Raw genomic sequence first — 57,671 nt, 5'->3', positions numbered from 1 at the left:
AGTCGCACCCTACGCGGGTGCGTGAATTGAAACACGGGAAACAGCAAAAAAATACATGGCTGCATGGGTCGCACCCTACGCGGGTGCGTGAATTGAAACACCGACACCGCCCCCTTCTGCACCGTCCTCACCAGTCGCACCCTACGCGGGTGCGTGAATTGAAACCGCGGAGAGTTGTCCGTCGGCGGTGATTTGGTAGTGTCGCACCCTACGCGGGTGCGTGAATTGAAGAACGCTGTAAAGTAGAAGAATGCGGTTGGCTGGAAGTAGATAGCGTAGCGCTGTACGGAGGAGATATGTCAGGCACTTTCTTATGGATCTTGACGATAACGGATGTGTACAGTGGATGGACGGAGATAGTTCCCAGGTGGAACCGTTCCGCCAAAAGGGTACTGAGTCATTATGGCCCCCTCATGGAACGCACGCCCTTCCTATGAAAAGGAATAGATAGCGACAACGGAGGAGAGTTCATCAGTTGGGAGAGCATCAAATGGCAACATATCAGGGAACATTTAGGCCATCCGATTGAGCTGACCAGATCCCATCCGTACCATAAAAACGACCAGTCCCGGGTTGAGCAAAAGAACTACACGCACGTGAGGCAATTCCTAGGCTATGAGCGGATGGAATACTCACAACTCGTCAAGCCCTTGAGAGAAGTCTGTCGTATCTGGTCACAGTGGAACAAACTCTACCGAGTCCAGCTCAAACAAATAGAAATCCAACGAGAAGGTAGTCGTCGTATCATGTAAACATGATCACGTGACAGCGTTAACGCCGGTGGATTGCAGGGATTTTACACTGATCACATTTGGCAATCACTAATCAAGCCTATTAGTGATCTGAACGTTTTACAGATGGTATATGTCTCTACATGAAGAACGATACAATTTCGATTATGTGGATGAAAACGATGATTCCGATGTTGGCCGCCGGTATACTGGCGGGTTGTGGTACCCATCCGGTTGCTCCTTTGGAAGGTGACTGGGTACAACCGGTACCCGGGCAACCGAAAGCCCAGCAGGGTGTGCGTTTGGAGAAGGGGGGAAAAGCCTCTTCCCTGAATATGGCGACGCTTGTTTACGAAAGTTGGGAACTGGACGGCAATAATCTGAAACTGAAGGGAAAGAGTATTGGCAATAAGCAAACTATCCCCTTTGAGGAAACGGTTATTGTCAAGGAAGTGACTCCCGAGAATATGACTTGGACGGTTGACGGACAGGATTTCACGTTTACCCGTAAACCGTAAGGCTCGGGTCTTCTTGTTTTTGCCGTTGTTCGGCAATATGAAAAAGAGAGATTCTTTTTCGTTCCTTTTACAGGAACCATTCGGGCTCTCGCCGGACGCCTTGAAGCATGGCGGTGAGATCGGCTATTTTCTTTTGGAATGGCGGTGCTATGATACTTCTGCCTTCGGTGGGGCAGGCTTTGACACAAGCGTAACAATCAAGGCACCGGATGGGATCGGTTGCAATGTAATGGGCTTCCCGGGAGATGGCGTCGACGGGGCATGCTTCGGCACAGGCTCCGCATTCAATGCAGTTTTCGTTAGGTTGTGGGGCCACAGGCATGGGGTTCCATTCCCGGTATGGCCTGTTACCGGGTAGTAAGGGTACGGTGGAGGAACCGTTTTTTTGTTTTTCGCGGATGGCGGCAGAGAAGGATAGCAGGGCTCTGATGTCTTGTATATCCGGGCGGTTGGTCGCAATTTGTGGAGAGAAAGTGTGTTGCCCGATAAAGGCTCCTCCTGCGATGACGGTGAATCCAGACGCGGTGCAGAGATCGGACAGTTCAAGCAAGGCGTCTTCGTAAGCCCGGTTGCCGTAGGTGACAAGGCAACAGGCGTTGGCTCCGTTGCCTTGGAGGTAGGTTGTGAGGGATTCCGGCAGAGATGGCAAGCGACCTCCGTACACGGGAAAGCCGATCACGACGAGGTCTCCGGGCAGAAAGGAGTAGGTCTTTCTGCGGGCGACGGATGGATTGAGGCTGATTTCCGAGAAACGTTCGTCCAGATCCAGACAGATGGTACGGAGACAAAAGCGCGTTGTCCCGGTTGGGCTGAAGTGGATTGCGTAAGTAGCCATGTGATGGATGCTATTCCCTGGGAGGGAGGTTGTTTCGCAGGAGCGTGAGGGCGGGGTTTTGTTGTTCCTCATCAATGATGCCGTATTTGCGGAGCATGGCATCCGGATTCGGATCTCGGCCCATGAAATTTTTGAAGAGGACAGAGGGAGGAGATGAGTAACCTTTTTCCAGAATGTTTGTTCGGAATGATTGGGCCGTAGCTTGATTGAAAATACCGTCGTGCTTGAATTTGGAGAAAGCGTCGGCTTCCAGAATTTCCGCCCATTTGTAGGAGAAGTAGAAGGAGGCGTAGCCGACTGGATTTGAGAAGAGGTGGTGACTTCCGCGGACGACGCTCGGGAGGGCTACATCCTTGTGATAAAGAATATCGTTGAGAACGGCTTTGTCGAGCTTATCCAGAGGGGTTTTCCGGAGAAGGTCGGGATTGAGGTGGAGTGCCAGGTCCATTTTCCCTAACATGAGCTGGCGCATGAAGTTGAGGGCGGCATGGTACTTTCGGACGTTTTGCATGGACAGGAGGAGCTTGTCCGGGATGGGCTGGCCGGTTTTATAGTGTTTGGCCATGTCTTTGAGGAGATCGGGTTCCCAGAACCAATTTTCCATGAGCTGAGACGGGAGTTCGACGAAGTCCCGGGGGACGGCTGTTCCTGCCAACGCACTGGTTTCTACTTTGGAGAAGAGGAGGTGAAGCATGTGCCCGAATTCGTGGAAAAGAGTCTTTGCGTTGGCCGGGGTCAGCAAAGCCGGATTGCCTCCCACCGGGCCTCGGACATTGGCGCCGATCAATCCCAAGTGAGGATGTCCGGGCGAATCGGACGTTGTGGGGCGAGCAAGGGAAATTGTACCCATCCAGGCGCCGTTACGCTTGCTGAGACGTGGATAGATGTCCAGATAGAAAGAGCCGATGTGTTCGTTGGATTTTTCATCGGCTACATCGAAGAAGCGGACTTGAGGGTGCCAGACTTCGATGGAGCCCGGCGTTGGAGCCGCTCCGGAACCTGGTTCGATATATTCTGTGGGGCGTTCGGTGATTGTGATGCCATAGAGCCTGTTGGCGATGGAGAAAAGGCCGTTGAGGACGGCATCTGCCGGCAGATAGGGAGTGACGGATTCTTCGGAATAGTGGAAGAGTTCTTCTTTTTGCCTGGCGCTCCAATAGGCGGTGTCCCATGGATGCAGGATGGCATTGTTGTTGCCTGTTTTGGCTGCCTTGTAGGCGCGGAGGTTTTCCAAATCCGTGAAGTAATGGGGTTTTGCTTTGTCGATGAGATCGTTGACGAAGTCGAGTCCGGCTTTACTGCTGCCGGTCATGCTGTCCTTGAGGATAAAATCGGAGAAGGAGTCATAACCCATGAGCTTCGCTTTTTCTTCGCGGAGTTTCAGAATTTTTTTGATCAGGGGTTCCGTATTGAACTTGCCTGTGTAGGCCGTGGCTATTTTTTCCCAAAGATTGCGGCGGAATTCTTCGTTTTCCGCCTTGACCATGAGGTTGGCCGAGGTGATGTTGTCCCAAGTGAACTGCCAGCCTTTCCGGGGGGCATTGGGATGGTGTTGGGCATAGCGTTTTTCAGCACGGACAAGTGTGTCGTGGTCAATCCCCTTCAGTTCATTTTCCCGTGTGGTCGTGAAGTTCCAGGCGGCATGGCTGTCCAGCAGAATGTTGCCGAATTGCCGAGTGGTTTCGGACAGTTCGCGATCAATGTCCTCAAGGCGTTTTTGGATTTCCTCCGGCATGTCGGCTCCGCCATCACGAAAGTTTTTGAGGGTGACGTTGATGAAGCGTATTTGTTCGGGAGTGAGATTGGCTTTTTGAAGGTGTTCGGAGGCTGTTTTCAAGGCATTCCAGAGACGTTTGTCCTTGTTGATGGCGGAGGAGAAGACGGCTAGCTCCGGCATGATTTTAGCGGTAGCCTCGCGGATGGCGTCGCTGTCGCAGACATTGGTGAGATGGCTAACTTTTGTTTCTGCCTCGTCGATGAAGGCAATGGCGGCATCATAGGCGCCGAAGGTGTTGGCGTAGGTCATGTTTTCGACAGGTACCCGGCCGATAGCATCAAGTCTGCTACGAGTGATACGGATGGCTTCTTCCATATCGGGGACGATTTTGTCCGGGGTCAGCTTGCTCCACGCAACAGGGAAGGAGGATTCGAGAAAGGGGTGTACTTCTCGCGTGGCAGGTGCCGGAGCATCCGGAGAAGAAGAGGCAGGATCTAAAGCATGAAGAGGGCAAAGCGTAAGAAGAAGAGCGGCGGTAACGGTAAATGGGAAACGAAATTTCATGACGGATTGGCAGGATGCTGAGAACGGAAAAAGGCGTTCTTGACGGGAACGCCTGACGAGTCCTTATATTATAACTTACGGATGATTCCGTGCCGTTCTTTCAATTATTTATTGTTCATTTTCAAATCGTTTGCATGGAGGCGATCTTGTAGATGTTTTGAACGTCTTTTACGTCCAGTTTCATTAACCCTCCGATGGGACCGCGCACATTGATGGCATTGTTTGCCATGACCGGGAAGTCCTCGGGAGAAATGCCTAGCTCCTGCATGGTGGTCGGCTGTCCCAGATTACGGAAGAAGGCCTGCAGGCGGTTAATTCCTTCCCGGATGATGGAATCCTGGTCGCGATAGGATCCTTCGACATTCATGACATTGACGGCAAATTGAACGAACATGCCTGGATTGGCCCGGTAGACGTAATGCATCCATGCCGGAGTGACGACGGCAAGTCCGGCGCCGTGCGGGATGTCGTAGAGGGCACTCAATTCATGTTCCATGGCGTGGCAGGCCCAATCCTGTTCACGTCCTATGCCCAGAAGGTTATTGTGGGCGATAGTGCCGGAGAAGGCTATTTCAGCCCATGCGTCGTAGTCATGGAGGTTGGTGTTGAGGATGCGTGCATTCTTTATGATTGTCCTCAGGGTAGCTTCGCAGAGACTGTCCGAGAGGTCGGTGTGGGTTGTGTTGGTAAAGTAGCGTTCGAAGATGTGGCTCATCATGTCGCAGACTCCATTGGCCATCTGGTTGTGAGGCAGGGTAAAGAAGAGTTCCGGATCAACGATGCTGAAGACGGGGCGAAGGGCAGGGTGGCTGTGGCCTAGTTTTCTTTTGGTTTCGTCATTGGAGATGACGGTATTTGGGCTGCTTTCGCTTCCGGCGGCAGGGATAGTCAGGACGGTGGCGATAGGGAGAGGCGTGTATGATGAGGAATCTTTGCCCATGAAGAGATCCCATACGTCTTCGGTTGCGGGAACTCCCAAGGCAATGGCTTTGGCTGAATCAATGACGCTGCCCCCTCCGACGGCGAGGATGAAGCCGATATCATGGGTTCGGCATAGGTCGATACCCTGACGAACGAGGGCGATGGAGGGATTGGGCTTGACTCCCCCAAGTTCGACATAATCGATGCCGGCTTGCCGGAGCGATTGCGTGATGGTGTCGTAAAGTCCTGAGCGTTTGATGCTACCTCCTCCGTAGTGCAGTAGGATTTTTGTGGAATGAGGCTCGACTTCGGAGGCGATGTCGAACCGTGTTCCTCTCCCGAAAATAAGCCGGGTTTTGTTGTCGTAGACGAAATTGAGCATGTCCTACTCTAAGGCGATTTCTCTGTCTTCGCAAGAGAGAGACGATAAATGTTTGTATATTATTAACAAATAGGTATTTATGTATTTTTTTTCGAATAGGTGGAAGAGGCAGACTGCCAGGAAACATGGGGATGGAAGAGTGACCCTCTGTAAAACGCTTTACGAAACCGCTGTCAAGAGACTCCAAAAAATCACCAATTAATTGATAAACAATTTACTCTCTATTTACCCGTTCAAAAGAACGAGAGTAAATATATACACATAATTAATTTATTATAAGTGAAGTGAGCGTTTTTCAGGCGGTTTCGTAATCCGCTATAATTCTCACCTATGCATGAACGGAACGATAGGAACTACGGTATTGATGCCCTTAGGATTCTTTCTATGATGATGGTGGTAGTGCTTCATGTATTAGGGAAGGGAGGTGTCTTGGAATCATCCTCTGGGATGTCTCTGCATATAGCGTGGTTAGTTGAGATTGGTGTTTATTGCGCTGTCGATTGCTATGCTTTGATTACCGGTTATGTTTGCTATGGGAGACGGCAGCACTATGCCCGTTTTTTTGATCTGTGGTTTCAGGTCGTATTCTATTGTGTTCTGATTACTACTGTGTTTGCGTATTTTCTTCCGGGTAGTGTCGGTATGAAGGAGGTGATCAAAGCTGTTATGCCTGTGACCAGGGGACAATATTGGTATTTTACTGCATATGCCGTTTTGTTTGTTTTCATTCCGTATTTGAATCGTTTTCTGGAAATGATTCCCCGGAAAACACTGGTGGCACTGATTATGCTAATTATTTTAACCGAGTCGCTTGTTCCTACTTTAACCCATTCAGTATCATATTTTAATCAGGGGGGATACGGCGTTCTATGGCTTGCTTGTCTGTATGTCATCGGTGCTTCCATTAAAATATTGTCCATTGAGCATCGGGTGAACCGTAAATATATGCTGTCCGGTTATACGTTCTGCATTCTGCTGGCCTGGACCAGCTATTTGTCCATTGGGTGGATTACAGAAACAGTGCTTGGAAAAATCAAGGGAGCTCAAGCGTTTGTCTCCTATCCGTCACCTTTGATTCTTTTTCCCGCAATTTTTCTGTTTCTCTTCTTCCTTCGTTTGAAACTTGGCGATTTCTCTCGGAAGTGTGTATGTTTTTTTGCCCCTCTGTCGTTCTCAGTCTATTTAATTCATACCCACCCCCTCGTGTTTAACCATATTATCGGTGGGAATTTCTCGTTTCTTGGGAGGGAGCCATGGTATGTGCTCGTTGGAGGCGTATTGGCCTCAACTTTTGGAATTTACCTGATATGCACATTGGTGGATTTTTTGAGGAAGAATCTATTTCAATTGTGCAAGATCGATTGTTTATCCCGGCAGATGGATCAAATCATTGTCGGCAGGTGGATAAACCGTGTTTTTGAGAAGGTTTGCTGTTGGATTGTTCCTGAAAGGTCTGCCGGCATGAACGATGATTTGTTGCGCTTGTCCAAAGTTCCGGATAAAAATAATGAAAAGCCATCCTCTTGACGTTAATCGTCAGGGACGGCTTTTCATTTCTTGTTGGGGCGGACTGTTATTCCGAATAAAAACGAGGAATGCGCGGTCCGATAGCAGTAAGTATTTCCCATGGGATGGTTTCGGCCATGCGGGCAATTTCCGGGATAGTGACGTGCTCTCCCATGATTTCAACTGCGTCTCCCGGTTGTGCGTCGGATACCTGACTGACGTCGATCATGATCTGGTCCATCGTAATCCGGCCTAGAACGGGACAGAAAACGCCGTTGTAATAGACCCGGATCCCTTTCTTGTGGAGGATACGCATATAGCCGTCGGCATACCCGATGCCAACGGTAGCGACGCGTGTGGGGGATTTCGTCGTAAATTCCTGACCGTAGGAGATGCCGTGGTTTTCCGGTAATGTGCGCACAAGTGTCAGGCGCGATTTGAGGACGAGGGCCGGTTTGAGTTCGCGACCAAGGGGTGTATCGACGGGCGAATATCCATACAGGATGATTCCTGGGCGTACCAGATTGGCCGATGGAACCTTGTAGTCGAGTATGCCGGCACTGCTGCACAGGTGTCGGTAAGGGAGGGGACAGTGGGCCGATATAGCCTGGACGGCTTTTTCGAACAGGTATATGTTGCGTTCAGTGGTTGCCCTGTTTTCGTCCGCGCAGGGAAGGTGGGCGCCAATACCTTCGATATAGAGGTTATGCCAGGTGGGGATACGGTCTATGAGGGTAGGTATTTGATCGGCCAGCAGACCACCGCGACCCATGCCGACATCTACGGAAATGTGGATAGGCAGGGTTTTGCCGTAGAGACGGGCAAGGGCGTTGTAATGGTCTCCTTCCTCCAGTGTGGACATGAAACAGCGCCAGTTGTTCAGGACGATTTCCTCCCGTTCTTCCGGAAAAGCAGGACCGAGGATGTAAGGTTTTGTCCGGCAACCACTTTGGCTGATGCGTCGTGCTTCCCCTACATTGGCGACACCAAAGAACACGATACCCTCGCGGTCCAGACACCGGGCGACAGGCTCGAGGCCGTGTCCGTAGGCACCGGCCTTGACGACGGGCATGATGTGTGCTCCCCCGGCAGAACGCCGGATGACGTGGAGATTGTGTTTGAGTGCGCCAAGGTCAACTTCGGCCCAGGCTCGGGGAGGACTGGTGTGGGGCATGCGGATCAAATTACGCCCGTTAGACGTTGGAGAAAAGCGTAATCTCCACCCCGTTTTAAATGACTGTTACTGTTCTTAAAAACTCTCTACGGGCGAGGATTGGTTCTTCTCTGAGGTCTTACCGGTGCAGCTGGTTCAGTCTCCGTATTCCGATGAAAAAACGTTTTTTTGGTCCAACTCGAGTTTTTGAGGTGACGAACGGGGGGAAAATGAGTAGAGTTCCCAAGACTGCCATGATTCGTCTCTTTCCACGTCACAAATATGTGTTCGGTATGGCTGCTGCTGTTCTCTCGATAGCGGCGGCTGAGGTTCCTCCTGCCCAGGCGACTTCGTCGGGGACCGTTTCTTTGGAGGAAATCGTCTCCCGTGGAGATGCCGCCTATATGGATAACAAGATGGAAGCTGCCGTAAATGCTTATGCGGAAGCTTTCGGACAGCTGGACCGGGCTGATGCCAAATATGCCGACCTGATTAAGGAACGGTACGCCCGCAGTTTGGCGCAAAGAGCCCAGGAACTTCAAGCTGCCGGTAATGAAAAGGCTGCCAGCGAGATTTTACACCGGGCTATTTCCATTGCTCCGGACGATAGCCATGTGAAAGCTGTTGCCTCCAGATTTCAGCCGTCGCAACAACCTATCGTCTTGTCCGCATCGGCCGGAGATGTAGGGAGGGTTGCTCCTTCCTCGGCTGTGGTTGCCGCCGATATCAGTACCCGTACGATTGCTCGTCTCGACGAGAAAATGAATACGGCTATGGGACACCTGAACAAAGGCCGTTCCCTTTACGCGGACAAGCAGTACGAAGCGGCTTTGAAGGAATATCAAACCGCTCTGGATATCATGCCGGATTCTCCGGTTACGGCGGAACGACGCCAGTTTATCCTTCTTAGCATTGGCGATGCCAGCGTAGCCGTTGCGCAGGAGTTGGCCAAGGTTGGCAGATATGACGAGGCTCGCGGATTGTTGGAGAAAGCCTTGACGCAATCTCCGTCCAACAAACTGGCCAGAAGAACTCTGGAATATTTGAACGATCCCGAAAGGACGAACCCTGCCAAGACTCCCCAGTACGTCAAGGATGTCACGGAAGTGCAGCGGTTGCTGAATCTTGCTTACGGCCATTTCGATCTGGGCGAGTTTGACGATGCGAAGAAGAATTTCCAGGATGTCCTCCGGTTGGATCCTTATAATACAGCCGCTCGTCGTGGGATGGAAGCCGTCTCCGGGAAGATATCGGAATATGCCCGTTCCGCCTACGATCAGACGCGTGCAAGTGCTTTGGCCGATGTCAGTGCTGCCTGGGAAAAGAGCGTTCCTGAGGAAGTACCCACAGGTGTGGGAGAATCTACGGAACCTCTCGATTCTCCGTTCCGCAGTATCGACAGTAAATTGTCTTCAATCATTATTCCGAGGCTGAATTTGGAGGATGTCGATATCATGGAAGCGCTGGATGTTCTCCGCAACCAGGCGATTCAACAGGATAAGGCGGCTGATGTCCAATCTGCCCGCGGCGTGAATATTACCGTCGATTTTGGCGACCCCGATAGTCCGGAAGCCCAGAAGATTCTCTCCAAGAAGTTCAATCTCAAGATGAATAACGTCCCCCTCAAGGACGCTCTTGCCTACTTGGGGACGGTGACGGGAACAACTTACCGGACAAATGCTTATACCGTGGAGATTATTTCCGCTTCGAGTGATTCCGGTACCATGTTGTCACGCGTTATTCCGGTACCTCCCGGCTTTTTTTCCGCTTCTAGTGAAGGAGGCTCCGATGCTTCTTCCGATCCGTTTGCAACGGATTCCTCCTCTTCTGGGAGTATTGTCCTGAAGCGTGTGGATCCCAAGGAATCTCTCAAGCAGATGGGAGTGTCCTTTCCGGAAGGTGCGACCGTTCGTTATAATTCGGACAATTCAACGCTTTTTGTTCGCAATACGCAGAAGAATATCCATTTGATCGAGGATATTATTTCCACGAAGGCCGCCCAGCAACCTATTCAGGTGATTGTGAAGGCAACGATTATCGAAGTGAACCAGAAGGATTTGTCCGAGTTAGGGTTCGACTGGATCATTAATGCCGATCTTGACGCCGACAAAATTTTTGGGGGAGGCGGACAGAGTTCCACCAATACAAGCTATAACAACCAGTCGATTTTCAAAAGTCTGGCGACTGTTACCGATGCTGCCGTACCTAATGCGAGCGTGACGGCGGGGCTTCGTTCCATCAATCAGGTTATTTCGACGGATTCGATTGATTCTCTGATCGCAAACGGTTCTCAGACGTCGCGCGGTTCCATGTATACTCCTGGACGAGCTCCCAGTATCCTGACGGTTCGCGGGGTTTGGAATAGTGCCCAGCTGGCGTTTGTCATGCGTGGTCTGGATCAGAAAAAAGGCGTTGATGTTCTGCAGCAGCCCCAAGTGATTGTTCGTCCCGGTGAAAGCGCCGAATTTTATTCCGGCAAGGAAATGCTGTATCCCTCTGCCTATGAACCCCCGCAGATTCCCAATAGTTCCGGCGGCAACAACAGTAACGGAGGAACTTCCAATATGATGGTGACTCCGGCTACGCCGACAGAATTTGCTTCTCGCCGTACGGGAACAAGCTTCAACGTGCAAATCACGGGGATCAGTGAAGACAAGAGTGTCGTCGATATGACCGTGACGCCTAACATGGTCGATTTCGAAGGGTTCATCAATTATGGTTCTCCCATTATGATGCCTATGGTTGGTTACAACAAAACGGCCGCTTCCGCCCTAACCGATACAGCAGTGGGAGAAGAGGGGTTTGTGACGACGGTAGAGTTGTCCAAAAACTCTATTTTACAGCCAATTTTCAATACGCGTGGCTTAACTGTTCCCGTGAGTGTAACGTCAGGCAGTACAGTGGTTCTTGGTGGTTTGCAAAAGGCATCGACTGTCGAATTTGAAGATAAGGTGCCCATGCTGGGCGATATTCCCCTTGTTGGGCGTCTGTTCCGTTCTTCCGGTAAGCAGGTGGAACGCAAAGTGTTGATGATCATGGTTAAGGCTGAAGTCGTCGATCCGGGAGGCAAGGAGACGATCGTTTCCCATAACAGGTCTTCCTCCAGTCACGAAGAATCCCAACCTAATATGTCACCCCAGACCGAAGACTCTGCGGAAGGCGAAATGCCGCAACCGTAGGATGCTCTGCCGGGTCTCGCATAGAACATGAGTATTGAGAAAAGGGATAAGTGGTGGGCTCCTGTGGCGGGGTTTGGTGTTTGGCTCTTAATGCAGCTGATAGGCCGGACTCTGCAAGTGCGTACGGTTCGGGAGGAAGGCGACAAGGAATATGATTGTCCTTCCATTTATTCCATCTGGCACAATCGTAATTTCGTTTGTTTCTATGTTTGGTCGTTGACTGGTTTCAGAAGAAAGATTTTTGCCTTTACCAGTGCCAGCAAAGACGGTGCCGTTATCGGCTGGATTGCCCGGTTCTTCGGGATGGGGAATGTAAGGGGGTCCAGCCACAGGCGCGGCGCCATGGCTCTTTTGGAGACTCTTTCGATTCTGAAGGATGAGGGGCACTGTATTGCCATTACCCCGGATGGTCCCAAAGGGCCTCTTTATAAAGTGCATCCGGGAGTCGTTATGATGGCTTCGAAAACAGGCGTTCCGATCATTCCATTGTGCGTAGAGTACGAAAATTGCTGGCGCATTGGTGGGGCGTGGGACAAATATTGTGTTCCGAAGCCTTTTTCGCGTGTAACTATTTTATGGAGGAGCAAGTTTTTCGTACCTCCTTCTTTGAATCATCAGGAACTCAATGAATACGTAATCCGCCTGGAAGCCCTTATGGCTTGCGGGCTGCCAGATCTGCAACCTATATCACCACCATGCAAATAATCGATGGAAAACAAGTAGCCGCGGACGTCCTCGCGGAAGTTCAACAGGACATCGAAGAACTGAAAGCAGCCGGAGTCGTTCCCGGTCTGGCTGTCGTTCTTGTCGGGGAAGATCCAGCTTCCAAAGTTTATGTGGGATCCAAAGTTCGCAAGTGTGCGGAACTGGGGATGCTTTCCCGCAAAATAGCTCTGCCGGCCGAAACGACCCAGGAGGAATTACTGGGGGTGATTGCCGAGCTGAATGCCGATCCTGCGATTCACGGCATTCTTGTCCAGAGTCCGCCGCCGCGCCACATTGATGAAAGTGCCGTTGTGCTTGCGATCGATTCCCGCAAGGATGTAGACGGGTTTCATCCTGAAAACGTTGCCAAACTGGTGATGGAGGATCCGACCGGGTTTGTTCCCTGTACTCCCTTGGGATGTATGCGCCTGCTTAAGGCGTACGGCGTGGAAACGTCCGGAGCCCATGCCGTGGTTGTTGGGCGCAGCATGATTGTCGGCAAGCCTATGGCTCATTTGCTCATGTCTAAAGAAGCCAATGCCACCGTGACTGTTGCCCATTCCCGTACCAGAGATCTGGCGGGACTTTGCAGGACGGCTGACATTATTGTGGCTGCCGTGGGGCGTCCGAACATGATTGGCGAAGAGTTTGTCAAAGAAGGCGCTGTTGTCATCGATGTGGGAATCAACCGTGTTGATGATCCTTCCAAGGAACGGGGATACCGCATTGTTGGCGATGTCGATTTCGACAAAGTTGCTCCCAAATGCCGAGCTATTACACCCGTTCCCGGAGGTGTAGGGCCGATGACTATTGCCATGCTGATGGCCAATACGGTCAAGGCCTGCCGTCAATTGACCGGTAAGTAAAAAAGAACTTCCCTTCTGGAGAACAGGGAAGATTCTAAACATCCGTTTCCTCGCTTAAAATGGCAGGAAACGGATGTCATTTTTTGAAAGTAGGGAAATAAAGAAGAAAATTATGAGCGGGATTCTCCGGATGACGGTTTGGTTTGTCCCAGTTTGGCGGATTTATCCGCAGCGGTTTTGACGGCCTGGATCAGGGCATGCCGCAGGCCGTATTGATCCAGTGCGTTCAATGCCGCAATCGTTGTACCGCCAGGTGAAGTCACGTCATCGCGTAATGCCATGGGATGGCGGCCGCTTTGGATAACGAGTTCTGCGGAACCTTTCATTGTTTCCGCTGCGAGCTGCAGGGCAAGCGGGCGAGCCAGACCGAGAGCAACGCCGGCTTCAGACAGGGCGTCCATGATAACGTACATGTAGGCCGGTCCGCATCCGGAGATGGCGGAAACGGCATCAATCTGTTTCTCCGGCACGCGGACAATGGTACCGGAATGGGAAAGCAAGTTGCAAACGGTGTCAAGATCCTGGGCCGGGGTATGTTCTTTGGCGGATACGGCGGATATTCCGCATCCGATCAGAGATGGCGTATTGGGCATGACCCGGATGATTCTTGTGAGTCCCGAGCAGGCTTCTTCCATCTGTGAGATGGTTATTCCCGCCGCAACGGAAACGATTAACGGGTTAACGGGGTGTGTCTTGTCCCTTCTGTGCCAGGCGTTCGAGAGGAAATCACAGAGTCCCTGAGGCTTGATTGCCAGCAGGATGATATCTGCTTCATTGATGATGTCAGAGGGAGACGGGCAGACTTTCATCGCCGGGAAGTCTGCGAGGAGAGGTTGGAGATGTTCGGGCGTCCTGTTATAGAGAAGTACATCTTCTGGGGAAAGGCCGGGAGAGAGCAGAGCCCCCCGAAGCAGTGCTGACCCCATTTTGCCGGTGCCGATCAGGCCAAGTTTCATGATATTGGAAGGAATTGAGTGAAAAATTAAAATTCTTTATTGCGGAAAATCCATGCGGAAAGCGTGGAATGAAAGAGGAAGTAGGCCAGAGTGATCAATGCAAGTTCACCCAGCAGGGGAAGGGGGATGGCTTGTCCGTTGACGGCTGCATCTGTGATGGAATACATGCTGAAATTGGGAAACACTGCCGAGATCCCTTTGGAGATGGCCATGCTCCAGTCGGAAATGCCGATAGAATGGGAGGATTCCATCCACATGATTTTGGCTTGTGTTTGGAAGATGCCGACGACATACACGCCGAATGCCAGAAGCGTGCTGATGATTGTTCCTCCGGTCAAGCACGAAAGTAACAGCGTGATGGACGTCAGTACGGTGAACTCCATCATCATGACGAGCATGCCTGCCTGGACGTTCCATGTCGGCCCTTGGGCCGAGATGCGATCCAGAATTGGTGCGATGGAGTCTTCCTTGATTCCCGTACCGTGCAGTATCTGAGACTGCTCTGCGATGACAGTTCCCGTTCTCATCCACAGGATACCCGTCGAAAAGAGATCCATCACCAGCATGGCGAGCGTTGCCAATGCCAGAACGCCGACAGCTTTACCTACTAGATAATCGATACGGGGCACCGGCTTGCAAAGGATGGTGTAGAGGATTCGATCCTCCGTATCCTTGGGTATCAGAAGTGCCGTAGCCGTAACGCAGAAGACGAGCCCAAAGAGGCGCATGGCTCCGAAAGCCGAATTCTTAATGAGGGTCAGTTCGTTTTCCCCATACGTTTCCGGTCCGAGGAAATCGCTGGTACGAATGCAGTTGACAGCCAGAATTACTAGTGCGAACACCAGTAGAAAGATAAAGATCTTCATCCGCATTAATTGCGTGAAGGTAGCTCCGGCGATAACGGCGATCCGACGGGGAGATGGTACATATCCTGATGAGAGGAACGACATACAATTACTTTGATGAGAATCTCGAAAAAGTGAAGGAGATTTTTATCCTGCCGTTTTGAATGTCGCAGTTGGAGGTTCAATTTGATGGCTGGAATTACATTTTAGTAGGAATCTTCCGCATGGGGATGTCCGGGGGAAAATGTTTGCCATGACATGGAGGCTTTTACCGGAGGAGACATCAGTTCATGGATGCCGCCAGTCGAATTGCCCGGGATGCGGGGATGAAAGATTGACGGGAGGGAGGCATAACAGCACAATACCGATGTCATGTATCGTATCTGCAAGAGGATTGAAGTGGAAAGCGGACATATGTTGTCCAAGCATCCGGGCAATTGCAAATTCCCCCATGGTCATACGCGTGCCGTGGAGATGGTTTTTATCGCTGATACTTTGGATGCCAGCGACATGGTAATGGATTTCAAGGTGATCAAATCGATGATGGGAGAATTTATCAATCAGTTTGATCATTCTTTGTGCGTCAATACGGATGATCCTCTGTACGGAATCTTCAAGCAGACGTATGGCGATCGTGTCATTGGCTTCGATTCCGTCGATCCGACGAGCGAAGTGATGGCCCGGACAATTTTCTTCCATGCAAAAGAAGCCTTGGAGCATGGTAAGGCTGGAGCATACGAGTGGCCGGTACGGCAAGTGGTGCGGCTGGAGCGCGTGCGCGTCTGGGAAACGAGTTCGTCCTGGTCGGAGTACGAGGAATAATTTCCGGTAATGGCGCGTTCTCTTGCGTCTTGGGGGAATGGGGAGAGGTACCCTTTACTTGAGATGCAAGGCGGAACGGTGTGCTTCTTCGGGAACGAGATCTTTCCAGGCGGGGTCGTCTTCTGCGATCATGCGCTGGATGTCGCGCGGAGTTTTCCGCAGGAGTGTTTCATTGAAGAAGGGGACGTCTATAACAAGATTGTTGGCGAGGAAGTGCTGGTAGAGGTACTGGTACTGTTCCGGGGCGCGGAAAGTACGGGCCGTGACAAATTCTCCGGATTTTCTGTTAAGCCAAGGGGAAACGTAGAGGCGTGTCTTGTGTTGGAAAGTACGTCCGAAGGATTCGAGAATACCGCCGGGAATATCTCGCGTCCATTTTTCCTTAAACAATTCATTGAGAAGGCCGATGGAAAGAGAAATGGCGATGGGCTCCCGCGTGAAATGGCCTAGGAGTTCCGATAGGCGGTCAAAACGGGTCATTCTGGTGATGAGAACGGTTTTGCCGAGTTCCTTGAGGCTATCGGCGCGGTAGAGGAAGTCCAGATGGTCTACGTCGTCTCCCCGCAGGAGGTTGTTCATGGAGATTTCGCAGATGTCCATGCAGTTGGCCCGCGTCTTTTCGTCTACCTGGGCCAGGAAGGTTTTGCGGACGGCATCCATGACTTCGAGGTGCAACTTGCAAACGGGATCGAAACTACCGCGCATGACGACCAAAGGACGTTTGTAGAGCACGTCGGCTGCCTGGGCTACTTCACCGTTCGGGAGAAAGAGAGTAGATTCCGTTAAGCCGGATTTGACGAGCTGCATGGCGAAGAGCCTGTTGTCTACCTTGGAAAATCCATGGCCTTCAAAGCGAAGGACATCGATTTCCATACTGGACGGGTCAATGTTGTCCATCAGGGATTCGACAAATTCTACAAGGCGGTCCCTTTTGTGATAGACCGCATAGAGAACATTGACGCCCAAAATTCCTAAGTCCCTCATTTGCAATGAATGAGAGGGGACATTCATGTTGACGTGGACAATAAGGTCGGAAGGGGGAGCTCCCGGACGAAGCTGAAAACGGACGCCGATCCAGCCATGCCATGGGCCTTTGTCCCTGTATCCTTTGACTTTGACTGTGTTACAGAAAGCGAAGAATCGGGTGTCCTGGCCTTTTGTGTTACCCAGGCGATGGACGAGCTGGCGGTATTCATAATCCAGCATTCCCTTGAGGCGTTCTATGGAAACATAGCGTTTGACGGGGCCGTACAACGTATCGCTGACGGTCATGTCATAGGCGGAAATTGTTTTAGCGACCGTACCGGCGGCACCGGAGGCTCGGAAGAACCAGTTAGCGGTTTCCTGCCCGGCTCCGATCTCGGCAAATGTACCGTAAATATTACGTTCCAGGTTGATTTCGAGGGCTTTTTCCTGAGTCAGGGCGAGGGCTTTTGTACTCATGGCGGTGGAGAAAATGAACTGGAAAGAGGATGCGATGGCTCTGTTTACTCGATGTCGGGCATGTCTAGGTGTATCGACTTAGGGGCCGGCAGAGAGATGGTCGATTCGGAGGAATCGTAGATGGAAGATTCGTCTTCGATTGCCTGTGCGGCAGGTGCTTCGTTCGCATTGGAGGGAAGGAAATCGTAGTTGCGGCGCGACGGTGCGGTAATTTGCTCCGTGTGATAGGGGTCTTTGCCAAGCAGGGCGGCTTGACGCGGCAGAATTGGAATGACGGGCAGGATACGGGCTTTACTGCCGGGTCCGGCAGAACTGGCGAACATTTCCAAGGAGATAGACTCTTCCCCGTGCAAGTTGCAGAAGGGAAGGCTAAGATCGCCCTTGCGGAGGTATTCCGTGATCGTGGTCAGACGGTATTTGGGATTGGTTCCGTTGTCGTCAGCTTCCTGTTCATAGCAGTTTCGGGTAGCCCGCATTCCGGATTTGGTACAAATTTCCACGCTTTCTACAGTATCGGGCGGCGTGAGTTCCTTGGCTGGGAAGATGCGGACGGTCGCATCGAGTATTTTCGCCATGGCTTTACCGCAGGTATCGGAGGAAAAAGCGCCGTCGTAAATGGGCTTTTTGCCTTCGAGAAAACCGATCCAGATCCCGCAGGTGATTCTGGAATCATATCCGAACATCCAGTTGTCGGCGAAGTTGTAGGTGGTTCCCGTTTTGATGGCGCCGTTGAATTTTTCTGGCAGCAGAGGGGCTACTTTGCTGGCAGACCCGCGCTTAAGGGAGTCTTGGAGGATGGAGTGAAGTTGGAAGGCTGTAGCCGATGTGGTGGCCCGGACTTTTTTCCGGTCGCCCAATGCCTGGGGGGATTCCCAGATGACGTAGCCGGTTTCGTCTTCTACGCGGTCGAGGAAGTAAAGGTTCTCCGGGCGTTCTCCTCCGTTGGGGATGGCGGTGAAGGCCATCGTCATTTCCTTGAGGGAAGCCGGTTCCGTACCGACATAGATACGTGGGCGATAGACGGGATTGACCTCGGTCCCGGCTTCGCGGATTGGTTTTCGAATGCCGAATTCCTGCATTTTTTTGATGAAGGGCTTGGGACCGAGTTCCATGCCGAGACGCAAAGATGCGGCTATTTTCGATTGGGAAAGGGCTTCTCGCGAAGTAATATTACCTTCGTAACGGCTTTTGGGCGTTTCCGTGCCCCATTCTCCGAGGATGCCTTCCACTCCGCCGATTCCGGTGAGTCGGTTGTCGATGGCGTCGTCGAGTACTTTGGAGGCCGGGGAATAGCCGGAATCGAATGCCGTAGCGTACAGGATGGGAAGAATAGACGTACCGGGGGGGCGGGCTCCCAGTTCAATGGCATCGTATTGGCGTTTGTTGTAGTCCCTGCCTCCATGGTAGGCGAGGATGGCTCCCGTGGCATTGTCGACGATGAGGACGGAGCCTTCCAAATAGGCAGGCGGGGTATCCTGCCCGTTCTGGAAGGAAGAAGCTTTGATGTGCTTGTATCCGGGGCGGGCTTCGATGGTTTCCAAGGCCTGGCGCAGTGCTGTTTCGGAAGTTTCCTGGAGATTTTTATCGAGTGTCGTGTAAATTTTAAGTCCGGCGGCATTGACCCTGTCTTCTCCCAGGTACTGGGTGATCTGGTTGGCGATGCGTTCGTAGATGTGGGAAACTTTGCGCTGAAGGGGTTTGGGATTGAGGCCCAAGGGCATGTTTTTCAAACGTTCCGTTTCTTCTAATGTAATGTAGCCGGCTTTGGCCATACGCTCCAAAACGTGGTTGCGCCATTTCAGGTTTTTTTCCGGAGAGCGCAATGGGGAGAGACCGTTGGGGTTTTTGATCAAAGCGGCAATGGATGCGGCTTCCCGGGTAGTTAGTTCGGAGGGTTCTTTGCCGAAATAGCCGAGGGAGGCGGAACGGATGCCGTAGTAACCGCTGCCGAGGTAGACGCGGTTCAGGTAGAATTCGAGCACCTGATCCTTGCTGTATCGTTCCGTAATACGTTTGGCGAGGAAGATTTCAACGATTTTTCGCCCGAACCCGTTTTCTCCCCGTGCAAGGGCGCGAGACTTGAGATCGTAGGCGTTTCGAGCGAGTTGCTGGGTGATGGTGGATGCCCCCTGGTTGACGTCTCCGTTGGCGCGCAGAAGTTCCAGTGCGGCGCGGGACATGCCGATCAAGTCATAGCCGGGATGTTCCCGGAAGCGGGAATCTTCCTGGGCGATGAGGGCATTGATCATGTTAGGCGATACTTTGTCCAAGGTCACGTAACTGCGGTTTTCGACGTAGATACGGCCTATTTCTTCGCCGTTGCGGTCATAGATAATGCTGGGTTTTTCGAGATCGTTGATTCGTTCGAGATCGAATTCCATAGCCCACTTTTCGTAACGTTCCGTGACGAATGAGTAGAGGCCCCATCCCGCCAGGGCCCCCAGGACGCCAAGGATCAATGTACCTAACACCAGCAGTTTCAAAAACTTTTTGAAACGGCTTTTCTTGGAGTAGGCTGTATGGCGGCGCTTGTTGGCGATGTTGTGCCTGTGCGGGCTCTGTGAGCTGAGTTCTGACATATCCTGTATAGGCAGAAGGGCGGAAGGCGCTTGCATATGCTTGCGCTCACAGCGAACCTAGCTTATTCGGGCATGAAGATCAACTACAAGCAAGAGATATTGTGACAAACAAATGAGGGGAACCCCGTCCTGAACGGAATTCCCCTTTGGGATCAGACAGTGGTTTTCTCTCAGTATCTGTGTCTGAGTTCGTTGATGGCCATAGCCATGTCACTGGCTTTGAAGGTGGAGGAACCGGCGACGAGAACATTGGCTCCGGCCTGGGTGCAGAAGGATGCATTGCCGGATCCGATGCCTCCGTCCATTTGGATATGGAAGGAAGCTCCGTGTTCTTCCTTCCATTTTGCCGCTTTCTGGGTTTTATAAAGGACTTCCGGCATGAAGGACTGTCCACCAAAACCGGGAACGACCGACATGACAAGCAGGAGGTCGATTTCCCCCAGGTAGGGAACAACTTTTTCAAATGGCGTGGCCGGGTTGATGGCAATGCCGTTCAAGACGCCCGCTTCGCGGATGCGACGCAAGGTGTCGTGGAGGTAGTATTCGTCACCGAGTTCGACGTGGATGCTGATCAGGTTGACTCCGGCTTTGACGAAACGGTCGAAGTAATGATCAGGTCGTTCAATCATCAGGTGGGCGTCGAGAAAAGCTTCCGGGCCGACGGCTTCGCGGACGGCAGAACACACGGCAGGGCCGAATGAGATGTTGTCTACGAAGTGACCGTCCATAATGTCGAGATGGAGCCAGTCCGCTCCGGCGGCGAATGCGCGGCGTGACTCTTCCCCGATTCTAGTGAAATCGGCGGCGAGCAGTGATGGCGCAATGAGCGTACTCATGGGATTTTGGTGTCTGGCGGGGATGAATCAGGCGTTGGGAGTCACGACGATATTGATGAGTCGTCCTGGTACGACAATGACTTTGCGGATCGTATTGCCGTCCGTATAGGTTTTGATCTTCGGTGATTCCAGTGCCATTTTTTCAGCATCTTCGCGGCTGATTCCGGCGGGGACTTCCAGTTTGTCCCTGAGTTTGCCGTTGACTTGAACGACGAGAGTGACGGTGTCTTCCCGGAGCATGGCCTCGTCGCATGCCGGCCATGCGTGTTCGCAAAGCTGAGTGCGCGGCAAGGACGGGAACGAGTCGCAGAGACGGGAGTAGATTTCTTCCGTGATATGCGGTGCAAAAGGATTCAGGAGGATGAGCAGGTTGACGTAGTCTTCCAGAACGATGGCATCGGCGGATGTCATGGCGTTGACGCATTCCATCATTTTGGAGATGGCCGTATTGAAGGACATGGCTTCGATGTCTTCCGTCACTTTGCGGATGGTCTTGTGCACTTCCTTGGACACGGCGAGGCGTTTGTCGTTCGGAAGGGATGCAACGATCTTGCCGGAGGGCGTCCAAATGCCTTCCTGGTTTTCCATGAAGGCCACGCGCCATACGCGGGCCAGGAAGCGGGAGATGCCTTCGACTCCTTTGGTTGCCCAAGGTTTGACGTCCTTGAGCGGTCCCATGAACATTTCGTACAGACGCAGGGCGTCCGCTCCGTATTCCTGGACAATATCGTCAGGATTGACGACGTTACCCCGGGATTTGGACATTTTTTGTCCGTCTTCACCCAGGATGAGCCCCTGGTTGACGAGTTTCTGGAAGGGCTCGTTGGTCGTCAGATAGCCGAGGTCGAAGAGTACTTTGTGCCAGAAACGAGCGTAGAGAAGGTGAAGGACGGCGTGTTCCGTACCGCCGACATAGAGGTCGATGCCTCCCGGGTTATGGTTGGCTCCCATCCAGTATTGCTCGACTTCCGGGGAGATGAATTGTTCCGAATTGTTTGGGTCGAGGTAACGGAGATAGTACCAGCAGGAACCGGCCCACTGGGGCATCGTGTTGGTTTCTCGCTGGGCTGTCGGCGAATACTGCATCCATTCGGTTGCCTTGATTAAGGGGCCGCGGGGGTCGCCCGTGGGCTTGAAATCTTCCATTTCCGGTTGTAGCAGGGGCAATTCGGATTCGGAGATGGCGTGGTGGTGTCCGTCTTCCCACACGATGGGGAAGGGTTCCCCCCAGTAGCGCTGGCGGGAGAAGAGCCAGTCACGGAGCTTGTAATTGACTTTGCGCCGGCCGACTCCCTGTTCTTCCAGCCAGTCGATCATTCTGGCCTTGGCCTCTCTTGTGGGCAGGCCGGTGAGGAATCCGGAGTTGACGCTGGTACCGTCATAGCCGCAATAGCCTCTCCAATCTTCGTCGGCGGATGGCGGCTGGACGACTTGAAGAATCGGCAGGCCGAATTTGGTGGCAAAGGCAAAATCGCGTTCGTCGTGTGCGGGTACGGCCATGATGGCGCCCGTTCCGTAGCCGGTCAACACGTAGTCGGCGATCCAGACGGGGATTTTGTCACCATTGACGGGATTGGCAGCGTAGGCTCCGGTGAAAACGCCTGTTTTATCCTTGGCGGTTTCCGTACGTTCCAGATCGCTTTTGCCGGAGCATGCAGCCCGGTAGTCGTCGACGGCTTGTTTCCGGTCCGGAGTCGTGATTTGGGCGACAAGTTCGTGTTCCGGAGCAAGCACCATGTAGGTGGCTCCGAACAGGGTATCCGGGCGGGTTGTATAAACGGTTACTTTATTGCCGTCTATGTCGAAATCGACTTCGGCTCCTTCGGATTTGCCGATCCAGTTGCGCTGGAGCATTTTGATGGATTCCGGCCAGTCGAGAGGTTCGAGTTCGTCAATCAGACGTTCCGCATAGTCGGTAATGCGAAGCATCCACTGGCGCAGAGGACGGCGTTCGACCGTGTTGCCTTTGGAACGCCATTCTTCTACCTCTTCGTTGGAAAGGACTGTGCCGAGTTCCGGAGACCAGTTGACGGATACTTCGGCGACATAGGCCAGGCGCCGGTCATCGATTTCATCGCGGGTCAGTCCCTTGGCTTCCAGTTCGGCAATGGGACGAGCCTTGCGGGATTCCTTGTCGTAATAGGAATTATAGAGTTTCAGGAAGATCCACTGGGTCCAGCGGACGTATTGGGCATCCGTGGTCGCAATTTCGCGGTCCCAGTCGTAGGAGAATCCCAGCATTTTGAGCTGGCGGCGGAAGTTGTCGATATTCTGCCTGGTTGTGATTTCCGGGTGTTGTCCTGTTTTGATGGCATACTGTTCGGCAGGCAGCCCGAAGGAATCCCACCCCATCGGATGCAGGACGTTGAATCCGTTCATTCGCTTGAAACGCGAAATGATGTCGGTAGCGGTGTAGCCTTCCGGGTGGCCGACGTGCAGCCCGGCTCCGCTGGGATAGGGGAACATGTCCAAGGCATAGAATTTTGGCTTGGATGCATCGAAACCGGGATCGCCGGGATTGGCTACTTTGAAGGTTTTGCGTTCCTCCCAGATTTGTTGCCACTTGGGTTCAAAAAGGTCAAAAGGATAAGGTTTCTTTCGCTCGGACATGACGGCGGACAACATAGTGAACATGACTCGTTCAATCAAGACAAACAAGCGCCTAAGTCCACATAGCCTCATTTCCTGCTTTTGATGCTTCGGAACGGCGGACCGGTCGGAAAGATTGCCAGTTGACCGGAATGGGCTTGCTTCTGCATGGGGAAATGTCCATGAGTTGTTCCATGAGAAAACTTCTTGTCAATGTTCCGTTTCTGGTAAGCCTTCTGGCCATTGTAGGCGTGTCGTACTATGTACTGCCTGCTTTCAGCGGTATTCGCGAGGCCGATTCAGGGAGCTGGTGGATTCTGTTTTTCCTGAACCTGTCTCTTTTTGCCGCATTTGCCTTGGCTGCTCTTTTTGTTCCCCGTACGTACCATCGTCCCCTGACGATGTCCCTGCTTATTACCTTGATCTGCATGTACGAACTTGCCTGGACGGGCTCTTTCCCGATGAATGAGGCGACTTTTGCTAGGATTCTTCCCGGGCGTATGGATCAAGCCATTGAAATGTGGATCGACGCATCTCTGGCCGCGTTGCAGTGGTCGCTGATCGGCTCCGCCGTGTACTGGATTTCCTTCGGAGTCATCCGATACGGAGTGAACCGTTCCCGCATTGTGTCCGGGAATGGGGAGTGAACTTGTTTTCCCCGACAATAAAACGGGATGCAACCGGTTCTGGCTGCATCCCGTTGATCTCGGGGGATTCCGGAGCGGACTCCGGAAGATGATGTACGACTTAGAAGGCGTAGCTTACCCCGGCATTGACTCTGTGGTAGGTTGACTTGTTCCTACCTTCGAATTCATAGCCGGCGTACGTCGTCCAGCGGGGATTGATTACAAGGGTACTGTTGTAATTGACTCGCACGGCATTGCGATCCGGACGAACCCCTCTGGAAGTCCAGGTGAAGTCATTCAACAAGCGAGTAGCCTGGGTTTTCGGATCGTTGCGCATGACGTCGGGGACGTAACTGACAGCCAAGCTGTTGACCCACTGAACGCCGTTGCTGAACTGGATGGACTTGCTGATTCCGACACCTACGGGAAGGCTCAGGTTCTTCAGGTCTCCACGGTCGAAATGCCGGGCGTCATATCCGGTTTCCGTGAATGAATTCTGGTTCACCTGAGTATATTCGATACCCAGGAACGGGGAGAGCGTCCAGCTCTTGTTCAGGTTGTGATCCCAGGTTGCCTGGAGAGTGGCGAATCCCATCCGGTTTTGCCATTTGCCATGGGAGGCTCCTCCTTCATAGTAGGAGTCCAGCTTGTTGGTGACCCAGCCGAATCCCGCGGAACCGTTGATGGTGATCGCATTGTTGGGAGACAACTGCTTTCTCCATGCTCCGTACAGCAGGGCTGTGTAGGAAGTTTGGTCCACTTCGCTGATCCAGGTGCGGCTCTTGTTCGTGCCATACAGATTGCCGAAGGCGGCGCCCAGAATGGTATTGGGAGTGAATCTGCGGTCTGCGCCTACGGCGTATCCGCCGCCATTGTAGTCATAGCCGTCGATGCCGTTGTGTGTGGCGTGGTAGGTGAAGTCACCCAGTCCCTTGATCCAGAAGTTGTTTTCCGGTCCCAGCAGGAAGCGGGTAATACCAACCTGTCCCAACGCAGCGTTGGAGACGGATTTGATATTGGACGCGGAGCTCCACATGGAGTTGCCGATATCCGAACCGGCCAGTTCCGGAAGGATTTCTTTGATCTTGGCGGTGGGATTCCATACGGCATACAAGTGCTCGTTGATTCCGTCTCCGTCTTCGTCTGTCCATTCCTTGGTCCAGTACCCCGCATATGTGTAGGGGGAGTCGACTACATTCGTTCCGGTAGCGGAGGAGTAAATGTCGTCAAAGTCCCCGGTGGTACCGGGAAGGGCTTCGTCGCCGATAGAGATGGCAAGGAAGTGCTGTTCCGTGGCCCAGCGGTTATGGGCATAATCGCTCAGGGAGTCGGCGACGCCCATCAGTCCGCCCATGGTGTGGCTGCTGGCCTGTTCGATGTGCAGGCCGGAGCTGTAATCGTCCATGAAGGGACGGAAGTCAAAGATGACTCCCTTGCTGATGTCAACGGTGTCGGCTCGGAACGTAGCTCCTCGTCCGGTTCTCAGAGTGACTCCGCTTTCCAGAGCAATTGCGTTGCTGTTTACGGAACTGTTGCCCGTAATTTCCAGGGTGCCCTTCTTGACGGTGAAGGAGGAGTCCTTGGAGAGATCGCTGTTTCCGTAGGTGACTCCGTCTTCCAGAATCAGCGTTCCGTCGTACAACGTAGTTTTGCCGCTTACGTTGAAGTATTTGGATTCATCCAGGCGCTTTTGCCAGTCTGCTTCCGATTCTCCTTCTGCCTGAGTGATCAGTTTGTCTGCTTCCGCACCGGAGAATCGGATGGTTCCCGCGAATTCCGGAGCAGTTCCGTCATACGGAGTGGCATCCACATCTTCGGACTTGTTCAGGTCAAAAGCGATGTTGTCATATTCGGCGCCGTCACCTCCATTGCGGAATGGATCGTAAAAGGTTACCGAATTTCCTTCCTGGGCGCGGAGCGCAACGCTGTCCATGGAAAAGATCCCGTCGGTGCCGAAGACGATGGAATTGAGGATGGGATTGTCCCCTCCGCGTTTTTCCGTGTTGCCTTTGACGATGATATCTCCCTGATCTGCGGAAAAGACAGCATCATGGAAAGCAAGGTACATGGCGCCAGCTACGCCGTCGACGGCATTGTTCTCAATGAGTACGCCGCCGCGGTTGTTGATGAATTCCAAGCCGTTGTTTGCTTGGAGGGCGCCTACGTCCCATTTTGCCGTATTTTCGGAGATCGTGACCTTCCCGGTATTGACGAGGGAGATTTTCCCTTCTACGACCAAGGCTCCGTAGCCGTAGTCCGTTGATTTATTTCCGGAAATGGAGATGTCCCCCGTGTTGGCAAAAGTCAGATCTCCACGGAAGATACCGACACCGTAGTGCCATCCTGCCGTGTTGTTGTCCAGGGCGATCTTCCCTGTATTGGTGAAAGATGTATCGCCCGTGACTTCCATGGCTCCGCTATAGTTGTCTGCGCTGTTTCCGGAAATGGAGATGTCTCCCGTATTGGCAAAGGTCACCCCTTCTTCGAATAGGGCCGCGCCCCCATTCCATCTGGCTGTGTTGTCGTCTATGGTGATCTTTCCTGTATTGGTGAAGGAAGTTTCGCCTTTGACTGCCAATGCTCCGTAGCCGTAATCTATTGATTTGTTTCCGGAAATGGAGATGTCTCTCGTATTGGCAAAGGTCAGGTCGCCCTGGAATTGACCGACACCGTAGCCCCATCCGGCCTTGTTGCCGTCCATGGTGATTTTCCCGGTATTGGTGAAGGAAGTATTGCCGCTGATTTCCAATGCCCCGTTATAGTTGCCTGCGTTGTTTTCGGAGATGGAAATATCCCCTGCGTTCGTCACGCTGAAATCACCATAAAAACGAAGCGCTCCGTTGGAACCTCCTGTAGAATTGCCTTTAATGGTGATATCGCCGGTATAGGCAAAAGAGGTTTTCCCGAAAACGGCGATACCTCCCATCTGTTTTCCGGAACTATTGTCGGAGATGGTGATGTCCCCCGTATTGGTCACAGTCCAGTCATTGGTAATCCAGCCTACGGCATAAGTATTGCCGGCAGAGTTATTAATGAATGTAATGGAACCGATGTTGTTGAGGATGACGTTGCCGCTGACCCCAAAGGCTCCGACATTGTTGGCCGCTCTGTTGCCGTCAAAGCGCAGGTCTCCCTGTACATTGGAAATGGTCAAATCCTGGCCGCTGTAAATAGCGCCGTAGTTGCCGTTGTATGCGGAAACCAGTGCGCCGGAATCAGCTACATTGTTTTTGAAGATGACGTCGCCGGCGACCGTATCTATCTTCATGCCGCCTCCGGTTCCCTCCTTGCCGTCAACGGTTCCCGCATAAGCGTAAATGGCGCCGGCCATCCATGCGGAGTTTCCCTCAAAGGTAATGCTCCCATTGATGTTCTGGAACGTGACGGCGACATCTCCGGCCGGGATGTAATCCTTCAGGTTTTCGGAACCCGAGTTGGAGGCCCCTGCGTAAATAGCTCCGCCGATGTTGGAATAGTCTTCATGGGGGGACTGCCCTGTAGAATTATTGCTGAACAGGATGGACCCGGTGTTCTTGAAGTTGATCGTTCCCCAGGCGAACAAGGCTCCTCCGAGAGCCTGGCCTTGCTGTCCGTCATTTCCAAGCGTGTTGTTGGTGAAGGAAATATTGCCCACCTGGGAGAATGTGACGTCTCCCCGGGCATTGATGGCGCCTCCGGCATTGGTATCTGTATTGACGATGGATCGGCAATTGTTGAAGGAAATGTCCCCCATGTCGGTGAAGATGAGCATTTCTGCGCGGATGGCTCCGCCTCCTTCGTTGGGGTTGATCCATTTAGTGTTGTTTATCGAGGAACAATTGTCGAAACTCATGGACATGCCCGCGCCGGTAAATGTCATGGTTGACTGGTTGGGCGGAGTGTGAGCAACCTCAATTTGATTGAAGAAAACGCTCCCTCCGAAAATGGTGTCTTCTGTCTGAAAGTCAGAGAAAGTCAAATCGTCTTTCAACGTATATGTGATGTCTCCCTGTGTCTCCTGACGGTCGGTAACGGAGCCCTGATGGAGATCCTGAGCCTGTTGGGCGGTCCCCATCTGGGTGATGGCGGCCGACATAAGAAGCAGGATCGCGGATACTGTGAATTTGGGTTTCATAATATGCGGTAAGGTTCTTTGCTTGATTGCAGACTTGATTCGAAATCCCGTCTGGAAAACAGATTGGAGATTGTTGCTTGCTTCAATGTCTGTAAGCGTTAGATTATATTAATTATTGTTTTTTACACGTGCAGACTTACCACAGGAAAAATAGGCTCAGGAATCATTTTTTATTGATCGTTGATTGTAAAAAGTCTCCATAGTTTGTTCATAGAAATATTGTTTGCGTCATACATATTGTATGAAATGGTATTTTCGCGGAAATGATATAAAATCTGTAATTGTATGATTTTCAATTATAATTGAATAATATCTCGAATCGTATTATTGTTGTGTTTTTGCAAATTTATAGAAGTATTATGATTGTAGGATTATGAACATTTTCGGAAAAATATACCATTATAGCTATAGGATGATTGGAAATGAATTTGATGCTAATATTGTGTATTCATGAGAAATAGATCAATAAAATATATAGGGAATGATGGTAAAATTTCAAAGATAATTCAATGTCGAATATAGGAAGAAACGAGTGAGGCTTCTATTTAATATTTCAAATAAATTTGAAGAAAATCAATGAATATATTGAAATATACCCTGTTTTATGCAAATAAAGAAAGACGCGTGGTGGGTGGTATTCGGACCTCCGGCTCCGGATTGATCGCTCCGGTCGGGAAGAATTGGTCTGCCCATGTTGAACATATCTCGTCACCGGGGGATGTTCTTGACACAAGAGTGTGAGCAATTAGACTCAAAAAACTGTATTCCGGATTGCAAAAAGCAGAACCGCCATGGGAGATATCATCAAAATCAAGGTTGTTAGCGACGAGCTTAGAGGGTTTCCCAATGGTGTTGGCGAATCCGTACTTCGGGACGATTGCCTGTTCATGAATGATGCCTGGACGAAGGACTACGACTGGATGGTGGTCTATGACGATTTTCCCCGGGGCGACGTCGGCACGATTGTGAGAGAGAAGGAATTGCTGGCCTGTCCTCGCGAGAGAACCATTCTGGTAACGGCAGAGCCGCCTTCCATCAAAATTTACAGTTCTCCCTTTACCCGTCAGTTCGGCTATGTTCTGACAACTCATCCGGCATGGTGCCTGCCGCATCGCGGATACAGACTTGGGCGAGGATGTCTGAGATGGATGGCAGGGTACGATCTGGAGGAATCCCTTTCCATGCCGGACTATCCGAAAGACAGGACTATTTCTGCCGTGTGTTCCGCCAAGCAGCAGAAACACACGCAGCATTTTCGACGCTATACCCTCATCAAGTATTTGCAGGATCACCTCGACGATATGGTTTGGTATGGCTGGGGTGTGAAGAATCTCGACCACAAATACGATGCCCTGAACCGGTACAAATACCACATAGCCGTTGAAAATTACATCAACGACTACCATTGGTCCGACAAAATTTCCGATCCTTTTCTGGGGTTGTGTCTGCCTTTTTATGCGGGAGATCCCAGAATCGGAGAGATCTTCCCGGAGGACAGCTACATTCCTATCCCTATTGACGATCCTCCTGAAGCTTTGCGCATTATTCGGGCAGCCATTGCCAACAACGAATACGAAAAACGCCTGCCGGCTATCCGCGAAGCCCGCCGTATCCTTGTGGAGAAGTATAACTTCTGGCAGCAGGTGGTAGATTTAATTCACGACCACATGGCTTCTCCTAAGGCTCAACAGGATAAGGTGAAGCCGAATTTTGTGTTCAAGGGGCGCCATGCGTTGCGTTGGAATCCATTGAACCTTTGCATAGAAGGATTCGAAATAGCCCGCTACAAATTGTTTGCGCTGGCAAGCAGTAAAAAGTATTGAGCGTCTTTCCGTATTACTGGAATTTGATAGAGGCTTTCATGCGTTTTTGCATACGCGTCTTGCCCATGGATGTCCCCATGATGCAGAAGCGGTGGAAAATGTACTGCAGGAGGGTACGCTTTTTTCTGTCGTTTTGGGATCGGTTGTTGTCCTGATTGATTTCGCTGATCGGAGCAAAATGTTCATCGGGCCAGGCAAGATCGGGCTGGACGCCGGTAGCCACGAAGTCCCCGTGGAAACACGCGTAAGCCAGGAATCCATCGAAAGGAAGCCAGTATCGGCGGAAGGCATCCAGCATTTTTTGAGCTCCGGCTTTTGTGTATAGAATACTCGTTGATTCCCAAGGGAATTTCTTAGGAAAAGTCAATTCGCATTTGCGACCTGCCTGGGAAGGAAGAACATGGTAATGCGGAGGAGCTGTCCAGAGTTTGATGCAATCCCATCCTGATGTGTGCTCAAGGATTTCATCCAGCAATTCAACAAAGTCGGGATGGAATGAAACATCGTCTTCGTTGACAACGCAGTAATCGTACTCCGATTCAACAAATAGGCGCAGCGCCTTGAGATGGCTTTGAATGCAGCCGAGTTCGTTAAGGGTCATCCCTGCGGGGAATTCCTTCAGCCTTCTTTTCACATCATACTCCGGCAAATTGTCCGGGGACAGGTCTTTCCCATGGACGGCGGGAACGATTTGAAGAGGGATTCCCACTTTTCGGGCTTGCTCTTCCACGTGCTGGCGTCTGGCAACGGATTGCTCCAGGTTGATTGCCAGGTGCAAAACCTTGGTAAGGGCAGATGATTGCATGATGATGATTTTGTTGGGAAATGTCTGTTTTAGAAACGAAAGACCCGATCTGGTGGGAATAGAGTTTATTCTGTGGGTGTTTCGAAGAGAACTAAAGACATTTGAAGTAAAACGGATTGATAAATCGCTTGCAAGAAAAATTTGACGTGAGACGGATTGCCAAACCGCTTGCAAGGAAAAAAATTCTGCCTCTGGAATAATTATATTCCAAAAAATAACAGACAAGGGGGATTGATGTTGTTTTTTTCGATGTTTTATTAGGTTTTCATTATTAGTGTCTTATATTATTAATAAGCGGTTTGGCAATCCGCTATGTATCCAACAACACTAAATGCCTAAAAAATCAATCATTATGGGGAAAATTAAAATTTTAAACTATTTTTCTTTGGTGTGGAAACAGTTGGAACGATGGATTGCAATAAACAAATTACCGCTTTCAATTGCTTTGCTTGTTTCTTTATTGTACGTCGTTTTATTTGATGTCGGCGTACGTGAATTCTCAGGAATGGCTCTTGTTTGGAAAATACTTTATACGACGGTTCAGATTTTCCTTTTTACCTTACTTTTATCGCGCTTGAAGTATGTTGGCGGAATTATTTTTGCGTTAGCCAATATTATAGTAATTGTTTTACAATATGCCAAGATTGTTTTTTCCCTTGATTTGTCTCCGGCAATTGTCAATGCGACATTCCAAACGACTTGGAATGAGGTGCTTCCGTTAATTAATATCTATATTGTTCTGGCAATATTGGCTTGTTTGTCGTTAAGCTTTTTATACATTAACTGGTTGAACCGCAAGCTCATCGTCGCCCATAACTGGTGGTGTTTGGGAGGGTGGCTGGGTTTGTATGTATTTTACCTGCTTCTTCCCGGCATGTTTGCCTACAAGCAACCATGGGTTCTATGCAATACGATGACGCGCGAAATTTTGGAGAATCCGTTTTTAAGGGAACATGCAGAACGTGAATATTCCTGGTTATGGAAGAAGAATGTTAGAGAGCACTTCCTGAGTCCCGCTTTTAAATACAACAGAATTTTGTCGTATACTCGCGATTATTTCAAGAATATCGATACGCAAGATCCGGCTGTTTTAGCATCTCATGCCGAACGGGAAGACGAACCTATGGTTTTTGTGCTTGTCATCGGGGAATCTTTACGCGCAGATCATTTTTCTCTTTTTGGATACGACAGGGAGACCAACCCTTTACTTTCCAAAATTCCCAATCTTTATGGATTCCCTCGTTTCTATTCTTTTCAGACGGGAACCTCGTCGTCAATTTATGGTATTTTGACAAATGCCGATATAGAACATCCACATGCAACAATGAAATCATTCGCATCGGTGTTAAAGAAGCACAAGTTCAAATGCTCTTTGATTACGTCAAATTATGGGGTCATGACCTTTTTTACAGCGGCCCATATCCAGCCTTCGTTTACGACTTTTGCTGATTCTGTTACGGATTGCGAATACGGCAACACGCCTGCACTGAAAGCATTGTCGCAGGCGGTCAACAGTAGCCCCCGGCAGCTTGTCGTACTACAAAACGGGATGGGACATTTCCCGTATTATTGTGATGAACGGTACAAGAAATACCGGCCATGTGATTTTAACGGCGATCCGCCGTTTCAAAAGAAAGAAACGATGGAACGAATGTTGAATGCCTACGATAATTGTGTGATCGGGATTGACGATTTTCTGGCTCGATCCATCGCGATTCTCAAGGATAAAAGAGCTGTTTTGTTATTCGTATCTGACCATGGGGAGTCGTTCGGGGAAAATGGAAGATGGTCTCATTGCGGGCCTCTGACGTGCAGAGAACAGAGACATATTGCAGCTTGTATTTGGTTTTCAGATAAATACAGGGCAACCAACGCCAGGCAGGTAGAGAACATTTTGTCTCACAGGAATCAACCTTTGTCACACGATCACATTTACCACACAGTTATTTCCATATGTGATATTCAGTCACAGGTTCAAAATCCCAAGCTGGATTTAACGAATCCTGAGATTGAAACAGCCAAGGAACCGTAAGCTGTCAGGATTGTGCGACAGGAGACTAGTTTCTTGTTTGAATGAGGACTTTGAATTCGGCTCCTGCTCCTGCTTCGGCGGTAAGGAAGCGGTCCTGAAGGGAGCCGGAGGCATAGGGCAGAAGGTAATCCCGCTGGGTGAGGTAGTCGACTTGATCTCCGATGCATTGGGCGCAGAGGTCTTTTAGCGCGGAGAAGTTGACGTCGCAGGTGACGTCCATTTTTCCCGGGTGAGCGTAGACATCCATGCCGGTGAACATCCGGTGGTTGTAATAGGCGCGTAATGTGCCGTGAGGCCTGCGGGCGTAAAGCTGCCGGAAGTCGTCTCCGTAGTCGATCGTGGTCATGACTCCTGATTTCCACTGGGGAAGCCAGCTGGTGAACCAATGGGCGTAGGAATCGTGTATTTCGATCCTCTGGCCGAGTCGTGTGCAGGAGTATTCCAGAATGGAAACCCGGGGGGGCTTGGTAATGGGGCGCAGTTCTTCCGCTATAGCTCCGTTTTTGACGGTAAGTCCGACTTCCATCCATCCCTCTTCTGTTTGTTCGAAAACCCGTGCGGGGAAGGCATCCACCAATTCGTTAGAGAAGATGAAGGCGCGTCCTTTACAGGCTTTGAGGGCTTTCTCCATATTATTGTGGATGGTGGCGCGGTTGCCGAGGGCGAGGTATTGGAAGTCCCTCAGGTTTGGGGAAGACTCCACGATATGATAATGGACGGAGAGGCGTTTCCAGAAGCCGAGTTCGTTCATGACGGCCATGGCGAGGGCGGCATTGCCGGCTCCTATTTCGAGAAAGGGAAGTTTTTTCCCTGTCGTTTCACAGGCCTGCCGCCATTTGTCGACGAGAGCCTTGGCCAGGATGGGAGAGAGTGTGGCTGTCGTGGAAAAGTCTCCGCGGATACCGATATTCTGGATGGAAGCGCTGTAATATCCTTCCCCCGGATGGTAAAGGGCAAGCTCCATGAATGCGTCGATAGGCATCCATCCTCCGGCGGAGGCAATGTGGTCGGATAACCTGATCATGGTGGGGAAGGGGAGCGGGTTACCGGGAGAGTTCCAGCATGCGGAGCAAGGGGGCCTCGGCGCGTTGACGGAGGTCTTCCGGCAGGTCGATGACGGGGGTGAGGTTGGCGAGAGCGTCCCGGAGCTTTTCCAGCGTGTTGAGTTTCATGTAGGAGCATTCGCTGCAGGAGCACCGGGGTGTGGCCGTACTGATGAATTCCTTGTCCGGTACCATCTTGCGGAGGCGGTGCAGGATGCCGGCCTCGGTGACGATGATAAACTGTTTGTGCGTGCTTTCCCGGCAGTAGGGAATCATTTTTTCCGTCGAGCAGATATGGTCGGCAAGAAGGCGTACGGCTTCCGTGCATTCCGGATGGCAGACGAGGGCGGCATCCGGGTAGGCCGCTTTCAGTTCCTGAATCTGGCGTGCGGTGAATTCCATGTGGACGTGGCAGGCTCCGTTCCACAGGTCCATCGGGCGATTGAGTTGTTCCATAACCCAGGAACCGAGGTTTTGGTCGGGGACAAAGAGAATGGGACGATCTTTCGGAGCTTGGGAAACGACGTGAGCCGCATTGCCCGACGTGACGATGACGTCCGCCAGAGCTTTGACCCCGATGGAGCAATTGACGTATGCGACGACGTAGTAATTTTTGTCGGCATGTTCCTTGAGGAAGGACTCGAGGTCTTCCGCCGGGCAAGAGGCTTCCAGGGAACAACCGGCATCCAGGTCGGGCAGGATGACCGTTTTCCCGGGATTCAGGATTTTGGCGGTTTCAGCCATGAAGTGGACGCCGCAGAAGGCAATGACGTCGCAATCGGCTTCCTGTGCCTTGTAAGCAAGAGCCAGGGAATCTCCCACGAAATCGGCAATGTCTTGAATTTCCGGACGCTGGTAGCTGTGGGCGAGAATGACGGCGTTGCGTTCCTGTTTCAGTCGCAGAATCTCGGCTTTCAAATCGAAATCGACCATGCGGGCAAGATGAAGCCGAAGGACTCCCGAGTCAAGGAGGAACCCGGACCATGACGTCTAAGCAATGTCTCGTACGTTGCTGATGCGCTGCACAAGAAGGGTTCAGGGAAGGCGGTCGACTGCATCGGCGGGGAGATGAAAAAAGAGGGGAATATGATTGAGGTTTCATCCGGTTTTTCATTCGGTTTGATATAAGTGTTATGATTTGCCGGATATGCAAAAATAGTCTTGCAAATTTGGCCGGACGTGGTATTTGAAGCCATCCGTTATTTCGCCCGGCGGGGCAGGTGCCCCATATTCTCGCCGGTGATCGGGGCCATGAGAAAGCACGGAAAGATCAACTCATCAACCAAACTTAAATGAGCAACACTGAATTGTTGGACTTGATTGACAGCAAGTTCCACGAACTCCGCGAAGGTTCCATCGTGAACGGAACCATCATTGATATTCGCCCCCAAGTCGTCCTCGTGGACATCGGCTACAAGTCCGAAGGCGCTATTTCCATCTCCGAATTCGAAGACGAAGAAATCGAAGTGGGTGACGAAATCGAAGTCCTCCTTGAGCGCCTCGAAAACGACGAAGGTATCGTCGTCCTTTCCAAGGAAAAAGCAGCCCACAAGCAGAATTGGGAAAAAATCGTTGCCGTGTACCGCGAGGGCGGTCTGGTCAAGGGCAAGGTCAAGAGCGTCGTCAAGGGCGGCCTCATGGTCAATGTCGGCGTAGAAGCCTTCCTTCCCGGTTCTCAGGTGGATATCATCCCCCCGAAGGATCTCAACGAATACGTTGGCAAAGTTTACGAATTCAAGATCGTCAAGGTGAACGACGAACGCAAGAATATCGTTCTTTCCCGCCGCGAAGTCATTGAAGCCGAACGCGCCGAACAGCGCCAGCGCTTCCTTGAAACCGTCAACATCGGCGACAAGGTCGAAGGTATCGTCAAGAACATCACGGACTTCGGCGCATTCGTCGATCTCCGCGGCATGGACGGCCTGCTCCACATTACCGATATGAGCTGGGGCCGCGTCAATCACCCGAGCGAAATGCTCCATATTGGCCAGTCTCTCGAAGTCATCATCCTCGAAGTCGACCGCGACAAGGAACGCGTTTCCCTCGGTCTCAAGCAGATGTCCGAAAACCCCTGGGCCGATATCGAACGCAAGTTCCCGATCGGTTCCCAAGTGAGCGGCCGTGTGACCAAACTTCTTCCTTACGGCGCATTTGTCGAACTGGAAAAGGGAGTGGAAGGCCTTGTGCACGTTTCCGAACTTTCCTGGGTGAAGCGTATTACGCGTCCGAGCGACGTGTTGAAGCTCGATCAGGAAATCGAAGCCGTCGTGCTCTCGATCTCCCAGAAGGAACAGAAGATCTCCCTCGGCGTGCGTCAGCTCGAAGCCAATCCGTGGGACGATATCGAAAAGCGTTTCCCGATCGGTACGGTTATCAAGGGCCAGGTGCGCAACCTGACTCCTTATGGTGCTTTCGTCGGCCTGGAAGAAGGCATCGACGGCATGATCCACGTTTCCGACATGAGCTGGACCCGCAAGATCAACCACCCCTCCGAAGTCCTCAAGAAGGGCGACGAAGTGGAAGCCGTTGTTCTCGAAATCAAGAAGGACGAACAGCGTGTCTCTCTCGGTATCAAGCAGCTTGAAAGTGATCCGTGGGAATCCATCAATGACCGCTTCAAGGTTGGCGACATGGTGACCGGTCAGGTTGCCAAGATTGCCAGCTTCGGTGCGTTCGTGAACCTCGACGGCGACATCGACGGTCTGATCCACATCTCCCAGCTCAGCGAAGAACATGTGGAACGCGTCAAGGACGTCATCAAGGTTGGCGACGAAATCAAGGCCCGTGTGATCAAGGTGGACAGCATCGAACGCCGTATCGGCCTTTCCATCAAGGCTGTGGATTACGACGCCGAACAGCTCCGCCGCGAAACCGCTTCCTTCGAAGCTCTCCGCCCGAGCAGCGACATGGTCGGCCTCGAACAGGCCTTCAATCTTGCCGCCCTCCAGCAGAACGGCGAAGAATGGAGCCCCTCCGAAGAGAAGTAATTCTTTTCGCTGGCACAGGGTTTGCCTCAAGGCAGACACATCAATAGCATTTCAGCACCGCAGGTTTTCCTGCGGTGCTTTTCTATACTCCATACAGAGGGAAGTTCCCTTGGGATGAAATGTTCCTCAAGGTTTGAGGGACAGGTGTTTTTCAGGCCGGATTTGGCGGGAAAGGAAGTACGGAAGGACGAACGGATTTACATTGACTATGGGAAGATGCCCTAAAGTTTTCTTCCGTTTCCGTATCAAGGAGAGGAGCTTATGAATGAGGGCTTCAGCCCCAATCCGAAGCTTAATGACGAGGAGAGGAAAGGCTGGTTTATCTGAATAATCCAACGGGCAATTTTTATGGTTCGGTACAACAGAGTTAACCTTTTCCTTCCGGATGGACAGAAGACAAACGATTATGATTGAGCAAAAAAATCTGCTGTTCGTCTCAAGTAAACGAACAGCAGATTGTTAAGATTTTATATGTGATCAGGCTTTATTTGACCACCGGCCAAACGAGGCCGACCGGGTCGAAGGGAGGCGCTTCGCCTTTGGCTGGTTCCGGCAAAGCGTAATTGGTACGGAACAAGGGGAGGATGGGACTGCCGAATTGCTTGTCCTTTTTGACGTCCTTGGCTCCGATTTCTTCGATCAGGAGAATGGCTCCCATTTCCCCGCCGGGGATTTCCGAGACGAGGATCTCGATGGGGTACACCTTGTTAGCTTCCACGGTGAATTCCGCCCCGGTGGCGAGGCCGCCCAAAGCGTTGTTCCAGTGGTTCATGCCGGTGTACTTGTACATGGGAACGGGGAAGTTTTTGTAAATGCCGGCTTTCCGTAATTCCTTTTTGATGACGTCGTTCTTGGACTGGCCGGTCATGTACTTGTAATATTCGCCTCCGGCAGTGGCGCCGCCTTTGGTAACGGTGAGCTGGTACCACCCGTAGTCGAAGACGTTCTTGCCGTCGAATCGTACGACGATGGCATCGTCACCGGCGCCGACGAAGCGGAACGTTCCCGATTTGGGAGCGGCGACTTTGCCCCTGTAAATGGCGCACCAGCGGCTGTCCTTGACCTTGCCTTCGCATTTGAAGGCTTTGGGGGCTTCCGTTGCCGCACGCCGTGTGATGAAGATGTGGGGATTGTACAGTTTAGCCGGAGATTTGTAGTATTTGGCGAACTTGCTTTCGTGCCATCCGCCAGTGATGAAGTCCTTCATGAGAAGGGCAGCCTGGTCGGGCGTGATGTTGGTAGGGGAACCGGCAGCGGTTTGTTTGAAGTCGTAGAAAGTACCGGTCAACATGCTGCCTCCGGGTTTGTCGCTACCGAAGTTACCGCCTTCCGTACCGAGATCGTCACCGACACCGGCTCCAAAATCGACACCCAGTTCAAGGCTTTGACCGAGATCGGCCACATCGGGCGTATCAATATCCACCGTGGCGATGGCTACATCGCTGACGGCATTGGATGTAATGATACTGGCATGGTTTTGTACGGAGGCCGAGGGGCGTGTTGTAACGCGTTCGGGCGTAACCGGATTGTCGTTGGGGGGGCCTTCCTCGTTAGAGGCGACATAGGCGACGACTTCGGGCTGTTCCGGAGAAGAGACGACGATGGCAACTGCGTAAAGCAGAAGACCGCCTAGCACGGTGGAAAGCACTGCCGTCAGAAGAGCGGTAAGCATGTTCCGCGTCTTTTGGGTGCGTAGCGCCTTGTCCGCGTCGTCCGTCATGCTGATGTGTAGACTCATAGCTTATTGCGGGGTGATAGTGTTACTGACATTTTTATCGCATATATCCGGACATTTGAAAAGTAACAACAGGGTAACAATTGATACCGGAGACTGAATTTTTCGTATTGGATGTATTATTTGCGCAGATGGGATTCGGTTGAGATATTATGATTTGACTGCTTTCCAGATGATGCCGACCGGATCGAAAGGCGGCGCTTCGCCTTTGGCTGGTTCCGGCAAAGCGTAATTGGTGCGGAACAAGGGGAGGATGGGACTGCCGAATTGCTTGTCCTTTTTTGGCTCCGATTTCTTCGATCAGGAGAATGGCTCCCATTTCTCCGCCGGGGATTTCCGAGACGAGGATTTCGATGGGGTACACCTTGTTGGCTTCCACGGTGAATTCCGCCCCGGTGGCGAGACCGCCCAAAGCGTTGTTCCAGTGGTTCATGCCGGTGTACTTGTACATGGGAACGGGGAAGTTTTTGTAAATGCCGGCTTTCCGTAATTCCTTTTTGATGACGTCGTTCTTGGACTGGCCGGTCATGTACTTGTAATATTCGCCTCCGGCAGTGGCGCCGCCTTTGGTAACGGTGAGCTGGTACCACCCGTAGTCGAAGACGTTCTTGCCGTCGAATCGTACGACGATGGCATCGTCACCGGCGCCGACGAAGCGGAACGTTCCCGATTTGGGAGCGGCGACTTTGCCCCTGTAAATGGCGCACCAGCGGCTGTCCTTGACCTTGCCTTCGCACTTGAAGGCTTTGGGGGCTTCCGTTGCCGCACGCCGTGTGATGAAGATGTGGGAATTGTACAGTTTGGTCGGAGATTTGTAGTATTTGGCGAACTTGCTTTCGTGCCATCCGCTGGTGATAAAGTCCTTCATGAGAAGGGCAGCCTGGTCGGGCGTGATGTTGGTAGGGGAACCGGCAGCGGTTTGTTTAAAGTCGTAGAAAGTACCGGTCAATGTGCTGCCACCGGGTACGTCGGAACCGAATTCTCTGGTTTGCTGCCAGTTGGTATTGACTCCGACGCCGTCTCCCATGTCTTCAGCGGACAAGGGCAGGGATTCATTGAAATCATGGACATCTGTATTCTGGATCTCGTTGTACGGAATAGTTATTTCAGGAGAATAGGCGGTGGATGAAATGATGGAGGGAGGATTGGCGGCGGCCGATGCGGGCCGGATGACGGCCCGTTCTGCGATTACGGGAGCCGGAGTAGGGGGGAGTTGCTCATTGTTGACGGTTATGGCTTCCAGACTGGGTGGGTCCTGCTGCCTGATGACGATGGCAACTGTGTAAAGCAGGAGTCCTCCCAGAATGGTGGAGAGGACTGCTGTGGAAATTGCGGCAACCATGTTGCGTATTTTTTGGATATGCATGGCATGGGCAGCTTCGTTTGTCATATCGATATGTAAACTCATGGCTTTTGTCGGGGTTGATCTATTCGATCATTTTATCCCATAATTCGGCCGTTTTGTTAAGTAACATGGCAGTAACATTCAGTAACATACGAGTAACAGAGTCTCGGAACGCCGAGAGGTGTAAACAGGGATTCTTCCCTGGTACGTGAGAGAACGAGGGCAAACGAAAAAAGTGGAACCCGATCAAGAGAAAAACGAGAAGGCGTTTCCTGCCCACCCGGAAGGAAAAGAGATGGAAGGACGCGGTAAAAGGCGCGTTACTTCTTCCTGCTATGCTTGGGATCGGATGGGTCTTTAGCTTGATCCATCAGATAGTTCAGTTCTTTTTTTAGAGCTGCACCGACCCGGTGTTTAGCCAGGTATACCTGGGCGATGCTGACTCCGAGATGACTGCAAACTTTGGAAACATTCCATTCCCTGAGGACATAGTAGTCAAATACTTGGAACTGTTTGGGGGAGACGACTGCCTTGACGCGGTCAATGGCCGCTTTGATGAGATTCTTCTGCCATTCCTGCTCCCAGAGTTGTTCGAAGCTGTTTTTGCCTTCATCGGGAATCGTTTCGATCGGATGCTCGTCGGATTCTTCCTGGCGGGGGGAAATGAGCATGGCTGTATCTTTTTTACGGCGTCTGAACTGATCGTTGATACGCCAGCGGGTCATGTTCCAGAGCCAGAGCTTGAATGAACCCTGGGAGGGATCGTACATATTTTTTTTACTCTGCTTGGCGATGGAAAGAATCGTTTCCTGAACAACATCCCAGGCTTCGTCTTCACGAAGCCCGGCTTTCAGGGCGACAGAGTAAATGAGGCGCCAGTAGGTTCGGTAGAATTCGTCCCACGTCTTCTGGTCTTCCCAATTTTCAAGCCTGGCAATCAACGTCTTCCGCGTGCGTTCCGCAAATTCGGAAAGCATTTTGTCGTCCGGCTCGGTATCTTGAATGGGAAAATTGAATGACATTTTACCGAAGACTACGAAAAATCGATCGCTTTGGAAAGCAAAAGCTTTCGAATGCTGACATGGTATCTTGAGAATTACGGGCAAGTCTCGTTTGTCTTTCTCTTGTCCAAGAGGGTATTCTCTAGATTTCTGGATTGATTGTGTATGTCGTATATTTTTTATAATAAGTTGTTTGCATAGAAATTTCGATAAAACTCTCAACCGATGCAACATTTTGGTTGCGCGGGGAGGATATTTTGACATACTCCGTAGTCGTTGAAAGTGGGCTTTCCCGCAACCTGCAGGTGATACTTTGCATATCATGCGGGTCGGGATGAAGCATGCATCGACCTGGGAAGAGGAGTCTTTTCCGTATTTCATAGGTGGAGTATGGCCTGTTTTCGACTACTACCAACTATTTCATTCTATGTTAACTAACGAACAACTCTTTTGGGCAATTCCATTTGCCTCAGTGTGTGCGCTCTTGTTTGCATTTATCTTCTTCTGGAAGATGAAACGCGAGGGAGAGGGGACTGAAACCATGCAGAAAATTGCCCAGCATGTCCGCGTGGGGGCAATGGCCTACCTGAAGCAGCAATACAAGATTGTCGCTATCTTTTTTGTATTGATCACGCTTATTTTCGCCTGGTTGGCCTATGGACTTCACATTCAAAACGTGTGGGTTCCCTTCGCATTCATTTCCGGTGGTTTTTTCTCAGGCCTTGCCGGGTATATCGGGATGAAGACGGCTACTTATGCGTCCAACCGCGTAGCAAATGCCTGCCGTAATTCTCTTGATGCCGGTTTGCAGATCGCTTTCCGTTCGGGAGCCGTTCTCGGATTGACGGTAGTCGGCCTGGCCATGCTCGACATCGGCGCATGGTATTATATATTGAACTATTTCTATAGCGACATGGTTCAGAATGAACGCTTGGTCATTATTACGACAACCATGTTGACGTTTGGTATGGGGGCATCCCTCCAAGCTCTCTTTGCCCGCGTGGGCGGAGGTATTTTCACGAAGGCCGCCGATGTGGGCGCCGACCTTGTCGGTAAGGTTGAGGCCGGTATCCCGGAAGACGACCCCCGCAATCCTGCTACGATCGCCGATAACGTGGGTGACAACGTGGGGGACGTGGCCGGTATGGGCGCCGATTTGTACGAATCCTATTGCGGTTCCATCCTGGCTTCCGCCGCTTTGGGCGCCGCCGCTTATTATACGGTTCCCGACGAAGCGATTAAAGCTGTACTTGCTCCGATGCTGGTGGCTGCCCTCGGCACCGTACTTTCCATTATCGGCGTGTATGTCGTCCGCGTGAAGCGCGGTGCGACGCAGACGGAACTGATGGCGGCCTTGAACCGTGGCATCAACCTCAGCTCCTTCCTGATTGCCATTGCCTCCGCGTTCCTCCTCAAATTGATTGGCTTGAACAACTGGGCCGGTATCTGGGGAGCAATCGTAACCGGCCTCGTCGTCGGCATTATTATCGGCAAGGCGACGGAACACTACACTTCCCACGATAGCCGCCCATGCCGCAAGATCGCCGAAAGCGCCCAGACCGGCCCGGCTACCGTGATTATCTCCGGCATCGGTATTGGCATGGTTTCCACTTGCATTCCGGTGATTACGATCGTGATCGGAACGATTCTTGCCTATGGCCTTGCCTCCGGTGACTGGCACTTTACGGGAGAAGACATCAGCAGCGGCCTCTACGGCATTGGCATGGCTGCCGTCGGGATGCTTTCTACCCTGGGATTAACCTTGGCTACGGATGCCTACGGTCCCATTTCCGACAATGCCGGCGGCAATGCCGAAATGAGCGGTCTTGAAGAAGAAGTTCGCCGCCGTACGGATGCCCTGGATGCCTTGGGCAATACGACGGCTGCTACCGGCAAGGGGTTTGCCATCGGTTCCGCCGCATTGACGGCGCTGGCGCTTCTGGCTTCCTATATTGAAGAACTCAAGATCGCCATCAAGCACTGGTCCGAATCCACCGGTGAGACGGTGTATAAGATTAATGAAGCCTTGAGCGTTCCTGTCTCTGAAATTACCAATTGTTCCCTGGGCAAATTCATGGATTACTTCCAGGTAACGCTGATGAATCCCAAGGTGTTGATGGGGCTTTTCATTGGAGCTATGATGTCCTTCCTGTTCTGCGGGTTGACGATGAATGCCGTTGGTCGTGCTGCCGAGAAGATGGTCACGGAAGTTCGCCGCCAGTTCCGCGAAATCAAAGGTATTCTGACGGGAGACGCCGAACCGGACTATGTCCGCTGTGTGGAAATATCGACGGCCGGAGCCCAGCATGAAATGATTTGGCCGTCCGTCTTGGCTGTGATCACCCCGATTCTGACGGGAGTAGTCCTCGGGGTTCCTGGCGTGTTCGGACTTTTGGCGGGAGGTCTTGCCTCCGGCTTCGTGCTGGCTATTTTCATGGCCAACTCCGGTGGCGCCTGGGACAATGCTAAAAAGTATATCGAACAGGGAAATCACGGAGGCAAGGGGTCTGAAGCTCATAAAGCTTCCGTCATCGGCGATACCGTTGGTGACCCCTTCAAGGATACCTCAGGTCCTTCCTTGAACATTCTCATTAAACTGATGAGCATGGTCTCTATCGTGACCGCCGGTGTGAATATTGCGATTACACTGCTGTAAGCAAATCTGAGAGCGTATTTCATCAATCAAAAGGCCTCGGGATTCACGTCCCGGGGCTTTTTCGTTTGCGGAGCAGGATTACTGGATTTATCCACTACCCAGGGATGGCCTGGAATTCCAGGGAATGAATGATAGAAAAAGCAGTCTTTCCCTGGAGGGAGAGACTGCCTTTCGTGAGAGAGAAAAACCGGAGATTTCTCTCCGGTAGATGAATTAGAGGCTTTCGCCGAAGTCCTGGCGGAATTTGGCGGCGAGCTTCTGTGGCCAGTCGGACTTGGCACGAAGACGCCCCATGAAGAAACGCAGAACGGGCGGTTCTTCGACGAATTCAAGTCCTCCGATCAGATCGCGGTTGTCATAGAGCCACTTCATGCGGTCGGCGACGTAACGGACCTGGGAGAGAGTGAACACGCGGCGAGGGAAGGCGAGACGGAGCAATTCGACATCGGCGAGGATATCATTGCCGTCCTTGTCGCGCACGCTGGAGAGGGTACCGCGTTCCATGCCGCGTACGCCGGAGGCGATGAAGAAGGCGGCGGCCAGAGCTCCGGCCGGGTATTCGCTTTGCGGGATGTGCGGCAGGAAGGAACCGGCGTCGATATGAGCACCGAGACCGCCGGCTGGTGTGACGCAGGGGATGCCGAGACGAACCATTTCGCCGATGAAGTATTCGATGAAGGACGGGCTCTGCGAAATAACTGTTTCATCGGTCGTTTCGCGCAGACCGACGGCCATGGCTTCGATTTCACGGACAGAGATGCCGCCGTAGGTAAGGAATCCTTCGAACAGGGGGACGAGATGCTGCATCTTGTTGATGATCTCCTTGTTATTGGAGCAAATGCCGCCGCCGCGGGAAGAGGATACTTTGCGGGCGGAGAAATACACGAGATCCGCCAGATCGCACATGGCAAGCAGGATTTCTCCGCAGGTGGAGTTCTGGAATTCTTCTTCGCGCTTCTTGATGAAGTAGGCGTTTTCTCCGATGAGGGAGGCATCGAGAACGAGCATGATGCCGTATTCGTCGCAGACGGAACGCACTTCTCTCAGGTTGGCGATGGAGAAGGGCTGGCCTCCGATGAGGTTGGTGGATGCCTCCATGCGAATGAAGGGGATTTTGTCGACTCCGTTGCGCTTGATGCAATCGCGGAGTTTGGCAATGTCCATGTTGCCTTTGAAGGGATTGATGCTGGTGAGTTCCAGGGCTTCGTCGGCAACGAGCTCTTCAATAGTACCGCCGTTGAGGTCGATATGGGCATGCGTCGTCGTGAAGTGGTAGTTCATGGGGACGACATCTCCGGGTTTGACGAACGCACGGGAGATGATGTTTTCCGCAGCGCGTCCCTGGTGGACGGGCAGGAGGTATTCTTTGCCGAAGACTTCTTTGACGGCTTCGGCGAGACGACCGAAGCTTTGGGAACCGGCGTAGGCATCGTCGGCGCGGAACATGGCGGCGATCTGGTTGTCGCTCATGGCGTTGACACCGGAGTCCGTAAGCATGTCCAGAAAGACATCATAGGTACTCAATTGGAATGTATTGTAGCCGGCTTCTCCGATGGCTTCCAATCGGCGTTCGACTGGAACGAGGTGAAGCTTTTGCACGACGCGAACTTTGTGCAATTCAAGAGGGAGTTGTTCTCCGTTATAAAACTGGACAGTGCTGGATGAATTCTGATTCATGCGTAGTTACGAGATTGGAAAAAAGAGTATAGCATGGAGTCCCTCCGGATCAATGTCAAAGTAATTGAGAGGCATTGATTTCATATGATCGTTTCTCGTCGTGATACCTGGAATCGGTACTGTTTGTCCGTCCGGGATGTTCCGAAAAACCGTGTTGCAAAAAAATCCCCCTTTTTCTGCGTGTAAAACGGAAAAAGGGGGGGGGAATTGGAAGAAGGTTCTTCTGAGTGGAGTTATAGTGTTCCCGGGCGGGGAACAATGTTGCCGTAGCGGTGGATGGTTTCCGAAATCGCCTGTTCGTGGAACCAGTTGAGAAGTTCGAGCCGGCCATTGGCGAGTACGGGCATGTCCAGTACGGTCATACCGGCATCTTCGGCCGCTTTACGGAGGGCGACGGGACATTCCGGACTGCGGAGGATACGCGTGTTTTTAGCGATGGCGGGGATACGCGATCGCAGGGTTTCCTCGGATTCTTCGATGACCGTGACGTTATGATCCCCGTAGCCGGAGATCCAGGAACGTTTTTGATCCATGCTAAGTTCGGTGGCGACTCCGGTGAGCTTGGCGGCGAGGATAAGGAGGGCGATGTCACAGTTGGTTGCATCTTCCTTCATGCGGACAACAAGGGATTTTTCCGGGATGTAACGGAAAATGTTGTCTTCTCCTTGAATTTTGGAGGGATCGTGTTCGATGCCGAATTCCTCATTCCACCATTTGGCCTGGGAACCGGCTGCAGCGCGGATGCGCTTGGCATCGTCCGGAAGATCGCGGCAAAGTTTTTCCACCAGGTTGGCGATGCGTTCTCCGGGGGTGCTGAGGTGCTGGGGAAGTTCGTTTTCTTCCCACGTCCCGAGGGCGACGAGGTAATTGGGACCGCCTGTTTTGGCTCCGGGGCCCATGCAGGAATTCTTCCAGCCGCCAAAGGATTGACGGCGGACGATGGCTCCTGTGATCGGACGGTTGATATAAGCGTTGCCGACCTGAATTTTACTTTTCCATTCGGCGATTTCACGTTCGTCGAGGGAGTGGATACCGCCGGTGAGGCCAAAGTTGGAGTCATTCTGGATGAGAATCGCTTCCTCCAAGCTTTCCGCGCGGATGAGGCCGAGGACTGGCCCGAAGCATTCCGTCCTGTGGAACCATGAGCCGGGTTTGACGCCGATGCGGATGCCGGGAGTCCAAAGATTGGGATTGTCACGGACGCGTTCCGGCTTGAGCAGCCATTCTTCGCCGGGTTCCAATTCCGTCAGAGCCCGGAGGAGATGACCTTCCGGTTCACGGATGACGGGGATGACGATGCTGTCCGGTTCGGTGGACGGGCCTACTTTGAGGCTGGCGGCCGCATCGCGGAGCTGTCGCAGGAAAGCGGGATTGTCGTACACGGAAGCTTCGATAATGGCAAGGCTGGCCGCGGAGCATTTTTGTCCGGAGTGGCCGAATGCGCTTTTAACGAGATCTTTGACGGCGAGGTCGAGATCTGCCGTGGCAGTGATGATGATGGCGTTCTTACCGCTGGTTTCCGCCAGAAGATGGAGATCGGGCCTCCAGGTTTTGAACTTGCGCCCGGTGGCGTAGGACCCTGTCAGCATGACGCATGAAATGTCGGGATGGGTGACGAGTTTCTGACCGATTTCGTTAGGTGGTGCGGGGACGAATTGAAGAACGTTTTTCGGAACTCCGGCTTTCCAGAATGCCTGGGCAATGAGGAAAGCTGTGTAGACCGATTGCGGTGCAGGTTTGAAAATAACGGTGTTACCCGCCATGAGGGCGGCGGCGACGCTTCCTGTCGGAATGGCGAATGGGAAATTCCACGGGGCGGTAATACAAACGGTTCCCAAAGGTTTCTGGGTCAATCCGTCGGTCATGCCGGGCTGGGTGAGTCCTTCGGCATAGTAACGGCAGAAGTCGATGGCTTCGCTGACCTCGACGTCTCCTTCGAAGGGGGCTTTCCCGGCATCCCTCGTCATGGCGGCGATAGCTAATCCTCGCATGTTGGAAATTTCCTCGGCGGTACGGCACAAGATGGCTTGGCGTTCTTCGACTGGTGTCGAGGCCCACGATGCCTGGGCATCTTGAGCGACAGTGACAGCTTTTTCGACGAGATCGTAGTCTGCGTAGGCGAATTTATAGAATTCGTTGTCGGCGTCGGAAGGATTACGTCCGACTCCCCAAAGGTGTGAGGTGCATTCTTGACCGTCGATGACGAGGGGAATTTCGGAAGGTGCTGTTTTCTTTTCTTCTTCGAGCCAGTGGAGGAGCCAGTCCTGGTGGTGGGGAAGAGCCCAATCGGTATCCGGTTCATTGAAAAAATCGTCGCCGGGGGCAAAGGGAAGCGGAGCGTCCAAGGCCCGGTTTTGTTTGCGATTGGGGCCGTATTTGACTTTTTCGTAGGACGCGCAGGCTTTGAGAAAGCGCTTTTTCTGGTTTTCCCATTCCTGGGAACCGGGGGTCATTCCGAAGACATCGTGGAGGAAATTCTCTTCACCCGTGTTTTCATCAAGGCGACGTACGAGATAAGAAATGGCGTTCGGAAAATCCTGTTTGCGTACGACAGGGGCGTAGAGGAGAAGGTCTCCGGCGATGTTGATGAGAATGCGGGCCTGCTGGTTGGCCATGCCTTCGAGCATTTCCAGTTCCACTGATTCGCGGACTCCGTTTTGTTCCCGGAGGAGAATGGCGTAGCTGAGATCGAAGATGTTGTGGGAGGCAATACCAAGACGGACGTATTGGGCGTGTTCCTTTTGACAACCGTAATGAAGCATGCGCTTGTAATTGGCATCCGTCATTTCCTTGCTTTCATAAGGAGCTTGCGGCCATCCGTGGATGGAGGCTTCGGCTTGTTCCATGGCAAGATTGGCTCCCTTGACGATGCGGATCTTGATGCGGGCTCCTCCTGCCTGAACGCGTTCTTTGGTCCAGTCGCAGAGTTTTTTCTGTTCTTCCCACGAGTCGGGGAGATAGGCTTGAAGGACGATACCGGCCTCCAGATTCATGAACTCTTCTTCCATGAGGGTACGCTTGAAAGCTTCACACGTAAGGTGAAGATCGCGGTATTCCTCCATGTCCAGGTTGACGAACTTGGGCTTTTTATGTCCGTCGGATCCCGGGATTCCGTGTTCGATGGCAGTCCTGAACAGAACCCTCAGACGGTCTTGGAGCTGTTTGATTGTTTCTTCCCGGTTGAGCAGGCTGATCTGGCTATATACGGAAGAGAGCTTGACAGAAATGTAGTTGCAAAGCGGATTGCAGAGCAACTCCACGATTTGCTGGAGGCGGTGATGGGCTTCCGTTTCACCGAGGACGGCTTCGCCTAGCTGGTTGATATTGAGCCGAATGCCATCTTTTTTGCGGCGTTTGATATGAGCATTGAGTTTACCGTCTTCGGATGGCAGAATGACGGTGCGACTCTGATTGCGGATTTCTCCTTTGACGGATGGAATGACGAGCCCTGGAAAGAATTCCGAAGCTTTCTTGGCAATGCTCATGGCAAGCTGCTCCGGCTTGCTGAGGTAGTGCGGTACGCCGTAACCGTCCAGAAGATAGCGGAATTCTTCGGCTGCTTTCTCAGGAGCTGACGGGCGGAAGATGCGGTCAGCCATAGTGATGGTGAAGGCCTTGCCTGCCGGATCGTTCATCATACGGGCCATTTGTCTGGCCTGTTTTTTCTCGCTCCAGCGCATACCCTGGTTTGACAACCTGAGTATGTGTTCTGCCAATTCGACGGCTTTGTTGGCAAGCGTTGTATCATCCCATGTGCCGTTTTGGGCTTGAGTTGTCAAATCCGTGAGAGAGGTATCGTTCATTTCCAGTATAAGATACAGGATTGATGGACAGATGATCAAGAGGATTTTCTTTCGCGCAGAATCTTCCTGAATGATTGAGAACTCAATACCTTGCGATCAGGAGATGCCAGAGGGAGGTCTTCGATGGCGTCCAGACTGACAAATGATTCCCCTTTTTCAGGACGGATTCCGGCAGGAGGGACCAAGTGCAGGAAACGGGTGATTTTATACCGGGTAACACTATAGTTCTGCTTCATGACGATGGGGAAGGAGGAGGTTTCCTGTTCCGTACGCTGGGGGAATCGGTACATGCCCTCATGGCGTTTGCCGTCTTCCTGTTTTTCCATGAGGATGGTTTCTCCATTTATGCAGATGATGTCGTGGTGGACGAGGCGGGTTGTCTCCGGGCGTGGCGTTTTGACGGGGAGTGCGTCGGGATTCTCGGCAGAGCAGAAGGGGCGAACCGGGCACAAAAGGCAGTCCGGCCCTTGTGGTTTGCAATAGGTTTGTCCCAGTTCCATGATGGCAGAGTTGAATCTTCGGGGGTCGTCCCGGTCAACGAGTTCCTCCGCGCGCTTCCACATGTATTTTTTGCCGGGGGTGGAATCGACGCTTTCCCGGTAGTTGTCCAGCCGGGCGATGACGCGCGAAACATTGGCATCCACGATGGGAGCGGGGATGTTGAACGCGAAGGAAAGGACGGCCCCAGCGGTGTATTCACCGATACCCGGCAGTTGCATCAGGAGGTTTTTATCCCGGGGGAAGATACCGTCGTATTGTTCGACGACTGCCCGGGCGGTGGCCTGGAGGGATCGGACGCGGCGGTAGTAACCGAGTCCTTCCCATGAGCGGAGGGCTTGTTCTTCCGTAGCTTGTGCGAGCTCCAGAGGGGAGGGAAAACGATGCATCCATTCGGAATACCTGGCCAGTACGGTCGGTATCGTTGTTTGCTGGAGCATGATCTCAGAAACGAGGATGTGCCAGGGATCTTCCGTTTCCCTCCACGGATAGGTTTTCCCGTCCCGGCGGAACCAAGTGAGCAGGGTTTTTCGAAAGTCTTGAATAGAGAATGCGGGCATGGGATGTGGCATCAGATGTGGAGCGCCTTTCTCATAGCCTGCATGTCCGGGGAATAGCCGAACCAGCGTTCGAAGGACAAGGCTCCCTGGTGCAGGAGCATGGAAAGGCCGTCTGCGGTGCGGGCTCCCTGTTCCCGGGCTTCCTGCTGCAGGACATCGGAATGGGTGATGAGGTCGTAAACCAGGTGATGGGGTTGAATGTAGGACGAGGGTATGGGGGATGCGTCCGTCTGTTTTAGCCCAAGAGTGGTTGCGTTGACGATCAGGTCGGCATCGCTGATGGCTTCTTCCAGATAGGGAGAATTCATGGCGATGGTGCGCAGACGGTCGGCTGCTCCTTCTAGACGATGTTCGTCGGTGAAGAAAGGAGAGAGGTCTTTCTGCAACGGAGTTATTTTTTCCAAGGATCTGGCGACGAGCGTCAAGCGTTCGCAACGGTTCATGGCGCATGTGTGTGCCAGTGCCGTACCGGCTCCTCCGTTGGCCCCCAGAAGAACGATTTTAAGATCCCGGATATCGACGGAAAAACATTCGCGGATGGCCCGGACGAATCCCGGACCATCTGTATTAAAGGCTGCCATCGGATTACCGTCCCTCGGGAAGACGAGGGTGTTGGCGGCTTCGGTGGCGATAACCAGTCGGTCGCAGTCCTCCGCCAGGGCTGCTGCTGCCGATTTGTAGGGAACCGTGACATTGACTCCGATAAAGTCCAGGGATTTCAGAAGTTCGATGACTTGCGTGAATTCCTCCGGTTGTACTTCAATCTTAATGTATTTGCAGCGGATGCCCGCAGAGTCAAGGGCTGCCTGATGCATTTGGGGGGATTTGGAATGCATGATCGGGTGGCCGATTACGGCAAGACGGGGAGAGATTCCGTCTTCCGTGGGGAGTCCGTCTTGTTCCAGATCATCGAGGGTATAGTAGATTTTCATGAGAAAATGTCGGAAAACTGAAGGGGGGATTCCGACAATCAATATAGCTTGCTTTTCCATTCTGTCGAGCCAGAGCATGACGGATGCCGGATTATTGACGTTGTTTCCGGATGACTTTGTTTTGTCTTCGTAGCTTATTGCTGGCTCTGCAATTGAATCGCATTGACAAGCCTGGTGTGTTTTGACGTATTACCAGTCTATGTATTCTTGCTTGAAACGATGGGGAATTATGGCCTCTATGGTCTGGTGTTGCGTGGCGTATGCGGATGAGCAATGGGATGCTGAACGTAATTCCGTTACTGTGTGCGACGACGGCAGTATTCTTGCGATGAAGGACAAGACGGATGGTTCGGATATTGTTTTCCGCCGTGATTGTTGGAAGGGCCCGGCTTTTGAAGGAGTGTCTCTGGAAAAGACTGCTCCGGGCAGGTATGAGGGAGTCAAGGATGGGATCAAATACTCGTTGCAATATCAATCCACCGGGGAAGCTGTAGAAGTTGTCGCCGGTCTGGAGAATATGTCCGGTAAAATGTGGATGCCGGAACGTGCCAGGCTTCTGTTGGGCATCAATACTTGCATGGTTCGATTTCCGGATTGGGACACCGTTTATTTCCCTACGTTGCAGCGGTCGGAACGAACCCACTTCTGGAGTTATTATATGACGCCGTGTGGAAAAATTGTCGCATGCGTATCTCCGGATCCTGTTGCCTCATGGGCGAATATTTACCAGCAAAGTCCTGGAAAATTTGGCTCGGAAATGGGCTACTGGGGACAACACAGGATCTTTACGACAGCGGCGGATCTTCTTCATCGTCTTCCTCTGCCGGCTCGCCATCCCCAGCATTTGGACAAGCTTATGCCGGGGCAGAAGCTGGAAACCCGTTTTCGGTTTGTTTCTGTCTCCGGGTTGGAAAAAGTGAAAAGTACGGCTGCCCGGTATACGGGTGCCTCCATGATTGACGCTGAATTCTATACCGTGGGCGAAGGTGTACCGTTTTTCGGTACTTTATGTGCCCTTGAGGAACCCCGTGTGGAGGTTCGTACTCCCAGGAATGAGATAATCCGAGTATCGCTTTCCCCGATGAGTTCCGAGGATGGGGTTCATCGGTTTTCCTGGATATGGTTTCCCGGATCCGGTTCTGGATTATACACCATGATGGCGTATGGAGCCGGTGGCAAGGTGTCCGAAGCGATGTTCTATGTCCGTCCCGGTTGGGACTTTTATCTTCAAGGCGCCCGCAAGGAAGCGTTGAGAAGCCTTCCTACGGCCACACACCATGCTGAGTGTTTCTATCCGTTCTATACCTATTTTCTGGCGAAACGCTACATCCCCGATCAAGAGCTTGATGACCGGACGGAAACCGTTTTTCAAGAAATCTTCCCCAAATTATACAATGCTGATAAAGGGACGATGAGAAACGGGATTTACAGGATTCAGGATTCGGCCACCATGGTCGGGATTCTGGCGGATCGTTACCATGTCAGTCGGGATATGCGGGATATGGAGCGGGCATTGAAGTTGGCTGATTTCCTGATTTCCTGCCAGCGTGAGGATGGCGCTTATTACAATCCGGAACATAATGTTCATTATACGTCGGTTATTTATATTGCAAAATCCCTGATGGAACTCATGGATGAAATAGCTCCTCTTGCCGCCGGGGATCAACACTGGAAGCATGCTTATGCACGACTGCTCCAATCCGTTCGCCGGGCTGTGGACAATCTTGCCCTGAAGGAAGACGATATCCAGACTGAAGGACAAATGACTTTCGAAGACGGCATGATCTCTTGCTCGGTCAATCAATTGGCTCTTGCCGCCCTTAAGGAAAGAGAACCGGAACGCCGTGCCTATCTGACGGAAAAAGCAGTCAAATTGGCGGCAAAACACCGTTGCCTCACTCAGTCACTCATCCCGGATTGTCGAATGAATGGCGCTACTCTCCGATTTTGGGAATACCAGTATACGATCAATCTTATGACCAATGGGATGAATTCTCCCTGCGGATGGTCGGCCTGGAAAATTTATGGGGATTGGTATCTTTATCTTCTGACGGGGAAATACGACTACCTGCGCCGGGCATTCAATGCCTTGGGAACTTGTGTCCAGCTTCTGGATCGAGATACGGGAGAACTCCGCTTTGGTTTCGTTTCCGATCCCTATCTTGATGCCTGCCAGTATTTGGAAAGTCCCGTCGGAAGTGGAAAACCGATGCCGAAAAGGGTTGTCGTAGGAGAACAATATTTGTCCCAGACGAGTAGCTGGCTCAAAGCACCTCATGTTGCCTGGCGCAAGAAATGGGGTATCGATAACTTCGTCCATGAAGTTTTCAAATGCATGAGCGAAATTGCCCTGACCAGTGCCTACATTGTCGAACATGAAAACGGTTTGTTGTCATCGTTGAATTGCTCGATCGATAAATCCGGCCATGTGCTGACTGTCACAACTCGGGAAAAACTGGTCAATAAACTGCATATCAATCTGAAGCAACCTGTTACAATCGTAACAGAATTCGGAGGAGTGCGTAAGACCTACGAGAATGTTTCCGGTCTTCAGTGGTTGGGGGAACAGCCGGAAGAAACGCTACCTTTTATTGACGATATCTTGCCAGTCGAGGGAAAATAATTTTTTTTTATATCTGATTGATATCGAGAGTATTTTGCGGTGATTGAAGATTTGGTGGAGAAAAAAACTTTCAAAAGATGTTGACGTTTTCCGGGATTCATGTAGATTTCTCGGCACCCCAACCGAGGGGATCACGCCGAAAGGGCAGACCTGCAACGACCCGGAGCTTGAAGAAAGCGAGAGGGACGGAGGGCTGGCCGGCCGGGTGAGAGCGAAGGAAAAGGTTCCGAGAAAGGGGCGCTTGTCCGGAGCGGAGAGAAGCTTGTCAAAGGGAATGACTTCCGAAACGCCGAGATGCGAGGGGTTGAGCGAGCCGCGAGGTGAGCGAGATTTCGAGCACAAGGACAACCTGTCTGAGAGGGAGCGTTTGGAGGAGGAAATGGGGAAGGGAAGGTCGTGACGCGCGCCGTGCTTGTTTTCAGCGAAGAAGCCAGGGTTGAGAATCCCTGGTGTAGCGAAAGGGCATGGCGCTGACAGAATCCAGGAAATGGATCCTGTTGGTCCAGCAATTTCAAATAGATAGATTATTTGATGGAGAGTTTGATTCTGGCTCAGAACGAACGCTGGCGGCGTGGATAAGACATGCAAGTCGAACGGAAGAATGCTAGCTTGCTAATATTCTTCAGTGGCGCACGGGTGAGTAACACGTGAGCAACCTACCTTCGAGTGGGGGATAGCCCCGGGAAACTGGGATTAATACCGCATGAGGTCGAAAGATCAAAGCAGCAATGCGCTTGAAGATGGGCTCGCGTCCTATTAGTTAGTTGGTGAGGTAACGGCTCACCAAGGCGATGACGGGTAGCCGGTCTGAGAGGATGTCCGGCCACACTGGAACTGAGACACGGTCCAGACACCTACGGGTGGCAGCAGTCGAGAATCATTCACAATGGGGGCAACCCTGATGGTGCGACGCCGCGTGGGGGAAGAAGGTCTTCGGATTGTAAACCCCTGTCATGTGGGAGCAAGCAGCAATGTTGATAGTACCACAAGAGGAAGAGACGGCTAACTCTGTGCCAGCAGCCGCGGTAATACAGAGGTCTCAAGCGTTGTTCGGAATCACTGGGCGTAAAGAGTACGTAGGCTGTTTTCTAAGTCAGGTGTGAAAGGCAGGGGCTCAACCCCTGGACTGCACATGATACTGGGAGACTGGAGTAATGGAGGGGGAACCGGAATTCTCGGTGTAGCAGTGAAATGCGTAGATATCGAGAGGAACACTCGTGGCGAAGGCGGGTTCCTGGACATTAACTGACGCTGAGGTACGAAGGCCAGGGTAGCGAAAGGGATTAGATACCCCTGTAGTCCTGGCAGTAAACGGTGCACGCTTGGTGTGAGGGGACTCGACCCCCTCGTGCCGGAGCTAACGCGTTAAGCGTGCCGCCTGGGGAGTACGGTCGCAAGATTAAAACTCAAAGAAATTGACGGGGACCCGCACAAGCGGTGGAGTATGTGGCTTAATTCGATGCAACGCGAAGAACCTTACCTGGGCTTGACATGTAATGAACAACATGTGAAAGCATGCGACTCTTCGGAGGCGTTACACAGGTGCTGCATGGCCGTCGTCAGCTCGTGTCGTGAGATGTTTGGTTAAGTCCAGCAACGAGCGCAACCCCTGTGGCCAGTTACCAGCACGTTATGGTGGGGACTCTGGCAAGACTGCCCAGATCAACTGGGAGGAAGGTGGGGACGACGTCAGGTCAGTATGGCCCTTATGCCCAGGGCTGCACACGTACTACAATGCCCAGAACAGAGGGGCCGAAGCCGTGAGGCGGAGGAAATCCTGAAAACTGGGCCCAGTTCGGACTGTAGGCTGCAACCCGCCTACACGAAGCCGGAATCGCTAGTAATGGCGCATCAGCTACGGCGCCGTGAATACGTTCCCGGGTCTTGTACACACCGCCCGTCACATCATGGAAGCCGGTCGCACCCGAAGTATCTAGAGCCAACCGCAAGGAGGCAGGGTCCTAAGGTGAGACTGGTAACTGGGATGAAGTCGTAACAAGGTAGCCGTAGGGGAACCTGCGGCTGGATCACCTCCTTTCTATGGAGAAAAGACAGGGGCGAGAGTTCCTGTCCAGGTCGATCCCGTTCTTTAGGGACGGGAAAGCCGGGTTCGCAAGGCCCGGCAACGATATTACAAGATGTGTAAGAAAAAGAAGTCCTTGAAGCGCAAGCGCAAGGCAAGTACGACGTGCGTGACGACCTTTCCTGTAAAAACCAACCCGTAACCGGATCCAATTGGGGGTATAGCTCAGTTGGTAGAGCGCCAGCTTTGCAAGCTGGATGTCCGGGGTTCGAGTCCCCGTGCCTCCACCACCCCAAACCTCGTAAAGCCCTTGAAAGGTAGGAAGTTTAAGGAAAAAGGCATGTAAGGAAGACTTGGCCTATAGAGAAAACCATGGGCCTGTAGCTCAGTTGGTTAGAGCACGCGCTTGATAAGCGCGGGGTCACAGGTTCAAGTCCTGTCAGGCCCACCATATAAAGACAAGCCGGCTCATAAGCCCGGAGAAGAAAAGAAGCGAAGCGAAGATTGACATCCGCGTGGCAAAAGGGTTCTTGTACCTAGGAGAAAGTCGTGAGACATTTTCAAAGGAGATCAAGAAAACCCTGAAGTGGGAAACTACAAAACACATATTGAATAACACGCAAGCATACAAGATTTAACAGTATCATCACATGGGGACTTGCTTTCCTTTCTGAAGGAATGGAATCAAGAAACCAAGGGCGTACGGTGAATGCCTTGGTGCCGACAGGCGAAGAAGGACGCGATAAGCTGCGAAAAGCCTCGGGGAGCTGCAAATGAGCTACGATCCGGGGGTATCCGAATGGGGTAACCTAACCGGGGAAAGCCCGGTTGACGTTGTCTGAATACATAGGACAACGATCGCGAGACCCGCTGAAGTGAAACATCTCAGTAAGCGGAGGAAAAGAAAGAGAAATCGATTCCGTAAGTAGTGGCGAGCGAAAGCGGAAGAGCCCAAACCGAAAGTACTTCTTTCGGGGTTGTAGGACCACGCCATGATCGATCATGAAAGATAGCAGAACAGTTTGGAAAGACTGGCCGGAGAGAGTGAAAGCCTCGTAAGCGAAATCTTTTGTGAGATCTAGTGGACTCCTGAGTAATACACCACACGTGGAACGGTGTATGAATCCGCGCGGACCACCGCGCAAGGCTAAATACTAGTCGGCGACCGATAGTGAACAAGTACCGCGAGGGAAAGGTGAAAAGAACCGCTGTGAGCGGAGTGAAATAGAACCTGAAACCGTATGTCTACAAAGTGTCAGAGCAGCGCAAGCTGCGATGGCGTGCCTTTTGTTTAATGAGTCTGCGAGTCAGTGTCTGTGGCAAGACTAAGGGCTTCCGGCCCGGAGTCGAAGCGAAAGCAAGTCCGAACAGGGCGGTTTTTAGTCGCAGGTACTGGACCCGAAGCGGAGGTGACCTACCCTTGGCCAGGTTGAAGCGTCGGTAAAACGCCGTGGAGGACCGAACAGGTGAACGTTGAAAAGTTCTCTGATGAGCTGAGGGTAGGAGTGAAAGGCTAATCAAACCCCGTGATAGCTGGTTCTCTTCGAAATGCATTTAGGTGCAGCGTTACGTGCTGATGTGCGGGGGTAGAGCACTGACAAGGCTAGGGGCACACCCGCCTACCAACCCTTATCAAACTCCGAATACCGCACAATGGAGCGTAGCAGTGAGACAGTGGGGGATAAGCTTCATTGTCGAGAGGGAAACAACCCAGACCAGCAGCTAAGGTGCCCAAACAACGTTGAGTGGAAAGGATGTGGGATTACACAGACAGTGAGGATGTTGGCTTAGAAGCAGCCACCATTTAAAAAATGCGTAATAGCTTACTCATCGAGTGATCCTGCGCCGAAAATGATTGGCGATGAAACGTTGTACCGAAGCTCTGGATTTCTCCTGCAAGGGAGGAGTGGTAGAAGAGCGTTCCGTGTACGTTGAAGGGCGATGGCGACTGACCCTGGAGAGCACGGAAGTGAGTATGCAGACATGAGTAACGTTAAGCCGGGTGAAATCCCCGGCCGCCGTAAACCCGAGGTTTCCAGGGCAACGAGATTCGTCCCTGGGTTAGCCGGGACCTAAGCCGAGGCCGAGAGGCGTAGGCGATGGACATCAGGTTAATAATCCTGAGCTTCCGACCCTTAAACTGGGGGGACGCATGAGTAGAGATGGACAGGTTATTGAATTCCGAGGCCGGTTTACGGACTGGCCGCACCATCAAAGCGAGTGCCAAGAAAAGCCCCAGCG

Annotated in this window: 34 protein-coding genes, 2 tRNA genes, 2 rRNA genes and 1 CRISPR repeat array (2 of these 39 only partly in view); of the genes, 16 read left to right on the top strand and 22 right to left on the bottom strand. The window is 52.0% G+C overall.

All coding sequences use genetic code 11. The features are described from left to right. Window positions 1–232: direct repeats of the CRISPR family, unit length 32 nt; unit sequence GTCGCACCCTACGCGGGTGCGTGAATTGAAAC; it reaches 6,615 nt to the left of the window's first position. A 642-nt stretch (window positions 233–874) separates the two neighbouring features. Further along, a complete protein-coding gene (locus tag QET93_RS10310) occupies window positions 875–1,249 on the top strand; it encodes a lipocalin family protein (protein WP_280125545.1) in 375 nt (124 codons plus the stop codon). Between the two features lie 67 nt (window positions 1,250–1,316). Here QET93_RS10310 and QET93_RS10305 read toward each other — a convergent pair whose 3' ends face one another. The 3 genes from QET93_RS10305 to QET93_RS10295 all read right to left on the bottom strand — a co-directional run bounded on the left by QET93_RS10305 (window position 1,317) and on the right by QET93_RS10295 (window position 5,668). Beyond that, window positions 1,317–2,084: a 4Fe-4S binding protein gene (locus QET93_RS10305; RefSeq protein WP_280131847.1), complete on the bottom strand. Its 768-nt coding sequence runs from the start codon at window positions 2,082–2,084 to the stop codon at window positions 1,317–1,319. A 10-nt stretch (window positions 2,085–2,094) separates the two neighbouring features. Then, window positions 2,095–4,365: a M3 family metallopeptidase gene (locus QET93_RS10300; RefSeq protein WP_280131848.1), complete on the bottom strand. Its 2,271-nt coding sequence runs from the start codon at window positions 4,363–4,365 to the stop codon at window positions 2,095–2,097. 121 nt (window positions 4,366–4,486) lie between these two features. Continuing rightward, entirely contained in the window at window positions 4,487–5,668 is a 1,182-nt protein-coding gene (locus QET93_RS10295; RefSeq protein WP_280131849.1) for an iron-containing alcohol dehydrogenase, read from the bottom strand. 330 nt (window positions 5,669–5,998) lie between these two features. On the opposite strand from QET93_RS10295, the gene QET93_RS10290 reads away from it, so the two are divergent. Continuing rightward, window positions 5,999–7,195, top strand: a complete 1,197-nt coding sequence (locus tag QET93_RS10290; protein ID WP_280125549.1) for an acyltransferase — start codon at window positions 5,999–6,001, stop codon at window positions 7,193–7,195. A 46-nt stretch (window positions 7,196–7,241) separates the two neighbouring features. Here QET93_RS10290 and alr read toward each other — a convergent pair whose 3' ends face one another. Next, entirely contained in the window at window positions 7,242–8,348 is a 1,107-nt protein-coding gene (gene alr, locus QET93_RS10285) for an alanine racemase (protein ID WP_280131850.1), read from the bottom strand. 209 nt (window positions 8,349–8,557) lie between these two features. Between alr and QET93_RS10280 the strand changes: the two genes are divergently transcribed. Genes QET93_RS10280 through folD form a run of 3 tightly spaced genes read left to right on the top strand, consistent with a single transcriptional unit; the run spans window position 8,558 to window position 13,077 of the window. Continuing rightward, a complete protein-coding gene (locus QET93_RS10280; RefSeq protein WP_322189971.1) occupies window positions 8,558–11,506 on the top strand; it encodes an Amuc_1098 family type IV pilus outer membrane protein in 2,949 nt (982 codons plus the stop codon). Window positions 11,507–11,533: 27 nt separating this feature from the next. Further along, entirely contained in the window at window positions 11,534–12,211 is a 678-nt protein-coding gene (locus QET93_RS10275) for a lysophospholipid acyltransferase family protein (protein ID WP_280125552.1), read from the top strand. After that, complete coding sequence (folD, locus tag QET93_RS10270) at window positions 12,202–13,077, top strand: bifunctional methylenetetrahydrofolate dehydrogenase/methenyltetrahydrofolate cyclohydrolase FolD (protein ID WP_280125553.1); 876 nt, start codon at window positions 12,202–12,204, stop codon at window positions 13,075–13,077. Before QET93_RS10275 ends, folD begins: the two co-directional genes overlap by 10 nt. Window positions 13,078–13,187: 110 nt before the next feature. On the opposite strand, the gene proC is transcribed toward folD, so the two are convergent. The 3 genes from proC to QET93_RS10255 all read right to left on the bottom strand — a co-directional run bounded on the left by proC (window position 13,188) and on the right by QET93_RS10255 (window position 15,252). Continuing rightward, window positions 13,188–14,033 (bottom strand): pyrroline-5-carboxylate reductase, encoded by an 846-nt coding sequence (gene proC / locus QET93_RS10265; RefSeq protein WP_280125554.1) that lies wholly within the window; start codon window positions 14,031–14,033, stop codon window positions 13,188–13,190. 26 nt (window positions 14,034–14,059) lie between these two features. Continuing rightward, the gene (locus QET93_RS10260) at window positions 14,060–14,983 is read right to left on the bottom strand and encodes an ABC transporter permease subunit (protein WP_280125555.1); all 924 of its coding nucleotides are present in this window, start codon (window positions 14,981–14,983) and stop codon (window positions 14,060–14,062) included. A 101-nt stretch (window positions 14,984–15,084) separates the two neighbouring features. Continuing rightward, window positions 15,085–15,252: a hypothetical protein gene (locus QET93_RS10255; RefSeq protein WP_280131853.1), complete on the bottom strand. Its 168-nt coding sequence runs from the start codon at window positions 15,250–15,252 to the stop codon at window positions 15,085–15,087. On the opposite strand from QET93_RS10255, the gene QET93_RS10250 reads away from it, so the two are divergent. After that, the gene (locus tag QET93_RS10250; RefSeq protein ID WP_280131854.1) at window positions 15,251–15,700 is read left to right on the top strand and encodes a 6-carboxytetrahydropterin synthase; all 450 of its coding nucleotides are present in this window, start codon (window positions 15,251–15,253) and stop codon (window positions 15,698–15,700) included. The two genes, QET93_RS10255 and QET93_RS10250, sit on opposite strands and share 2 nt — an antisense overlap. 54 nt (window positions 15,701–15,754) lie before the next feature. Here QET93_RS10250 and QET93_RS10245 read toward each other — a convergent pair whose 3' ends face one another. The 4 genes from QET93_RS10245 to leuS all read right to left on the bottom strand — a co-directional run bounded on the left by QET93_RS10245 (window position 15,755) and on the right by leuS (window position 23,168). Beyond that, window positions 15,755–17,143 (bottom strand): TonB-dependent receptor, encoded by a 1,389-nt coding sequence (locus tag QET93_RS10245; RefSeq protein WP_280125557.1) that lies wholly within the window; start codon window positions 17,141–17,143, stop codon window positions 15,755–15,757. Between the two features lie 44 nt (window positions 17,144–17,187). After that, window positions 17,188–19,722, bottom strand: a complete 2,535-nt coding sequence (locus QET93_RS10240; protein WP_280131855.1) for a transglycosylase domain-containing protein — start codon at window positions 19,720–19,722, stop codon at window positions 17,188–17,190. Window positions 19,723–19,892: 170 nt separating this feature from the next. Continuing rightward, window positions 19,893–20,558: a ribulose-phosphate 3-epimerase gene (gene rpe, locus QET93_RS10235; RefSeq protein ID WP_280131856.1), complete on the bottom strand. Its 666-nt coding sequence runs from the start codon at window positions 20,556–20,558 to the stop codon at window positions 19,893–19,895. A 27-nt stretch (window positions 20,559–20,585) separates the two neighbouring features. Further along, window positions 20,586–23,168: a leucine--tRNA ligase gene (leuS, locus tag QET93_RS10230; protein WP_345783043.1), complete on the bottom strand. Its 2,583-nt coding sequence runs from the start codon at window positions 23,166–23,168 to the stop codon at window positions 20,586–20,588. A gap of 173 nt (window positions 23,169–23,341) precedes the next feature. Here leuS and QET93_RS10225 point away from each other — a divergent pair, with 173 nt between their 5' ends. Continuing rightward, on the top strand, window positions 23,342–23,794 hold the full coding sequence (locus tag QET93_RS10225; protein WP_280131857.1) for a hypothetical protein: 453 nt from the start codon (window positions 23,342–23,344) through the stop codon (window positions 23,792–23,794). A gap of 100 nt (window positions 23,795–23,894) precedes the next feature. Here QET93_RS10225 and QET93_RS10220 read toward each other — a convergent pair whose 3' ends face one another. Next, the gene (locus tag QET93_RS10220; protein ID WP_280131858.1) at window positions 23,895–27,887 is read right to left on the bottom strand and encodes an autotransporter domain-containing protein; all 3,993 of its coding nucleotides are present in this window, start codon (window positions 27,885–27,887) and stop codon (window positions 23,895–23,897) included. A gap of 791 nt (window positions 27,888–28,678) precedes the next feature. Here QET93_RS10220 and QET93_RS10215 point away from each other — a divergent pair. Then, entirely contained in the window at window positions 28,679–29,710 is a 1,032-nt protein-coding gene (locus QET93_RS10215) for a hypothetical protein (protein WP_280131859.1), read from the top strand. Window positions 29,711–29,723: 13 nt separating this feature from the next. Here the strand turns inward: QET93_RS10215 and QET93_RS10210 are convergent, their stop codons facing one another. Continuing rightward, window positions 29,724–30,515, bottom strand: coding sequence for a glycosyltransferase family 25 protein (locus QET93_RS10210; RefSeq protein WP_280125565.1), 792 nt, complete (start codon window positions 30,513–30,515; stop codon window positions 29,724–29,726). A 331-nt stretch (window positions 30,516–30,846) separates the two neighbouring features. Between QET93_RS10210 and QET93_RS10205 the strand changes: the two genes are divergently transcribed. Continuing rightward, a complete protein-coding gene (locus tag QET93_RS10205) occupies window positions 30,847–32,547 on the top strand; it encodes a phosphoethanolamine transferase (RefSeq protein ID WP_280131860.1) in 1,701 nt (566 codons plus the stop codon). A gap of 25 nt (window positions 32,548–32,572) precedes the next feature. Here QET93_RS10205 and QET93_RS10200 read toward each other — a convergent pair whose 3' ends face one another. Together QET93_RS10200 and nadA are read right to left on the bottom strand one after the other, a co-directional pair. Next, on the bottom strand, window positions 32,573–33,571 hold the full coding sequence (locus QET93_RS10200) for an SAM-dependent methyltransferase (RefSeq protein ID WP_280125567.1): 999 nt from the start codon (window positions 33,569–33,571) through the stop codon (window positions 32,573–32,575). 19 nt (window positions 33,572–33,590) lie between these two features. Further along, window positions 33,591–34,523 (bottom strand): quinolinate synthase NadA, encoded by a 933-nt coding sequence (gene nadA / locus QET93_RS10195; RefSeq protein ID WP_280125568.1) that lies wholly within the window; start codon window positions 34,521–34,523, stop codon window positions 33,591–33,593. 359 nt (window positions 34,524–34,882) lie between these two features. Here nadA and rpsA point away from each other — a divergent pair, with 359 nt between their 5' ends. Then, on the top strand, window positions 34,883–36,577 hold the full coding sequence (gene rpsA / locus QET93_RS10190; RefSeq protein ID WP_280125569.1) for a 30S ribosomal protein S1: 1,695 nt from the start codon (window positions 34,883–34,885) through the stop codon (window positions 36,575–36,577). 484 nt (window positions 36,578–37,061) lie between these two features. On the opposite strand, the gene QET93_RS10185 is transcribed toward rpsA, so the two are convergent. The 3 genes from QET93_RS10185 to QET93_RS10175 all read right to left on the bottom strand — a co-directional run bounded on the left by QET93_RS10185 (window position 37,062) and on the right by QET93_RS10175 (window position 40,679). Beyond that, a complete protein-coding gene (locus QET93_RS10185; protein ID WP_280125570.1) occupies window positions 37,062–38,315 on the bottom strand; it encodes a PA14 domain-containing protein in 1,254 nt (417 codons plus the stop codon). 34 nt (window positions 38,316–38,349) lie between these two features. Further along, on the bottom strand, window positions 38,350–39,720 hold the full coding sequence (locus QET93_RS10180) for a PA14 domain-containing protein (protein WP_280131861.1): 1,371 nt from the start codon (window positions 39,718–39,720) through the stop codon (window positions 38,350–38,352). Window positions 39,721–39,977: 257 nt separating this feature from the next. Then, on the bottom strand, window positions 39,978–40,679 hold the full coding sequence (locus tag QET93_RS10175; RefSeq protein WP_280131862.1) for a sigma-70 family RNA polymerase sigma factor: 702 nt from the start codon (window positions 40,677–40,679) through the stop codon (window positions 39,978–39,980). 406 nt (window positions 40,680–41,085) lie between these two features. Here QET93_RS10175 and QET93_RS10170 point away from each other — a divergent pair, with 406 nt between their 5' ends. Continuing rightward, on the top strand, window positions 41,086–43,314 hold the full coding sequence (locus QET93_RS10170; protein ID WP_280125573.1) for a sodium-translocating pyrophosphatase: 2,229 nt from the start codon (window positions 41,086–41,088) through the stop codon (window positions 43,312–43,314). A gap of 213 nt (window positions 43,315–43,527) precedes the next feature. Here QET93_RS10170 and QET93_RS10165 read toward each other — a convergent pair whose 3' ends face one another. The 4 genes from QET93_RS10165 to QET93_RS10150 form a co-directional block, all read right to left on the bottom strand. Continuing rightward, on the bottom strand, window positions 43,528–44,991 hold the full coding sequence (locus QET93_RS10165; RefSeq protein WP_280131863.1) for a tryptophanase: 1,464 nt from the start codon (window positions 44,989–44,991) through the stop codon (window positions 43,528–43,530). 233 nt (window positions 44,992–45,224) lie between these two features. Further along, window positions 45,225–48,794 carry a bifunctional proline dehydrogenase/L-glutamate gamma-semialdehyde dehydrogenase gene (locus QET93_RS10160; RefSeq protein ID WP_280131864.1) on the bottom strand — a complete coding sequence of 1,190 codons (3,570 nt, stop codon included), beginning with the start codon at window positions 48,792–48,794 and terminating at the stop codon, window positions 45,225–45,227. A 35-nt stretch (window positions 48,795–48,829) separates the two neighbouring features. Then, window positions 48,830–49,852: an A/G-specific adenine glycosylase gene (locus tag QET93_RS10155; protein ID WP_280125576.1), complete on the bottom strand. Its 1,023-nt coding sequence runs from the start codon at window positions 49,850–49,852 to the stop codon at window positions 48,830–48,832. 11 nt (window positions 49,853–49,863) lie between these two features. Further along, entirely contained in the window at window positions 49,864–50,784 is a 921-nt protein-coding gene (locus QET93_RS10150) for a shikimate dehydrogenase (protein WP_280131865.1), read from the bottom strand. Window positions 50,785–51,013: 229 nt separating this feature from the next. Here QET93_RS10150 and QET93_RS10145 point away from each other — a divergent pair, with 229 nt between their 5' ends. From QET93_RS10145 to QET93_RS10125, 5 genes are all read left to right on the top strand, one after another. After that, the gene (locus tag QET93_RS10145) at window positions 51,014–53,407 is read left to right on the top strand and encodes a hypothetical protein (protein ID WP_280131866.1); all 2,394 of its coding nucleotides are present in this window, start codon (window positions 51,014–51,016) and stop codon (window positions 53,405–53,407) included. A 528-nt stretch (window positions 53,408–53,935) separates the two neighbouring features. After that, window positions 53,936–55,445, top strand: a 16S ribosomal RNA gene (locus tag QET93_RS10140). A gap of 199 nt (window positions 55,446–55,644) precedes the next feature. After that, window positions 55,645–55,720: transfer RNA gene (locus QET93_RS10135), tRNA-Ala, on the top strand. A gap of 84 nt (window positions 55,721–55,804) precedes the next feature. Further along, window positions 55,805–55,881: transfer RNA gene (locus tag QET93_RS10130), tRNA-Ile, on the top strand. 231 nt (window positions 55,882–56,112) lie between these two features. Continuing rightward, a 23S ribosomal RNA gene (locus QET93_RS10125) occupies window positions 56,113–57,671 on the top strand (it continues 1,279 nt past the right edge of the window). Together the 16S and 23S rRNA genes with 2 tRNA genes alongside form the textbook arrangement of a ribosomal RNA operon.

The sequence above is a fragment of the Akkermansia sp. N21116 genome, from assembly GCF_029854705.2.
Classification (GTDB): domain Bacteria; phylum Verrucomicrobiota; class Verrucomicrobiia; order Verrucomicrobiales; family Akkermansiaceae; genus Akkermansia.
This window is presented reverse-complemented; position numbering and strand designations above follow the sequence as displayed.

Coding starts and splice junctions, on each gene's coding strand:
- QET93_RS10310 (WP_280125545.1), top strand. CDS start 875: ATGAAGAACGATACAATTTCGATTATGTGGATGAAAACGATGATTCCG.
- QET93_RS10305 (WP_280131847.1), bottom strand. CDS start 2,084: ATGGCTACTTACGCAATCCACTTCAGCCCAACCGGGACAACGCGCTTT.
- QET93_RS10300 (WP_280131848.1), bottom strand. CDS start 4,365: ATGAAATTTCGTTTCCCATTTACCGTTACCGCCGCTCTTCTTCTTACG.
- QET93_RS10295 (WP_280131849.1), bottom strand. CDS start 5,668: ATGCTCAATTTCGTCTACGACAACAAAACCCGGCTTATTTTCGGGAGA.
- QET93_RS10290 (WP_280125549.1), top strand. CDS start 5,999: ATGCATGAACGGAACGATAGGAACTACGGTATTGATGCCCTTAGGATT.
- alr (WP_280131850.1), bottom strand. CDS start 8,348: ATGCCCCACACCAGTCCTCCCCGAGCCTGGGCCGAAGTTGACCTTGGC.
- QET93_RS10280 (WP_322189971.1), top strand. CDS start 8,558: ATGAGTAGAGTTCCCAAGACTGCCATGATTCGTCTCTTTCCACGTCAC.
- QET93_RS10275 (WP_280125552.1), top strand. CDS start 11,534: ATGAGTATTGAGAAAAGGGATAAGTGGTGGGCTCCTGTGGCGGGGTTT.
- folD (WP_280125553.1), top strand. CDS start 12,202: ATGCAAATAATCGATGGAAAACAAGTAGCCGCGGACGTCCTCGCGGAA.
- proC (WP_280125554.1), bottom strand. CDS start 14,033: ATGAAACTTGGCCTGATCGGCACCGGCAAAATGGGGTCAGCACTGCTT.
- QET93_RS10260 (WP_280125555.1), bottom strand. CDS start 14,983: ATGTCGTTCCTCTCATCAGGATATGTACCATCTCCCCGTCGGATCGCC.
- QET93_RS10250 (WP_280131854.1), top strand. CDS start 15,251: ATGTATCGTATCTGCAAGAGGATTGAAGTGGAAAGCGGACATATGTTG.
- QET93_RS10255 (WP_280131853.1), bottom strand. CDS start 15,252: ATGACATCGGTATTGTGCTGTTATGCCTCCCTCCCGTCAATCTTTCAT.
- QET93_RS10245 (WP_280125557.1), bottom strand. CDS start 17,143: ATGAGTACAAAAGCCCTCGCCCTGACTCAGGAAAAAGCCCTCGAAATC.
- QET93_RS10240 (WP_280131855.1), bottom strand. CDS start 19,722: ATGTCAGAACTCAGCTCACAGAGCCCGCACAGGCACAACATCGCCAAC.
- rpe (WP_280131856.1), bottom strand. CDS start 20,558: ATGAGTACGCTCATTGCGCCATCACTGCTCGCCGCCGATTTCACTAGA.
- leuS (WP_345783043.1), bottom strand. CDS start 23,168: ATGTCCGAGCGAAAGAAACCTTATCCTTTTGACCTTTTTGAACCCAAG.
- QET93_RS10225 (WP_280131857.1), top strand. CDS start 23,342: ATGAGAAAACTTCTTGTCAATGTTCCGTTTCTGGTAAGCCTTCTGGCC.
- QET93_RS10220 (WP_280131858.1), bottom strand. CDS start 27,887: ATGAAACCCAAATTCACAGTATCCGCGATCCTGCTTCTTATGTCGGCC.
- QET93_RS10215 (WP_280131859.1), top strand. CDS start 28,679: ATGGGAGATATCATCAAAATCAAGGTTGTTAGCGACGAGCTTAGAGGG.
- QET93_RS10210 (WP_280125565.1), bottom strand. CDS start 30,515: ATGCAATCATCTGCCCTTACCAAGGTTTTGCACCTGGCAATCAACCTG.
- QET93_RS10205 (WP_280131860.1), top strand. CDS start 30,847: ATGCCTAAAAAATCAATCATTATGGGGAAAATTAAAATTTTAAACTAT.
- QET93_RS10200 (WP_280125567.1), bottom strand. CDS start 33,571: ATGATCAGGTTATCCGACCACATTGCCTCCGCCGGAGGATGGATGCCT.
- nadA (WP_280125568.1), bottom strand. CDS start 34,523: ATGGTCGATTTCGATTTGAAAGCCGAGATTCTGCGACTGAAACAGGAA.
- rpsA (WP_280125569.1), top strand. CDS start 34,883: ATGAGCAACACTGAATTGTTGGACTTGATTGACAGCAAGTTCCACGAA.
- QET93_RS10185 (WP_280125570.1), bottom strand. CDS start 38,315: ATGAGTCTACACATCAGCATGACGGACGACGCGGACAAGGCGCTACGC.
- QET93_RS10180 (WP_280131861.1), bottom strand. CDS start 39,720: ATGAGTTTACATATCGATATGACAAACGAAGCTGCCCATGCCATGCAT.
- QET93_RS10175 (WP_280131862.1), bottom strand. CDS start 40,679: ATGTCATTCAATTTTCCCATTCAAGATACCGAGCCGGACGACAAAATG.
- QET93_RS10170 (WP_280125573.1), top strand. CDS start 41,086: ATGTTAACTAACGAACAACTCTTTTGGGCAATTCCATTTGCCTCAGTG.
- QET93_RS10165 (WP_280131863.1), bottom strand. CDS start 44,991: ATGAATCAGAATTCATCCAGCACTGTCCAGTTTTATAACGGAGAACAA.
- QET93_RS10160 (WP_280131864.1), bottom strand. CDS start 48,794: ATGAACGATACCTCTCTCACGGATTTGACAACTCAAGCCCAAAACGGC.
- QET93_RS10155 (WP_280125576.1), bottom strand. CDS start 49,852: ATGCCCGCATTCTCTATTCAAGACTTTCGAAAAACCCTGCTCACTTGG.
- QET93_RS10150 (WP_280131865.1), bottom strand. CDS start 50,784: ATGAAAATCTACTATACCCTCGATGATCTGGAACAAGACGGACTCCCC.
- QET93_RS10145 (WP_280131866.1), top strand. CDS start 51,014: ATGGCCTCTATGGTCTGGTGTTGCGTGGCGTATGCGGATGAGCAATGG.